Origin of the sequence: Pseudonocardia sp. Ae331_Ps2 (genome assembly GCF_001932405.1) — a bacterium.
GTDB lineage: Bacteria > Actinomycetota > Actinomycetes > Mycobacteriales > Pseudonocardiaceae > Pseudonocardia.
This window is the reverse complement of sequence record NZ_MCIM01000001.1, coordinates 3,447,711-3,500,973: the sequence shown is the minus strand read 5'-3', so window position 1 is coordinate 3,500,973 and position 53,263 is coordinate 3,447,711. Positions and strand designations below refer to the sequence as shown.

Annotated in this window: 42 protein-coding genes and 1 pseudogene (1 of these 43 running past the window's edge); 33 read left to right on the top strand and 10 right to left on the bottom strand. The window is 73.7% G+C overall.

What is annotated here, in order from left to right; translation table 11 throughout:
* From Ae331Ps2_RS16815 to Ae331Ps2_RS16800, 4 genes and pseudogenes are all read right to left on the bottom strand, one after another.
* Positions 1-316: pseudogene (locus Ae331Ps2_RS16815) on the bottom strand (hypothetical protein); the annotation flags it as partial.
* A gap of 49 nt (positions 317-365) precedes the next feature.
* Positions 366-1,190: a transposase family protein gene (locus Ae331Ps2_RS16810; protein WP_075329690.1), complete on the bottom strand. Its 825-nt coding sequence runs from the start codon at positions 1,188-1,190 to the stop codon at positions 366-368.
* Positions 1,191-1,404: 214 nt separating this feature from the next.
* Positions 1,405-2,703, bottom strand: coding sequence for a M20/M25/M40 family metallo-hydrolase (locus Ae331Ps2_RS16805; protein WP_233147452.1), 1,299 nt, complete (start codon positions 2,701-2,703; stop codon positions 1,405-1,407).
* Positions 2,704-2,711: 8 nt separating this feature from the next.
* Entirely contained in the window at positions 2,712-4,121 is a 1,410-nt protein-coding gene (locus tag Ae331Ps2_RS16800) for an MFS transporter (protein ID WP_075306997.1), read from the bottom strand.
* Between the two features lie 282 nt (positions 4,122-4,403).
* Between Ae331Ps2_RS16800 and Ae331Ps2_RS16795 the strand changes: the two genes are divergently transcribed.
* The 3 genes from Ae331Ps2_RS16795 to Ae331Ps2_RS16785 all read left to right on the top strand — a co-directional run bounded on the left by Ae331Ps2_RS16795 (position 4,404) and on the right by Ae331Ps2_RS16785 (position 7,882).
* Positions 4,404-5,228: a transposase family protein gene (locus Ae331Ps2_RS16795; protein WP_075329690.1), complete on the top strand. Its 825-nt coding sequence runs from the start codon at positions 4,404-4,406 to the stop codon at positions 5,226-5,228.
* 67 nt (positions 5,229-5,295) lie between these two features.
* A complete protein-coding gene (locus Ae331Ps2_RS16790; protein ID WP_337819527.1) occupies positions 5,296-6,699 on the top strand; it encodes a PLP-dependent aminotransferase family protein in 1,404 nt (467 codons plus the stop codon).
* Position 6,700: 1 nt separating this feature from the next.
* Positions 6,701-7,882 carry a CdaR family transcriptional regulator gene (locus Ae331Ps2_RS16785; RefSeq protein WP_020628360.1) on the top strand — a complete coding sequence of 394 codons (1,182 nt, stop codon included), beginning with the start codon at positions 6,701-6,703 and terminating at the stop codon, positions 7,880-7,882.
* Here Ae331Ps2_RS16785 and Ae331Ps2_RS16780 read toward each other — a convergent pair.
* The 3 genes from Ae331Ps2_RS16780 to Ae331Ps2_RS16770 all read right to left on the bottom strand — a co-directional run bounded on the left by Ae331Ps2_RS16780 (position 7,833) and on the right by Ae331Ps2_RS16770 (position 11,650).
* The gene (locus Ae331Ps2_RS16780) at positions 7,833-9,224 is read right to left on the bottom strand and encodes a DHA2 family efflux MFS transporter permease subunit (RefSeq protein WP_083695661.1); all 1,392 of its coding nucleotides are present in this window, start codon (positions 9,222-9,224) and stop codon (positions 7,833-7,835) included. The genes Ae331Ps2_RS16785 and Ae331Ps2_RS16780 overlap by 50 nt on opposite strands.
* A gap of 109 nt (positions 9,225-9,333) precedes the next feature.
* Positions 9,334-10,182 carry an NAD(P)H-binding protein gene (locus Ae331Ps2_RS16775; RefSeq protein WP_075312206.1) on the bottom strand — a complete coding sequence of 283 codons (849 nt, stop codon included), beginning with the start codon at positions 10,180-10,182 and terminating at the stop codon, positions 9,334-9,336.
* A 43-nt stretch (positions 10,183-10,225) separates the two neighbouring features.
* Entirely contained in the window at positions 10,226-11,650 is a 1,425-nt protein-coding gene (locus tag Ae331Ps2_RS16770; RefSeq protein WP_075307829.1) for an MFS transporter, read from the bottom strand.
* A gap of 754 nt (positions 11,651-12,404) precedes the next feature.
* Here Ae331Ps2_RS16770 and Ae331Ps2_RS16765 point away from each other — a divergent pair.
* The 3 genes from Ae331Ps2_RS16765 to Ae331Ps2_RS16755 are packed head-to-tail and all read left to right on the top strand — an operon-like array spanning position 12,405 to position 16,212.
* A complete protein-coding gene (locus Ae331Ps2_RS16765; protein ID WP_233147449.1) occupies positions 12,405-13,859 on the top strand; it encodes an aldehyde dehydrogenase in 1,455 nt (484 codons plus the stop codon).
* Complete coding sequence (locus Ae331Ps2_RS16760) at positions 13,856-15,109, top strand: aminotransferase class V-fold PLP-dependent enzyme (RefSeq protein ID WP_083695656.1); 1,254 nt, start codon at positions 13,856-13,858, stop codon at positions 15,107-15,109. The genes Ae331Ps2_RS16765 and Ae331Ps2_RS16760 overlap by 4 nt, the downstream gene beginning before the upstream one ends.
* On the top strand, positions 15,106-16,212 hold the full coding sequence (locus Ae331Ps2_RS16755; protein WP_075307831.1) for an FAD-dependent oxidoreductase: 1,107 nt from the start codon (positions 15,106-15,108) through the stop codon (positions 16,210-16,212). Before Ae331Ps2_RS16760 ends, Ae331Ps2_RS16755 begins: the two co-directional genes overlap by 4 nt.
* Positions 16,213-16,235: 23 nt before the next feature.
* Here the strand turns inward: Ae331Ps2_RS16755 and Ae331Ps2_RS16750 are convergent, their stop codons facing one another.
* Positions 16,236-16,970, bottom strand: coding sequence for a GntR family transcriptional regulator (locus tag Ae331Ps2_RS16750; RefSeq protein ID WP_075307833.1), 735 nt, complete (start codon positions 16,968-16,970; stop codon positions 16,236-16,238).
* 260 nt (positions 16,971-17,230) lie between these two features.
* On the opposite strand from Ae331Ps2_RS16750, the gene Ae331Ps2_RS16745 reads away from it, so the two are divergent.
* The 17 genes from Ae331Ps2_RS16745 (at position 17,231) to Ae331Ps2_RS16665 (ending at position 37,321) form a co-directional block, all read left to right on the top strand.
* Positions 17,231-19,231 carry a primary-amine oxidase gene (locus Ae331Ps2_RS16745; RefSeq protein ID WP_083695652.1) on the top strand — a complete coding sequence of 667 codons (2,001 nt, stop codon included), beginning with the start codon at positions 17,231-17,233 and terminating at the stop codon, positions 19,229-19,231.
* A gap of 85 nt (positions 19,232-19,316) precedes the next feature.
* On the top strand, positions 19,317-20,687 hold the full coding sequence (locus Ae331Ps2_RS16740; RefSeq protein ID WP_075307835.1) for a Rieske 2Fe-2S domain-containing protein: 1,371 nt from the start codon (positions 19,317-19,319) through the stop codon (positions 20,685-20,687).
* Positions 20,680-22,203, top strand: coding sequence for a glutamine synthetase family protein (locus tag Ae331Ps2_RS16735; protein ID WP_083695650.1), 1,524 nt, complete (start codon positions 20,680-20,682; stop codon positions 22,201-22,203). Before Ae331Ps2_RS16740 ends, Ae331Ps2_RS16735 begins: the two co-directional genes overlap by 8 nt.
* Before the next feature lie 17 nt (positions 22,204-22,220).
* Positions 22,221-23,816: an amidohydrolase gene (locus Ae331Ps2_RS16730; RefSeq protein WP_139318787.1), complete on the top strand. Its 1,596-nt coding sequence runs from the start codon at positions 22,221-22,223 to the stop codon at positions 23,814-23,816.
* A gap of 166 nt (positions 23,817-23,982) precedes the next feature.
* A complete protein-coding gene (locus Ae331Ps2_RS16725; RefSeq protein ID WP_075312216.1) occupies positions 23,983-25,632 on the top strand; it encodes an ABC transporter substrate-binding protein in 1,650 nt (549 codons plus the stop codon).
* Positions 25,629-26,495 (top strand): ABC transporter permease, encoded by an 867-nt coding sequence (locus Ae331Ps2_RS16720; RefSeq protein ID WP_075307839.1) that lies wholly within the window; start codon positions 25,629-25,631, stop codon positions 26,493-26,495. The genes Ae331Ps2_RS16725 and Ae331Ps2_RS16720 overlap by 4 nt, the downstream gene beginning before the upstream one ends.
* The gene (locus Ae331Ps2_RS16715; RefSeq protein ID WP_198932138.1) at positions 26,492-27,580 is read left to right on the top strand and encodes an ABC transporter permease; all 1,089 of its coding nucleotides are present in this window, start codon (positions 26,492-26,494) and stop codon (positions 27,578-27,580) included. The genes Ae331Ps2_RS16720 and Ae331Ps2_RS16715 overlap by 4 nt, the downstream gene beginning before the upstream one ends.
* A 7-nt stretch (positions 27,581-27,587) precedes the next feature.
* On the top strand, positions 27,588-28,286 hold the full coding sequence (locus tag Ae331Ps2_RS16710) for an alpha/beta fold hydrolase (RefSeq protein ID WP_075307841.1): 699 nt from the start codon (positions 27,588-27,590) through the stop codon (positions 28,284-28,286).
* Entirely contained in the window at positions 28,283-29,290 is a 1,008-nt protein-coding gene (locus Ae331Ps2_RS16705) for an ABC transporter ATP-binding protein (protein WP_198932137.1), read from the top strand. The genes Ae331Ps2_RS16710 and Ae331Ps2_RS16705 overlap by 4 nt, the downstream gene beginning before the upstream one ends.
* 11 nt (positions 29,291-29,301) lie before the next feature.
* The gene (locus tag Ae331Ps2_RS16700; RefSeq protein ID WP_233147448.1) at positions 29,302-30,303 is read left to right on the top strand and encodes an ABC transporter ATP-binding protein; all 1,002 of its coding nucleotides are present in this window, start codon (positions 29,302-29,304) and stop codon (positions 30,301-30,303) included.
* A complete protein-coding gene (locus Ae331Ps2_RS16695; protein ID WP_075307845.1) occupies positions 30,300-31,064 on the top strand; it encodes an amidohydrolase family protein in 765 nt (254 codons plus the stop codon). Before Ae331Ps2_RS16700 ends, Ae331Ps2_RS16695 begins: the two co-directional genes overlap by 4 nt.
* Positions 31,061-31,522 (top strand): hypothetical protein, encoded by a 462-nt coding sequence (locus tag Ae331Ps2_RS16690; protein ID WP_198932136.1) that lies wholly within the window; start codon positions 31,061-31,063, stop codon positions 31,520-31,522. Before Ae331Ps2_RS16695 ends, Ae331Ps2_RS16690 begins: the two co-directional genes overlap by 4 nt.
* A 26-nt stretch (positions 31,523-31,548) precedes the next feature.
* Positions 31,549-32,361, top strand: coding sequence for a creatininase family protein (locus Ae331Ps2_RS16685; RefSeq protein ID WP_139318788.1), 813 nt, complete (start codon positions 31,549-31,551; stop codon positions 32,359-32,361).
* Positions 32,362-32,383: 22 nt separating this feature from the next.
* Positions 32,384-33,022 carry a cyclase family protein gene (locus tag Ae331Ps2_RS16680; RefSeq protein WP_075307848.1) on the top strand — a complete coding sequence of 213 codons (639 nt, stop codon included), beginning with the start codon at positions 32,384-32,386 and terminating at the stop codon, positions 33,020-33,022.
* Complete coding sequence (locus tag Ae331Ps2_RS16675; RefSeq protein ID WP_075307849.1) at positions 33,019-34,515, top strand: gamma-glutamyltransferase; 1,497 nt, start codon at positions 33,019-33,021, stop codon at positions 34,513-34,515. Before Ae331Ps2_RS16680 ends, Ae331Ps2_RS16675 begins: the two co-directional genes overlap by 4 nt.
* 106 nt (positions 34,516-34,621) lie before the next feature.
* Complete coding sequence (locus Ae331Ps2_RS16670; RefSeq protein WP_075307850.1) at positions 34,622-35,815, top strand: aminotransferase; 1,194 nt, start codon at positions 34,622-34,624, stop codon at positions 35,813-35,815.
* 69 nt (positions 35,816-35,884) lie between these two features.
* On the top strand, positions 35,885-37,321 hold the full coding sequence (locus Ae331Ps2_RS16665) for an MFS transporter (RefSeq protein WP_020628367.1): 1,437 nt from the start codon (positions 35,885-35,887) through the stop codon (positions 37,319-37,321).
* 51 nt (positions 37,322-37,372) lie between these two features.
* Here Ae331Ps2_RS16665 and Ae331Ps2_RS16660 read toward each other — a convergent pair whose 3' ends face one another.
* Positions 37,373-39,028, bottom strand: coding sequence for an FAD-dependent oxidoreductase (locus Ae331Ps2_RS16660; protein WP_020628368.1), 1,656 nt, complete (start codon positions 39,026-39,028; stop codon positions 37,373-37,375).
* Between the two features lie 165 nt (positions 39,029-39,193).
* On the opposite strand from Ae331Ps2_RS16660, the gene Ae331Ps2_RS16655 reads away from it, so the two are divergent.
* From Ae331Ps2_RS16655 to Ae331Ps2_RS16635, 5 genes are all read left to right on the top strand, one after another.
* Positions 39,194-40,348, top strand: a complete 1,155-nt coding sequence (locus Ae331Ps2_RS16655) for a DegT/DnrJ/EryC1/StrS aminotransferase family protein (protein WP_020628369.1) — start codon at positions 39,194-39,196, stop codon at positions 40,346-40,348.
* Between the two features lie 202 nt (positions 40,349-40,550).
* Entirely contained in the window at positions 40,551-41,150 is a 600-nt protein-coding gene (locus Ae331Ps2_RS16650; protein WP_051050517.1) for a sigma-70 family RNA polymerase sigma factor, read from the top strand.
* A gap of 203 nt (positions 41,151-41,353) precedes the next feature.
* Positions 41,354-42,214, top strand: coding sequence for a DUF5134 domain-containing protein (locus Ae331Ps2_RS16645; protein ID WP_075307851.1), 861 nt, complete (start codon positions 41,354-41,356; stop codon positions 42,212-42,214).
* Complete coding sequence (locus Ae331Ps2_RS16640) at positions 42,211-43,617, top strand: PepSY domain-containing protein (RefSeq protein ID WP_083695644.1); 1,407 nt, start codon at positions 42,211-42,213, stop codon at positions 43,615-43,617. Before Ae331Ps2_RS16645 ends, Ae331Ps2_RS16640 begins: the two co-directional genes overlap by 4 nt.
* A 79-nt stretch (positions 43,618-43,696) precedes the next feature.
* Positions 43,697-44,590, top strand: a complete 894-nt coding sequence (locus tag Ae331Ps2_RS16635; RefSeq protein ID WP_075307852.1) for an oxidoreductase — start codon at positions 43,697-43,699, stop codon at positions 44,588-44,590.
* Positions 44,591-44,642: 52 nt separating this feature from the next.
* Here Ae331Ps2_RS16635 and mftD read toward each other — a convergent pair whose 3' ends face one another.
* A complete protein-coding gene (mftD, locus tag Ae331Ps2_RS16630) occupies positions 44,643-45,860 on the bottom strand; it encodes a pre-mycofactocin synthase MftD (protein ID WP_075312226.1) in 1,218 nt (405 codons plus the stop codon).
* A 621-nt stretch (positions 45,861-46,481) separates the two neighbouring features.
* Between mftD and Ae331Ps2_RS16625 the strand changes: the two genes are divergently transcribed.
* From Ae331Ps2_RS16625 to Ae331Ps2_RS16600, 5 genes are all read left to right on the top strand, one after another.
* A complete protein-coding gene (locus Ae331Ps2_RS16625; protein ID WP_233147732.1) occupies positions 46,482-47,333 on the top strand; it encodes a LytTR family DNA-binding domain-containing protein in 852 nt (283 codons plus the stop codon).
* A 104-nt stretch (positions 47,334-47,437) separates the two neighbouring features.
* Complete coding sequence (locus tag Ae331Ps2_RS16620; RefSeq protein WP_249265594.1) at positions 47,438-48,448, top strand: hypothetical protein; 1,011 nt, start codon at positions 47,438-47,440, stop codon at positions 48,446-48,448.
* Between the two features lie 185 nt (positions 48,449-48,633).
* Entirely contained in the window at positions 48,634-51,600 is a 2,967-nt protein-coding gene (locus Ae331Ps2_RS16610) for an LCP family protein (RefSeq protein WP_139318790.1), read from the top strand.
* 157 nt (positions 51,601-51,757) lie between these two features.
* Positions 51,758-52,759, top strand: a complete 1,002-nt coding sequence (locus tag Ae331Ps2_RS16605; protein ID WP_139319225.1) for an ABC transporter substrate-binding protein — start codon at positions 51,758-51,760, stop codon at positions 52,757-52,759.
* Positions 52,760-52,836: 77 nt separating this feature from the next.
* Positions 52,837-53,263, top strand: partial view of an iron ABC transporter permease gene (locus tag Ae331Ps2_RS16600; protein ID WP_075307855.1) — the start only. Its footprint extends 551 nt past the window's final position; the window shows 427 of its 978 coding nt (coding positions 1-427); its start codon is at positions 52,837-52,839; its stop codon lies beyond the right edge, outside the window.

The window sequence follows — 53,263 nt, the reverse complement described above, 5'->3', positions numbered from 1 at the left end:
CCGCGTGGTCGAGGTAGGGCCGATTCGCGGTGAGCGACCAGGACAGGTAGCCCGCGGCGTAGCGCCGGTCGGCCATGTCGGCGCACGGGGTGAAGCTGTCCTCGCCCGCGGGATCGAGCAGGCCGGCGGCGACCAGCGCCCCGAGGAAGGACCGTGCCCCGGCCTCGGGGACCGAGGCGAGCGCGGTGACCTCGGCCAGGGAGAACGGGGCCTCCCCGTCGAGCAGCGTGGAGATGCCGACGTTCTCGGCGATCTCCAAGAGCGCGGCGTCGGCCGCGAGATCGGCGGCGATTTCTCGGACTGAATTCGTGGTCATTCGTCGTCTCCCCATGTCGGACAGTGAGGTGTTCTCAGTAGCGGGTTGATCATGTCGTGCGGTCGTACTCGGTGTGGAGTAGTACGAGCGCAGCTGCGGTGATCGCGCCGGTGCGCCAGGGACATAGCGTGACTCGCCGCAACGCGGCGAAGGTGGTCTTGAGCAGGGCGTTTCCGCGTTCGGCCAGAGCACGAAGGGCTGAGTGCAGGGTGTTGACGGTGCGCTGGTTGACCGTCTGCCCGCGGCCGGGGGCGGGTTTGATGGGCACGGTGAGCCGGTCGGCTTCGCCTTCGTAGCCGAGGTCGCCCAGCGCGGCGTGGGTGTCGTCGGTGAACGCGGCCAGGCCCTCGAGCAGCCCGGGGTGGGTACGGGCGCAGCGGGTGTCGTGCTCGCGGCCCGGCCGCACGTCGCTGGTCCATAGCGGCCATCCATCAGGTGCGGTGAGGACCTGGATGTTCCCGCCGTGGCGGCGGTGCTTGCCCGACCACCACAGGTCGACCCCGGGGGTGAGGCCGAGCGCGCGGCACCGGTCGGTGGCGATCAGGGTGCCGTCGAGATTCACGTGGGTGTGCCCGGCTGTGCGGGCGGCGAGCAGGGCTCCGTGCAGGCCGGGTGCGGCCGCGGCGAGGACGTCGATGCCTTCGTGCAGGTAACGGTAGGCCGTTGCAGTGCTGATCGCGTTGTCACCGGCCAAACATCGGACCCGGGTAGCATCACAGAACCAGCGGATCACCAGCACTGCCTGGGCGAACGGGGTCAACGCCCGCCGCCGGGTGCCACGTCGACGGCGTTGAAGGACCAGGAGCCGCGCCAGATAGGCCACGGTGCGCTCCCCGATCGGGAGGACAGCGGTGTAGGTGACAGGATCAGACATGCAGGACCTCGGTGACGGTGTCGATCTGTGCTGGACCGAACCGATCTACCGGGGTCCTGCCCCGTTCCCGCTCATCTCACCACCCTCGGCGTGTCGCCACGACCTGCCACCCCGCTACTGAGAACACCTCACTGTCCAGAATACGGTTCTCACGTTTCCTGGATGGCGGTCAACGTTACGCGTCGGTTACTGTTGGACCGCTCTCGGGCGGGACTCAGCACCGGTCGAAGAAGTCGTCGAGCACGGGTACGCCGAAACGCAGGGCATCCACCGGAACACGCTCGTCGACACCGTGGAAGGCGGCCGGGAAATCGAAGTCGGCCGGCAGCTTGAGTGGGGCGAAGCCGTAGCAGGCGATGCCGAGCCGGCTGAAGTGCTTCGCGTCCGTACCCGCGGGCAGCAGGTACGGGATCACACCGGCGCCCGGGTCGTGGCGGGCCACGCTGGCCGCCATCGCGTGCGTGAGCGGGGTCGGGAAGTCCGTCTCGACCGCGACGTCCCGATAGAAGATCTCGCACGTCGCGTTCGGCCCGACCAGCGCGACGAAGGACGCGATGAACTCGTCCTCGTGCCCCGGCAGGAACCGGCAGTCCAGCTCGGCGCTGGCCAGGCTCGGGATCACGTTGGTCTTGTTGCCGGCGCTGATCAACGTCGGCGACGCGATGTTCTGCAGCGACGCGCCCACGATCCGTTCGAGCGGGGAGATCGCCTTGAGCAGCGCGTCCGGGTCGTCCGGGTGGAACTGCTCGTCCAGCTCGGCGGACAGCGCGTCGATGAACTGCCGGGTCGTCGGTGTGAGCTGGACCGGGAACCGGTGCTCGCCGACCCGGTGCATGATCTCACCGAGCTGCGCGATCGCGTTGGAGGAGTTGAGCATGGAGCCGTGCCCGGCGATCCCCTTCGTGGTCACCCGGAACCAGATGACCCCCTTCTCCGCGGTCTCCACCAGGTAGAGCCGGCGGCCGTTCGGCAACGTCGCCGAGAAGCCGCCGACCTCACCGATCGCCTCGGTGCACCCCTCGAACAGCTCCGGTCTGTTGTCCACCAGCCATCGCGCGCCGAGCCGACCTCCGTTCTCCTCGTCGGCGACGAACGCGAGCACGACGTCGCGCGCCGGCGGGCGACCCGCCCGCATCCGCGCCCGGACCACCGCCAGCATCTGCGCCGCGAAGTACTTCATGTCGACCGCCCCACGGCCCCACAGGCAGCCGTCGGCGATCTCCCCGCCGAACGGGTGGTGGCGCCAGAGCGCGGGCTCGGCCGGCACGACGTCGGTGTGGGCGTGCACCAGCAGGCCGGGCCGCTCGGGATCGGCCCCGGGCCAGCGCGCCATCACCGTCGTGCGGCCCGGGCGCGGCTCGATCAGCTCGACGTCGAGACCCACCTCGGTCAGCAGCCCCGCCGCGTACTCGGCGGCGAGCCGCTCACCGGGCCCGCGGTCGTCGCCGTAGTTGGACGTGTCGAACCGCATCAGGTCGCGGCAGATGGAGACGGCCTCGTCCTCGGCACTCATCGGCGCGCTCATCGAGCGGGGCCCTTCGGCAGGTCGACCTCCGTGAGCGGGCCGGGCCCCTCGACCGCGGGTGTGACCGACTCCAGCGACCTGCCGGTGGTCCGCGGGCCGAGCACCAGCACGTTCACGATCAGGACGGCGAGCGCGGCGGCGACCACGCCGAACACGAACTCCGGCCCGATGACCAACGCGGGGAGCAGGACGTAAGGCAGTGCGGCCGTGGTCAGCCGGCTGATCGAGTACGCGACGCCGGCACCGGTCGCCCGGAGGGCCGTCGGATAGATTTCGCCGTGATAGACGTGGTAGGCATTCGAGTAGATGTTGCTCACCAGCGTGAAGATGAATCCCCACAGGATGATCGTGGCGGGCGACTGGGCGTACCCGAAGAGCAGCCCGGCCACCGCCATGCCACCCGCGGTCACCGCGATCAGCACCTTGCGTTCCACGCGTTCCACGATCGGTAGGGACAGCGCCGAGCCGAGCGGGTAACCAATGAAGATGAACCCGAGATAGGCCAGGGAGGCGACGATCGAATAGCCCTTCGCGGCCAGCACCAGTGGGGCGATGGTGCCGAATCCGTAGTAGCCGAACGCCGAGCAGAAGTTGAGCACCCAGGCCATGGTGGTGGTGCGCCGAAAGCGAGGGGCGAAGATGGCCGACAGCGGCATCTTCTCGGCAACGGTCGGACTCTCCGGTTTCCGCTCGGGTTCCGGCAACACCTTTCCGCTCGCGCGGGCAGCGTCCTCCCACTTCGTCATCAGCGCGTCCGCCTCGTCGTGGCGACCGACGGCCTCCAGCCAGCGGGGTGACTCCGGCAGCATCCGCCGCAGCACCCAGACGATCAACGCACCGAGCGCACCGAGGATGAACATCCACCGCCAGCCGTCGACGCCGAATGGGCTCAATGGCACGAGAATGCTGGCCAGGAACCCGGCCGTCGGCACGCCGAGGAAACCCACGGTGTAGGCGAGCGCGGTGAACCGGCCGCGCAGCCTGGCCGGCAGCAGATCGGCCAGGTAGGCATCGGCCAGTGCCAGCTCGGCACCCAGGCCCACTCCGGCGAGGAATCGCGACACCACGAGCACCTCGACGTTCGGAGCGAGGCCACCCACGAGCGAGAAGAACGAATAGATCCCGAGATTCAGCAGGAACGCCCGCCGCCGACCGATCCGGTCGGCCACTCGGCCGAGGAAGATAGCTCCGATGAACTGGCCGACGAACGCGCTCGCCAACACCGCCTTCAACGGGTCCGCGCCGAGCTCGAAATGCTGCTTGAGCACGCCGGAGAGCGTGCCGGCGAGGAAGACCTCGTAGGTGTCGAAGAACAGTCCGAGGCCGACGCACACCACTGCCATGACGTGCAGCCGGGTGATCGGCATTCGGTCCAGCCTCGCCGATATCGTCATCGCATCAGACATAGGAGCCTCGTTCCGTCAAGGAGTCTGCCTAACGAATTAACACAACCTTGTGTCAGCTGTAACATGTGGCGCAGCGATCACTCGCCGGCGCCGCCCCCGTCGACTACCATCGGCGAGTCTTCCTGCGGCGCGCACCTTTGGATATGGCCAATGAGGTGTTCTCAGTAGCGGGGTGGCAGGTCGTGGCGACACGCCGAGGGTGGTGAGATGAGCGGGAACGGGGCAGGACCCCGGTAGATCGGTTCGGTCCAGCACAGATCGACACCGTCACCGAGGTCCTGCATGTCTGATCCTGTCACCTACACCGCTGTCCTCCCGATCGGGGAGCGCACCGTGGCCTATCTGGCGCGGCTCCTGGTCCTTCAACGCCGTCGACGTGGCACCCGGCGGCGGGCGTTGACCCCGTTCGCCCAGGCAGTGCTGGTGATCCGCTGGTTCTGTGATGCTACCCGGGTCCGATGTTTGGCCGGTGACAACGCGATCAGCACTGCAACGGCCTACCGTTACCTGCACGAAGGCATCGACGTCCTCGCCGCGGCCGCACCCGGCCTGCACGGAGCCCTGCTCGCCGCCCGCACAGCCGGGCACACCCACGTGAATCTCGACGGCACCCTGATCGCCACCGACCGGTGCCGCGCGCTCGGCCTCACCCCCGGGGTCGACCTGTGGTGGTCGGGCAAGCACCGCCGCCACGGCGGGAACATCCAGGTCCTCACCGCACCTGATGGATGGCCGCTATGGACCAGCGACGTGCGGCCGGGCCGCGAGCACGACACCCGCTGCGCCCGTACCCACCCCGGGCTGCTCGAGGGCCTGGCCGCGTTCACCGACGACACCCACGCCGCGCTGGGCGACCTCGGCTACGAAGGCGAAGCCGACCGGCTCACCGTGCCCATCAAACCCGCCCCCGGCCGCGGGCAGACGGTCAACCAGCGCACCGTCAACACCCTGCACTCAGCCCTTCGTGCTCTGGCCGAACGCGGAAACGCCCTGCTCAAGACCACCTTCGCCGCGTTGCGGCGAGTCACGCTATGTCCCTGGCGCACCGGCGCGATCACCGCAGCTGCGCTCGTACTACTCCACACCGAGTACGACCGCACGACATGATCAACCCGCTACTGAGAACACCTCAATGACATCGGAAATGGACCGTTTTCCGACCGATATCCTCGGCGTGCTCGGAGACTGGTCGGCCGGCAGCGGGCCGCTCCACCTGCGCATCGCGGCGGCGGTCCGCGACGCGATCGAGTCCGGCGCGCTGCTGCCCGGGCGGCGGCTCCCGTCGGAGCGTCAGCTCGCCGACCAGCTGGCCGTGAGCCGCACGACCGTCGTCGCGGCCTACGACCGGCTGCGCGGCGAGGGCCTGCTCGTGAGCAGGCGCGGCAGCGGCACCCGGGTGAGCCTCGAGGCGCGGCCCCGGCGCGAGTTCACCGCGGCCGTGCCGGAGGGCCGCACCACCTCGATCGTGCGCCGGCTCATCACCGGGCAGAAGGACGTCATCTCACTCGCCATCCCCGACTGGGACGACAGCGCGGGGATCGGCCAGGCGGTCCGCGAGACGGTCGAGTCCGACCTCAAGGAGCTGCTGTCGGGCACGGGCTACCAGCCGCGCGGCCTGCTCACCCTGCGGGAGGCGGTCGCCGACTCCTACACCCGTGCCGGGCTGCCCACCAGCACCGACCAGATCCTGGTGACCAACGGCGCGCACCCCGCGGTGCTGCTGGCCACCCAGCTGTACGTGCGGCCGGGGGTGAGCGTCGTCGTGGAGAACCCGAGCTGGCCCGGCTACCTCGACATCTTCACCAACGCCGGTGCGCAGCTGGTCGGGGTGCCGCTCGACGACGAGGGCATCGACGCCGTCGAGCTGGACCGCACGCTCGCCGAGCGGCCGCCCGCGTTCGTCTACGTGATGCCGACCTACCAGAACCCCACCGGCATCCTCATGTCGCAGGCCCGCCGGCAGGCGCTGGCCCGCATCACCGCGCGCCACCGCGTCCCGGTGATCGAGGACCACTCCTACATCGGGTTGGCCCACGGCGACACGCCACCACTGCCGATCGCCGCGTACGGCGCTCCGCAGGCCGAGGTCCTCACCGTCGGGTCGCTCGACAACGCCGTCTGGCGAGGACTGCGGGTCGGCTGGCTGCGGGCGTCCGCCGACATCATCGACTCCCTGACCTACCGCAAGAGCCTCATCGACCTGGGCGGCCCGCTGCTCGACCACGCCATCGCCGCCCGGCTGCTGCGCCGTCACGGCTGGCCGATGGCGACCCGCTCGGCCGAGCTGTCGCACCGGCTCGACGTGCTGGAGGAACTGCTGCGCGATCGCTTGCCGAGCTGGCGCTGGCGCCGCCCCGACGGCGGGATCGCGCTGTGGGTGACGCTGCCGCGGCCGAACGCCACCGCCTACGCCCAGCTCGCCCTGCGCCACGGCGTGGAGGTGCTGCCCGGCCCCGCGCTGGACGCCACCGGTCGCGACGACACCCACATCCGCGTCCCGTTCACCCAACCGTCGCACGTGGCCGCCGAGTTCGTCGATCGGCTGGCGCTGGCGTGGGCCCAGCTGGAACGGTCGTGAGGTGGGTAGCGCGCTCGACGAGGACTGGCCCGAGGTCCGCGGGCTGTGTGCCGAGGTGCGCCGCGACGTGCCCGTCATCGTCCCGGAGATCGTCACGCACATCCGGGCGGCGTCGCCCGACTACGAGCACGTCCCGCGCGCCGACCACGAGAAGCACGTCGGTGAGCAGTTCCGCGGCCTGCTCGACGGGCTCGCCGCCCGGTGCCCGCCCACGGCGGCGCAGACCGAGGCAGCCCGGGAGCTGGGGCGGCAACGGGCCCGGCAGGGGGTGCGGGTCGAGGAGATGATCGGCGCGTACCACGTCGGCTACCGCGAGATGTGGAACGTGCTGCTGGCCAGGGCCGACGAGCGGGAGCCACCGCTCGCGGCGCACCTGGTGCGCGTCGTGGACCTGTGGTGGACGTGGATCCGGCTGATCAGCAGTGCCTCGGCCGATGCGCACGCCGAGACCCTGCGTTCCCAGCACGCCGTGCAGATCACCATGACGCACCGGTTCCTGGAGATCCTGCGCGCCGGCGAGGACCCGTCGGGTGAGGCCGTGCACCTCGCCCGTGCGCTGACGTTCGACCCGGACGGGTCGTTCCAGGCCGTCTGCTTCCTGCTGCCGAGCCGGCCCGAGGACGGGCTCGACCAGCTGCGCCAACGGCTGCGGCGGCTGCCGGGCACGATCCACTCCGCCACCCGCGGAACGCACGGCGTCGTGCTGTGCCAGGCCGCCGCGGCCGACCTGGTGACCGCGACGGTGCACGAGGCGCTCCCCGGGGAGGCCGTCGGCATCGGTCTGCCCCGGCCGGGCCTGGCCGGGGCCGAGGCCAGCATCGTCGATGCCGAGCGGGCGCTGGCCGTGGCGGGCGCCGGCGAGGCGGTGCTGTTCGGCGAGGAGTGGCTGCCCGCGACGTTGCTGCCGCACGGGCCACGGCTCGCACCGCTGCTGCAGGTCGGCAGCGACGTCGCCGCCGATCACCCTCATCTCGCCGACGCCGTCCTCGGGTACGCGGAGTGCGGGTTCTCGATCACGTCGGCCGCGAAGTCGCTGAACCTGCACCCGAACTCGGTGAAGTACCGCCTGGACCGCTGGACACAGCTGACCGGCTGGGATCCGCGCGAGGTGCGCGGCCTGCTGAACTCGTGGATCACCCTGCGGATGCGGGAACGGTCGCGTACCGGACGAGCAACGCGATGACGCCGACGCCGACCGCGCAGATGACCATGCCGATGTGCATGCCGGTCACCACTGAATCGGCGGAGCTCATGATGCCGCCCAGCACCGCGACGCCCAGCACTCCGCCGAGCTGGCGGCTGGCGTTGAACACGCCGCTGCCCGTGCCGGTCAGGCCCGGTGGGGGGCTGACCACCGCGAGCGAGGCCGTCGGTGGGAGTGCCAGCCCGCTCCACAGGCCCTGCAGGGCCATCGCGGCGCCGAGCACCCAGTACGGCGAGGTGGCATCGCACAGCAACATGAGCAGGAAGCCGGGCACCCCGACCAGCGCGGCCAGGTAGACCGGCACGCTCAGCCCGCGCTCGATCATCAGCCGGCTGGTGAGCAACGGCGGGGCGAGCGCCGTCGCGATGGTGATCGGGAGCAGCTGCAGGCCGGCGACCAGCGCACTCGTCCGGTGCACGGTCTGCAGGTAGATCGCGAGCAGGAACAGGGTGCCGAAGAAGACGAACTGGAACACCAGCCCGTTGACGGCGGCGACGGTGAACCGGCGATCGCTGAACAGCCGCGGCGGGACGAGCGGATGGGCGCTGCGGGCCTGGACGACGACGAACGCGGGCACCGCCAGCACGACGATCGCCCCGGCGGCCAGGATCAACGGCGACGTCCAGCCGTACGACGGGCCCTCCATCAGGGCGAACGCCAGGGCGCCCAGCGCCGCGATCGCCAGCACCTGCCCCCACCCGTCGATCGGACGGCGCGGCCCGCGCGGGATGTCGGTGATCGTGCGGCGGGCCAGCAGGTAGATCCCGACGCAGATCGGCACGTTCACCACGAAGATGGCCCGCCAGCCGAGTGTGTCGATGAACAGTCCGGAGATCAACGGGCCCGCGGCGAGCGCGGCCGCGCCGGTGCTGCCCCAGATCGCGACGGCGCGCGACCGGGCGGCCGGGTCGGCGAACAGGTGCGGGATCAGCCCGAGCAGGGCCGGCAGCAGCAGTGCCGCCGCGACCCCCTGCAGCAGCCGGAAGCCGATCAGCAGCTCCAGGCCCGGCGCCAGGCCGCACAGCAGCGAGGTGACCGCGAAGCCGAGCACACCGAACCGGTAGGCACGGTCGTTGCCGAGCCGGTCTCCGATCGCGCCACCGCACAGGATCAGCGCGGCCACCGCCAGCGTGTAGCCGTTGACGACCCACAGCAGCCCGCTGAACGAGCCGCCGAGCGACTCCTGGATGTGCGGGACCGCCAGGTTGACGATGTTGGTGTCCAGCATGATCACGAAGTTGCCCAGGCACACCGCGAAGAAGCCGAGTGACCGCCGTCGAGTCGGTCCGGCTCCGATCCCGACCTCCACATGCTGCGACATGCACCCAGCGTCTCCCTCGACGGCCGACCGGGTAATGCACTCGACCACGATTTTCCGGGCCACGAGTTCGTGGAAACCACGAACACCCGGCTCGACGCCGCGTCGCCCGTCAGCGGAAGAGCGCGATGTTCTCGGTGACCCAGTCGTGGAGGGTGAGCGGCGCCCGGCCCGTGACGCGCTCGACCGTGTCGAACACCGTCCGGTCCCACTCGACCGACTGGCGCTTCAGCTCGAGGAGCGCCTCGAGCCGCGGCCCGCCCCAGCCGCGCTCGGCGTACTCGGCCCGGGCCTCGGCCGGGGTTCGCTCGACGTGCGCGACGGGCCGGCCGACGACCTCGGCGACGACCTCCACCATGCGGGCCGGCGAGATGGCCTCACCGCCCGTGATCGGCAGAGCCGCGCCGAGGTGGTCGTCGGTGAGGAGCGCCCGGTACGCCACCGAGGCGATGTCACGCGGGTGGACCATGGCGGACGTCGGATCCCCCTGGGTGGTGTGGACGACGCCGTCCGACGCGACGGACCGGGCGTACTGACCCACGAACGACATGAACGTGCCGGGTCGCAGGATGGTCCACCGCATGCCCGACTCCCGCACCACGTCCTCACCGCTGCTGTGGCCGAGGCTCAGGGGGTCGGTGGCGCCGAACTCGACCCCGCTGGTCGAGAGCTTCACGAGCTTGCCGACGCCGGCCGCTCGGGCCGCCGCGACGAGGTTCGTCTCGTGCACAGGGCCTTCGTGCCCGTAGCCGGGCGGGACGACGAACACGGTGTCCACGCCGGTGAACACGCCGTCCAGGCTCTCGGGGCGTTCGAGGTCACCTCCGACGACCTCGACCCCCTCGGGGAGGTCGGCCTTCTCGGGGAACCGGGTCAGCGCGCGGACGGGTTCGCCGGCGGCCACGAGCTGCGGGACGAGCTCGGAGCCGACGGTGCCGGTGGCACCGGTGATCAGGTACATGGGTGTCTCCTTCGTGGAGGGGTGGAACAGGGGGAGGTGGGGGTCAGGGCGTGCCGGGGGCCGCACCGTCGGGGGCCGCACCTTCGGGGGCCGCACCTTCGGGGGCCGCACCGTCGGCCGTCGCGTCCTCGGGCAGTCGGGTGCTCGGGAAGAACAGCGAGACCACGAACCCGACGACGACGACCGGGACCATCGCGGCGAACACGGAGGCCCCCAGGGACCTGCCCATCTGCCGCAGCATGGTCGTGACGCCGTGGACCGCGCCCATGTCGTGGGTTCCCCCGCCGCTGCGCGCGGCGACGGTGAGCGCCTGCTGGTTGAGCCCGGCCGCGACGCCGAACATCAGCAGGTACAGGATCGTCAGCGGGAGCGGCGACGCCGGACCGGCGGTGACGAAGAGCAGCGCCGTCAGGGCGAAGAGAGCCATGCTCGCCGGCGGGTACCAGCGGAACGAGCCCGTGCGCCCGATGAGCCGGGCGCTCCCGTACTGGCTCACGACGACGGCCAGCATCATCGCCGCGAGGATCACGCCCGACTCGCCCGCACCCAGCCGGTCGACCGACTGCAGCCAGAGCACGAGGTAGTTGATGCTGCCGAGGCCGACGAACCCGGCGATGACGTCGACCACCGAGACCACGCTGATCGTCCGGTTCCGGAAGAGCGAGAGTGGGATGACCGGATCGGCCGCGCGCCGCTGCGACAGCACGAACGCGACGACGAGCAGCACCGAGGCCATGCAGAGACCGATGACCACGCCCGGGCTCCGCGGGTCCGACCTGCCGGCCTGGTTCGCCAGGAGGTTGAGCGCGACGATGGCCGAGGTCAGCAGCACCGCGCCCAGGTGGTCGATCCGCACTCGACCGGGCGCGGATCGCGGAGGCAGGTGCAGCGTCGCCGAGACGATCGCGATCACCGCCAGCCCGATCGGCAGGTTCATCAGGAACGTCCAGCGCCAGCCGAACAGGTCCGTGACGACACCACCGACGGTCGGCCCGGCCAGAGAGGCGACCCCGACGGTGACGGAGATCCAGCCGTAGTACCTCGCGCCCGCTCGCGGCGAGAACATCTCGCCGATGATCGCGAGCACGCAGACGAACAGACCGCCGCTGCCGACGCCCTGGACGACGCGGAACGCGACCAGCTGCCCCATGGTCTGCGCGAGACCGGAACCGGTCGAACCGACGAGGAAGACGACGACGGAAACGACCAGCACCTGCTTGCGGCCGAACAGGTCACCCCACTTGCCGCAGATCGGTAATGCGACCGTACCACCGATGAGATAACCCGCGGTGACCCATCCGAACTGGTTCAGGGAACCCAGGTCGCCGACGATGCGTACCAGCGCGGTGGCGACGACCTGAGCATCGAGCAATGACAGGAAGACGGCGGCCATCAGCGCCACCATGATGGTGCGCACCCGAGTGGAGGACAGATCCGCCGTCAGCGAACCGGAACGAGGCGTGGACACGACGACATCCCTACGAGATGGTCGACCGGCGCTCGGCCCTCAGCACGAACACCAGGTCAACGGCATGGTCAGAAGTAGACGAAAAGACAGCGCGCGGTGGCGCCGGAGTGGGGTCTCGACCTCTGCGTTCTCGCGCGAATACAGCGAGACAGAGACCTGACCGAGCGTGGCTTCGCTCTCCTCAACCGCGGGTCCTTGTCGTCCGGCTCTGCCGGAGGACCCCGGTCCTCTTCATTCGTACTTCTTGACCGATCACATCCTCACACAGGACATCGTGCCCACCATTGAATGCCGACGAGGACGCTAGCAGGCGACCACTTCGGCGGCAACGCGATATCAGCACGATCCACTGGCCACGAAACGACTCCACGGTCCTGCGACGCCGGCTCGGACACAGATCCTCCGAATCCGGTCACGGGCCTTCGGGCGGTCCCGTGCTCTCCGGACCCGCGCGCGTGACCCCGGCCGCATCCGCAGCGGCCGCCCGGATCGACGGGGCGACCACTCGGGCGAGGGCGAGCCAGAGCAGGTCGGCACCCCTGGCCCGGTCGAGCCCCCCGCAGCACCACCGGCAACCTGCGCCGCGTCGGCCGTTCGGCCACCACCACCGCCGGATCGCACGGCCCGTGCGGCCCGTCGGCACGTCTCGTGCCGGCGTCGTTCGACCACGCGCACGGTGTGTGTGGAATCTCTTGCACATCGGATCCAAAGAATCCTAATGTTGGATCCAATCTACGTCAGGTCAGGAGAGTCCGTGCGTTCTTCGTTGCCCTCGCTCGCGCCGTCGGCCGGGCTGTACATCGACGGGGCCCGGATCCCGGCCGGCGATCGGGCCTCGTTCCCGGTCGTCGACCCCGCCACCGAGGAGGTCCTGACCCACGCCGTGCAGGCCGACGACGCCGACGTGGACGCCGCCGTCGCCGCCGCGGGTACCGCGCTGCGGGACCGCCGGTGGTCCGGACTCGCCCCGCTGGAGCGGGCGGCCGTACTGAACCGGGTGGCCGACCTGATCGAGCAGGACCTCGAGGACCTCGCGATCCTCGAGACCCGCGACAACGGCAAGCCGATCGAACGCTCACGGGCCGACACCGGCCAGGCGGCGCGCACGTTCCGGCACTTCGCCGGCGCCCCGAGCCGGTTGACCGGCAGCACCGTCCCGATCGACGGCGGGGCCCACCACGTCTACACGACGCTGCAGCCGGTCGGGGTGGCCGCGCTGATCCTGCCGTGGAACTTCCCGATCATGACCGCCGCGTTCAAGCTCGCCCCGGCCCTGGCCGCAGGCTGCCCGGTGGTGGTCAAGCCCGCCGAGCAGACACCGCTGACGATGCTGCGCCTGGCCGAGTTGCTGACCGAGGCGGGCGTGCCCCCCGGAGTGGTGAACGTGCTGACCGGCGACGGCCGCGTCGGCGCGGCGCTGACCGCCCACCCCGGCGTCGCGACGGTGTCGTTCACCGGCAGCACCGCCGTCGGCCGGGAGGTCGGTGTCGCCGCGGCAGGCCGGCTCGCGCACTCGACGCTGGAGCTGGGCGGCAAGAGCGCCAACATCGTCTTCGACGACGCCGACCTCGACGCCGTCGTCACCACCGCGATGCGTGCGTCCTTCGGGCACTCCGGCCAGATGTGCACCGCCGGCAGCCGACTGCTCGTGCAGCGCTCGATCCTGCCCGAGCTCACCGAACGACTGCGGGCCGCCGTCGGGCGGGTCCCGATGGGCGACGGGCTCGCCGGCGGGATCTCGGTCGGACCGCTGGTCTCGCACGAGCAGCGCAGCCAGGTGCTCGGCTACATCGAGAAGGGCCGGGCGGAAGGGGCCGAGCTCGTCGTGGGCGGGGGTTGTCCGGACGGGCCCGGCTACTACGTCGAACCGACCCTGTTCACCGGCGTCACGAACGACATGGTGATCGCCCGGGAGGAGATCTTCGGCCCGGTCCTCGGCGTCCTCGCCTTCGACCACGAGGACGAGGCACTCGTCCTCGCGAACGACTCGACCTACGGGCTCGCCGCCGGTGTCTGGACCCGGGACCTCGGTCGCGCCCACCGCATCGCCGCGCGTCTCGAGGTCGGGACCGTATGGGTCAACACCTACAACGTGTTCGACCCGGCCCTGTCGTTCGGCGGGGTCAAGGACAGCGGCCTCGGCCGGGACCTCGGTGACGAGGCGCTGCAGGGCTTCGTCGAGTCCCGGGCCGTCGTGGTGGCGCTGTGAGCCCCGAGTCGATCGCCGGCCCGGCCCCCCGGCCGGCCCTCGGGACGGCACCCGCGCCGGGGATCGACGTCGCCGCGGAACGGGCCCGCACCCCCGGTGTCACCGAGTCGCACCACCTGAACGCAGCCGGCGCGGCCCTGCCGACCGCAGCTGTCGTCGACACCGTGGTCGAGCACCTCCGCCGCGAGGAGCGCGACGGTGGTTACGAGGCCGCAGCCGCGGTGGGTGAGGCGGTCGAAGCCGTCTACGACGACGTCGCCGAGCTCGTCGGTGCCCGCGCGGCGGAGATCGCGTTGTTCGACACGGCGACCACCGGCCTGCGGGTGCTGGTCGACGCGCTCGTGAGCAGCGGGACACCGCGGCTGCTCGTGAGCCGCTCGGCCTACGTGAGCCACGCCCTGCACCTCATGGCCCACGCCCGGCGCACCGGGACCGGGCTCGAGATCCTCCCCGTCGATCCCGCGACCGGTGCCGTCGACCTCGACGCCCTCGCGCTGAGCCTGCACGGTGGTGGACCGGCGATCGTGTTCGTCGCTCACCTGCCGACGTCGTCCGGGCTGGTGGAGCCGGTCGCCGCGCTCGGCGCGCTGACCCGCCGGCACGGGGCACGCCTCGTCGTCGACGCCACCCAGTCGGTCGGCCACCTGCCCGTCGACGTCGGCGAGATCGGCTGCGACGTACTGGTCACGACCGGGCGGAAGTTCCTGCGGGCCCCGCGGGGTACGGCCTTCGCCTGGGTGCACCCCGCCGTGCTGCCCACCCTCGAACCGGGCGCCCCGGACGTGCGGGGTGCCGCGTGGACCGCGGAGCGCGAGTGGACCCTGGCCGGCACCGCACGCCGCTTCGAGACCTGGGAGCACTCGGTCGCCTGCCGGCTCGGCCTGGGGGTCGCGGTCCGTGAGACGGTCGAGCGGGGTCTCGACGTCACCACCGCACATCTGGTCGCACTCGGCGCGGACCTGCGCGAGCAGCTGCGGTCGCGGCCCGGGGTGACCGTGCGCGACCCGGCCGCGAGCACCTCCGGGATGGTGACCTTCACCGTCGACGGCGTCGAGCCCGCCGAGGTCAAGCACCGGCTCGCCGCGGCGCGGGTCCGGGTCGTGACCGTCCCGGCGAGCCACGGTCAGTGGGATCTCGGCGCACGCGAGGTTCCCGCGGTCGTGCGCGCCTCGGTGCACGTCTACAACAACACCGACGACCTCGACGCCCTGCTGTCCGTCGTGGACACGATCACGGCGGGGCACCGGTGACCCGCACCGTGCTCGACGCCGACGTCGTCGTCGCCGGGCTGGGCGTGCACGGCACCGCCGCGGCGTACGAGCTCGCCGCGCGCGGCCGGCGGGTGATCGGCTTCGACCGGTTCGGCGAGGGCCACCTGCGCGGCTCCTCGCACGGGCGGACCCGGATGATCCGCCGCGCCTACCCGAACCCGGTGTGGAACCCGCTGGTCGAGCGGGCCTACGTCGGCTGGCGGCGCTGGGAGCGGCGCACCGGCGAGACGCTGCTGCACCGCACCGGCGGGCTCTACGCCCACCCCGAGCCCGGACAGCTGCAGGGCCCCGGTTGCGAGACCGTCTCGGACCCCGACCGGCTGCGCGAGCTCGCCCCGGGGCTGTCGTTGCCGGACGGCTGGCACGCCGTCTCCGACCCGGACGCCGGTGTGCTGGAGGCCGGGGCCGCCCGCACGGACGGCGCCGAACTGATCTTCGACGAGCCCGTGCTGGGCTGGACGCCCGTCGGCTCCGGGCCGGACGCGGGCGTCGTCGTCCACACCGGACGACGCAGCGTCCGGGCCCGACGCCTGGTCGTCGCCACCGCGGGCTGGGTCCCCGATCTGGTACCCGAGCTCGGCGGACTGTTCAGCACCTGGCGGATCCTCACCGTCACACTGCGTCCGGGGCACCCCGCCGCCGCTCCCCCGTCGCTCCCCGCGTTCTCGGTGCACCGGCCACAGGGGCTGATGTTCGGGCTGCCCGACGTGGCGGGCAGCGGCTACAAGGCCGGCACCGACACCGAACGGATCTGGGACCCCGAGCGTCCCGTCGAGCCGGTGGCCGCGGACGAGGTCGCCGCGCTGTGCACCCTGATGTCCCGGCACGTACCGGAGGTGCCCGCCCACCCGTCCACCGACGTCGCCGAGGCGAGGGCCTGCCTCTACACGATGACGACGGACCGCCGCTTCGTCATCGGGAGGCTGCCGGCGACGCCGCAGGTGGTGGTCGCCGCGGCCTGCTCGGGCCACGGGTTCAAGTTCGGGCCCGCCGTGGGCGAGGCGGCCGCCGACCTGTGCGAGGGGATCGACCGTCCCGACCTCGACTTCGTCGGCGTCACCCGACGACTGACCGCAGCATGACCGCGACGGGCGGCGGATCCGTCTCAGCCGACGAACACCGTGGCGGAGCGCTGCTCGTACCAGCGGGCCAGCGCGTCACCGGCCGCGATGACGTGCGCCCGCATCTCGGCGGCCGCGGCGTCGGCGTCTCCGGCGCGGAGCGCGGCGATGATCCGCTCGTGCTCGGCGAAGTTCTCGTCGCGGTGCCGGCTGTCGTTGACGATCAGCTGCGAGGACACGTTGCGCGGGAACGCGCCGTTGATGTCCTCGATGGAGCGGGTGAGCCGGGCGTTGCCCGCGACCTCGGAGATCAGGGTGTGGAAGGCGTCGTTGGCCGCCCGGTGCACCGGTGTGCGGCCCTCGCCCTGGGCGGCGGACTGCTCGTACATCTCCCGGTTGTCGCTCTCCAGCTCGTCGAGCTGCTCGCGGGTGATCCGGGCGACCGCGCGGCGGGCGGCGAGCGCCTCGAGCTCGGCGCGCACCTCGTAGGCCTCCCGGACCTCCCACGGCGCGGGTACCCGCACGACCGCGCCGCGGTGCGGGTGCACCGCGATCAGCCCGCCGTTCTGCAGCTGGCGGATCGCCTCACGGATCGGGGTGCGGCTGACGCCGAACAGGGTGGCGAGCTCGGCCTGACGCAGCTGGCCGCCGATCGGGATGTCCCCACCCATGATCATGTCCCGGATGCGGGCGGCGAGGTCGTCGACCAGCGTGGCACCCGGCGCTCCCTGCGCGGCCCCACCCTCGGTCCCGTCGGTATCCGGTGTACGCCGGACCATGCCCGTCCCCCCGTCCTCAGCGCCGTCGCGTGGCGGCGATACCGCGCCGGTGGACCCGAAACGATAGCCGACGGGTGCGTGCTCACCCGGGATGGATCCCAACCCGTGGGTCGTGGATCAGTTCCGCGGGCGGCCGTCCGCCGTCGTCGTCGAGCCACAGCCGTCACTTTCGGATCCACTTTAATCCGTCATGGATACCAACCGTCGACCCGTGGTCGCTCCGGACTCGTCCGGGCACCCGGTGGAGGAGGACCGACCCGATGAGCGTGATCGAGGGCGTGGCCGCGTCCGGACCGGAACGGACACCGGGAGCCGGGAGCGGCCCGCGGTTCGGCCGGCAGACCCCACCGTCCCCGGCCCAACGGCACTGGACCGAGCCCCTCGCCGAGTCGGAGATCGCCGAGATCGTCGACCTGGTGAAGGCCGACCCGCGGATCGGCGAGCACCCCCGGTTCTGGGGGGTGTCGGTCGACGAGCACCGTGCCCGGGACCTGCCGGCGGGCGTCGGTCGGCCGGTCCGGTCGATCGTCATGAACCCCGACGCGCACGCCGCGTGGGAGGTCACCGGCTGGACGTCGGGGGTCGACCGGCCGGCGTCGTTGCAGACCTGGACCCCGGTGGACGCCCGCCGGCCCGGGATCTCCAGCGAGGAGGCCCGGATGATGGCCCAGGCCTGCCGGGACGATCCCGGGATGCGCGCGGCACTGGCCCGCCGCGGGATCACCGACCCGTCGCTGGTCTGGGTCGACCCGGAGTCGATCACCGGCTTCGAGCCCCCGGAGTTCGCCGGGCGGCGGCTGTCCTGGGGGGCGGTCTGGCACCGCGAGCACCCCGAGGACAACGGCTACGCGCGCCCGGTCCCCGGCCTGGTCCCGATCGTCGACATGGAGACCTTCGAGGTCCTGCGGATCGAGGACCACGACTCCGGCCCGCCCACCGCCGAGGCCGGGAACTACCGATCCGGTGACTGGGGCCCGGACCGTGTCGTCGCCCCGCTGGAGATCGTCCAGCCCGACGGGCCGGGCTTCACCGTCGACGGGCACCTGGTGCGCTGGCAGAACTGGTCGTTCCGGGTGGGCTTCACCCACCGCGAGGGCATGGTGCTGCACGACGTGCGCTACCTCGACGGCGACCGCGAGCGCACGGTGCTGCGCCGGGCCGCGGTCAACGAGATGTACGTGCCCTACCTCGACCCGGACCCGACGGCGTACCGGAAGAACTTCTTCGACTGGGGCGAGTACGGCGCGGGCCCGCTCACGGCGTCGCTGGCGCTGGGCTGCGACTGCCTCGGCGAGATCCGCTACCTCGACGCCGCCGTGCTGGGCGGGCACGGCGAGCCGCGGACCGTCCGGAACGCGGTGTGTCTGCACGAGGAGGACGCCTCGATCCTCTGGAAGCACGTCAACACCCGCACCGGCCACGCCGAGGTGCGCCGGAGCCGGAAGATGGTCGTCTCCTCCTTCGCCACCGTCGCCAACTACGACTACGGCTTCTACTGGTCCTTCCACCAGGACGGCACGATCGACCTGGAGATCAAGCTGACCGGCATCATGTCGGTCACCGGGCTCGGACCGGACGGGGCCGCCCGGCACGGTCGCCGGGTCGGCGCCGACGTGCAGGCGTCGAACCACCAGCACTACTTCGGGCTGCGTCTGGACACCGCGGTCGACGGGCCCCGGAACCGGCTCAGCGAGATCCACGCCGAGGTCGAGCCCGACCCGGAGCTCGACCCGTACGGCAACGCCTGCCGGATGGTCCGCACGCCGATCACCAGCGAGGCGGCCGGCGCCCGGAGCGCCGACCCGTCCCGCGCGGTGCACTGGCTGGTCGAGAGCACCGAACGGACGAACCGCTTCGGCGACCCCACCGGCTACCGGCTGGTGCTCCCGAACACGACCCGGCTGTTCGCCCGGCCCGGCAGCGTCGTGGAACGCAAGGCGCCGTTCGTGTCCCGGGCGCTCTGGGCCAGTGCCTATGCCCCCGACGAGCGCTTCATCGCCGGTGAGTACCCGAACCAGGGCCCGCTGGGCGAGGACGGCGTGCACGTGTGGCAGCGGGCCGACCGTCGGCTCGACGACGCCGAGCTGGTGCTCTGGCCGGTCGTCGGCGTGCACCACGACCCGCGTCCCGAGGAGTGGCCGGTCATGGCCGTGCACCGGATCGGGATGCGGATGGAGCCCGACGGGTTCTTCGACCGCAACCCCTCGCTCGACCTGCCGGCCCCGGCCCCCGCCCGGTCCGGCGACGGGTGCTGCCACTGATGGCCGCCCTGCGCGGGCGGCCCGGCGCGCGATCCGCGGCCGGAACTCGACCCGTGAACCGATCCCGACGCGAGAGAGGCCCGTCGTGCTGAAGCGCGAGGACAACGAGAAGCTGACCCGTACCGGCCCGGACGCCCCGCTCGGCCGGCTGATGCGTTCCTACTGGCAGCCCGCCGCGCTGGTCTCCGAGATGCCGGAGGACCGGCCGGTCAAGGCCGTCCGGCTGATGAGCGAGGACCTCGTGCTGTTCCGGCGCGACGACGGCGGCTGGGGCCTGATCAGCCGGTTCTGCGCGCACCGCGGCGTCGACCTGTCCTACGGCCGGCTCGAGGACGGCGGCCTGCGCTGCCTCTACCACGGCTGGCTCTACGGGCCGGACGGCCGCTGCCGGGAGCAGCCGGCCGAGCCGCCGTCGAGCACCTTCGCCGACAAGATCCGGATCCGCAGCTACCCCTGCGAGGAGCGCAACGGCATCGTCTTCGCCTACCTCGGCGCGGGCGATCCGCCGCCGTTCCCGGCGTTCGACTGCTTCACCGCGCCACAGGCCTACACCTTCGCCTTCAAGGGGCTCTGGGAGTGCAACTGGCTCCAAGGCGTCGAGGGCGGGATCGATCCGAGCCACGTCTCGTTCCTGCACCGCTTCGTGGGTGAAGACCCGCGTGAGGTCTACGGCCGGCAGTTCAGCGAGGAAGTCGCAGGAACCGGGCAGAAGCTGTCCAAGCTGGTCGGTGACCACGTCCGCCCGGACATCGAGGTCGAGCGGGCCGAGCACGGGCTGCGGGTGTTCGCGATCCGTGAGCTCGACGGGGAGCGCACACACGTCCGGATCACGAACCTGATGTTCCCGAACGCGTTCGTGGTGCCGTTCGGCAACGACAAGGTCTTCGCGCAGTGGCACGTGCCGATCGACGACGAGAACCACTACTGGTACATGGTCCTCTACGACTTCGCCGAGCGGACCGACGCCGAGACCCTGCTCGCGCAGCGGCTGGCCGAGGTGACCCTCCCCGACTACCGGCCGATCCGGAACCGCGGCAACGACTGGGGCTTCGACGCGACCGAACAGAGCGAGCTGACCTACACCGGGATGGGTCTGGACATCAACGTCCACGACCAGTGGGCGGTCGAGAGCATGGGCCGGGTCCAGGATCGGACCGTCGAGCGGCTCGGGGTCTCCGACCGGGCGGTCACCGCGAACCGGCGGCTGCTGCTGAAGTCGCTGGAGGCCTTCGAGGCGGGTTCCCCGCTGCCGGCCCAGCCCCTGGACGCCGACGGCGCCGCGCGGCTGGTGGGTCCGGTCGCCGTCGACATGGTCGGCCCGACCACGGGGTGGCAGGGGCAGTGGGCCGCCCACGACGCCCGCCGCCGTGCCGAGTCCCCGTGGGCGACACCGCTCGGTTCCCCCGCACTGTCCGACGACACGGCGGCCGGAGCGGGGGCGACCGCCGATGCGTAGCGTCGACGAGCGGCCGGTGGCCGAGGGCGGCGGCGGGCACTCCGCCCGCCCGATGCTCGACGCCGACCGCGGCGGCTTCGTCGAACGGCACGGACTGTGGTCCGAGCAGCAGTACGCCGCCGCGGCGCAGCTGCGCCGGGTGGTCGACGAGCTCGGCATCGAGCTGGTCCGGGTCTGCTTCGTCGACCAGCACGGGGTGCTGCGCGGCAAGTCGATCACCAGTACCGCACTGCCGGGCGTCCTGCGCTCCGGACTGACCGCGCCGTCGTCGCTGCTGCTGAAGGACCCGTCCGGGCGCTCGACGTTCGCGGTGTTCGACGGGCTGCGGCTGGACGGCCACCGCGGCTTCTCCGGCGCCGGTGACGTGGTGCTCGTCCCCGACCCGGCCACCTTCCGGGTGCTGCCGTGGGAGAACCGGACCGGGCTGCTGCTCGCCGATCTGCACTACCCCGACGGCGGGGTGGTCCCGTTCTGCACGCGGGGTCTGCTGCGTCGGCAGCTGGGCGCGCTGGCCGGGCGCGGCATGAGCCTGACCGTCGGCCCGGAGCTGGAGTTCCACGTGTTCGCCCGTGCGGACCCGGCGATGGACCCCGCGCAGGTCGGCCGGCCCGGCGCGCCGGGCACCGCGCCCGTGGTCCGGCCGCTCACCCCCGGCTCCCAGCTGCTCGACATCGGTGGCCTGGACCGCTGCGACGAACTGGTCACCGGGATCCACCGGACACTGACCCGGCTGGACCTGCCGCTGCGCTCGATCGAGCTCGAGTTCGGGCCCAGCCAGTTCGAGATCACCCTGGAGGCGGGCGAGGCGGCGGTGGTCGCCGACCAGGTCGTGCTGGCCCGCACGGCGATCAAGCAGCTGTGTGCACGAATGGGCCTGCACGCCACGTTCATGTCCCGGCCGCAGGGGTCCGAGACCGCCTCCACCGGCTGGCACCTGCACCAGTCGCTGTGCGATCTCGACACCGGCGCCCCGGTGTTCCCCGGGGCGGGGACCGACTCGGTCCTCTCACCGCTCGGCAGGTCCTACCTCGCCGGCCTGCTGGAGCATGCGGTCGCCGCGGCGGTCTTCGGCACACCCACCGTCAACGGGTACAAGCGCTACCAGCCGCACTCGCTGGCCCCGGACCGCGTGCTGTGGGGGGCCGACAACAAGGGGGCGATGGTGCGGGTGGTCGGTTCGGCCGGCGACCCGGCCGCCCGGTTGGAGAACCGTTCGGGGGAACCCGGCGCGAACCCCTACCTCTACATCCTCTCCCAGCTGGTGTGCGGTCTCGACGGGATCGACCGCGGGCTCTCGCCCGGGGAGCCGTCGGACTCGCCCTACCGCGACGAGGCGCCGCGGCTGCCGCGCACCCTGGGTGCCGCGGTCGACGCGCTCGACGCCAGTGCCCTGTTCCGGCGCGAGCTCGGTGACGTCGTCGTCGACTGGTACGTCCACCTCAAGCGGGCGGAATTCGAGCGCTACCTGGCCGACGTGTCGGCCTGGGAGCAGCGCGAGTACTTCGACCTGCTGTGACCAGCCCGGTGAACGACGTGGGTGCACTGCTGGTCGTCGGTGACGTCCGCACCATGGACCCGGCCCGCCCACGGGCCGGCGCGGTGGGGATCCGGGGCGACCGGATCGTCGCGCTCGGGTCGGTCGACGAGGTACGGCGCGAGCTGGGCCGGGGTCGCGTCGTCGAGCACGACGCCGGCGGGTTCGTCCTGCCCGGGTTCGTCGACAGTCATGTGCACGTGCTGTGGGCCGGACGGGCGCAGGAGCGGGTCGGCCTCGACGATGCGACGAGCATCGCCGAGATCGGGCACCGCCTTCTCGCGCACGACGCCCGCCACCCCGGTACGGGCTGGATCGAGGCCGAGGCCGGTTTCGACCCCGGGGACCTGGCCGAGGGCCGGCTGCCCACCGCCACCGACCTCGACGCCGCCGTGCCGCACCGTCCGGTCCTCCTCGACCGCAAGGGGCACGACGCGATCGTCAACACCGCGGGTCTGCAGGCTGCCGGGATCGATGCCACCACCCCCGACCCGCCGGGCGGGCGGATCGAGCACACCCGCGACGGCCGGCCGACCGGCCTGCTCGTCGAGCATCCGGCCGCCGATCTCGCACGCGCCGCGATCGGCGAGCCGGACGACGCGCGTCGCGCGGGGTGGATCGAGACCGGCACCCGTCTGCTGCGCGGGCACGGGTTCACCGGCGTGATGGACCCGGCCGTCGGCCCCGGCGAGCTCGCCGCCTACGCCGCCGCGGCACGTTCCGGGCGCCTCGCCACGCGGGTGGTGGTGATGCCGCTGGGCGACGACCACCTCGACGACGCCGCGCTGCAGGCCGCCGTACGACGGTCCGGAGTCGCCGGCGCCGATCCCGGCCGGCTGCGGGTGGGCCCCACCAAGCTGTTCCTCGACGGCGGCGGATCCCTCGGCACGGCCTGGCGGTCGACCCCGTGGCCGGGCACCGACGGCTACACCGGCAACCGGACGCTGAGCGTCGAGGCGCTGCGGACACACTGCCGGAGCGCCGCGGCGGCCGGGCGGGGGGTCGGGATCCACGCCGTCGGCGACGCCGCCGTCGACCTCGTGCTGGACGCGCTGGAGGAGGTCGACCGGCGGACACCGGTGGCCGGTCTGGGCTTCCACCTCATCCACGCCTACCTCGAACCGAGCGCACGGGCGATGCGGCGCACCGCATCGCTGGGGGTGGCCCTCTCGGCCCACCCTGCTCTCTGGTGGAACGCCGGGGCGTCCGTCGTGGACCGGCTCGGCGAGGCGGTGGCCGCCCGGTCGAACCCGCTCCGTTCCTGGATCGACGCCGGGGTGCTCGTCGGAGGCGGCTCGGACGGGCCCGGGCCACCGCTGTCGGCGCTGCACGGCATGTGGCAGGCGCGCACCCGGAGGATCCGCGGATCCGAGCACCCGGTCGGCCCCGGCGAGGCCATCACCGCCGAGGAGGCGCTGGCCCTGTTCACCACCCGGGCCGCGGCGGTCGCCGGCCTCGACGGGCTCGGCCGGCTACGGGTGGGCGGACCGGCCGATCTCGCCGTGACCGACGTCGACCCGCTGGGGCCCGCCGGCCCGCTGCCCGGGGGACGCGTCCTGGCCACGGTCACAGCAGGTGCGCTCCACGTTCCGTGACACCGCATGCGCGCGCTGCACCGCACGTGGTGCACGCCATGCCCTCCGCCCACCCGTTCATGACGACGTAAAGGAACGGAAACAGGTCCCGACCTAGACTTCAGCCGGGATACCACTCGTAGTGTTTTGGATCCACGCCACCGACACGTCCTCCGAGGAGATCGCGATGCCGCCCACCACCCCGACCGATCGGCGGCAGCTGTCGCGCCGCAGCCTCTTCCGCGGTGCGGGCGCGCTCGGTCTCGGCGTCGGCCTGACGAGCCTGCTGAACGCCTGTGGCGTGGCCTCCCCGGGAGGGGGCGGCGGGGGCACGGCGGGAGGCACGCTCACCGTGGGCACCGACGCGACCAGCGGGGTGTTCGACCCGGCGTTCTACACCACCCTCGGCGATTGGATGGTCGTCGACTCGGTCTGCCGCGGACTGACCTTCTGCGACTTCACCGATCCCGAGCCACGACCGGACCTGGCCGAGAGCTGGACCGTCTCCGAGGACGGGCTGACCTACGAGTTCGCGCTGCGGCAGGGGGTGACCTTCCACGACGGGACGACCTTCACCTCCGCCGACGTGCTGGCCAGCCTGAACCGTCAGCTGAACGCGGACGACCCGACCCTGCCCGACGGTGCCTCCCGCTCGTTCCAGAGCCTGGGCCGCAACCTCGTCTCCCTCGACGCCCCGGACGAGCGGACCGTACGCATCGTCCTGCATGGCCCGGACGGCACGCTGCTCGCCCGGCTGTCCGACATCGGGGCGCGCGTGATCTCGAAGGCGGCTCTCGACCGGCACGGCGCCGACATCGGCAAGAACCTGGTCGGTACGGGCCCGTTCCGCCTCACCGCCGCGACCGCCGGGCAGTCGGTCACCCTCGAGGCCTTCGACGGCTTCACCGGCGGGCGGCCGCCGGTCGACCGGGTGGTCATGCAGCAGGTCCAGGACTCATCCACGATGATCGGCTCGCTGATCAGCGGAGCCGTCTCGGTCACCCAGTTCACCCCGTACTCCGCGGTCGGGCAGCTGCGGGCGAACGACGCGGTGACCGTGCACGACACGCCCTACTGCTACGACGCGATGCTGCTGATGGACGTCCGCCGACCGGCACTGGCCGAGCTCGGGGTGCGTCGGGCGATCAACCTCGCGATCGACCGGCAGGCCATCCTGGACCAGGCCTTCTTCGGAGTGGGCACCCTGCCGGCGGGGTATGCGGTACCGCCGTCGATGCCGGGCCACGACCCGTCGCTGGCGGACCTGAGCCGGACCGACGTCGCCGAGGCCCGCCGGCTGATCGAGGCGGCCGGTGCGGTCGGCCGCGAGGTGCGGCTGATGGCGGCCAGCGACACCTGGCACCCGCGGGCCGCCCAGGTGATCGCCCAGAACCTCACCGACATCGGCCTGAGGGTGGTCTCCGACTCCGTCGACCCGGCCGCGTTCTTCAGCCGCGTCATGGACACCGACGACCCGTACCACGAGATCATCGTGTGGGAGCGCAACTCCTATGTCCCCGACCCGGACAACACGGTCGGGAACATGGCCGTCCCGCGGGGCGTGTACGGATCGAGCGCCACCGGTTTCGACACCCTGCCCGGCACCGCGCGATTCACCGAGGACACCGTCGCCGCCCGGAACATGCCGATCGGGCCGGAACGCACCGCCGCCTACTCGGCGATCCAGCGCCGCTGGGCGGAGGACTTCATGGTGCTCTCGATGCTGGTGCACTCCACGAACCTGGTGGTCACCGGCGCGAGCGTGAGCGGTGTGAACGTCAACGCCCTCAGCACCCACCGCTGCTTCCTCGAGGACGCGAGCGTGAGCGGCGCATGACCGCGCCGGCCGTCGGCGGCACGGGCACCGTGCGGCGCGGGGCACGGCGCCGGTTCGCCCGCACACCGGTCGCAGTCGTGTCCTGGGCACTGGTCCTGGCCTACGTGCTGCTCGCGGTGGCCGGTCCGCTGCTGGTGACCGGTGACCCGCTGCGCCAGTCGCCGTCGGCGTTGCTGCCGATGGGGTCGCCGGGGCACCTGCTCGGGACCGACGACCTCGGCCGCGATCAGCTGGTACGGCTGGTGCACGGTGCGCAGCCGCTGCTCATGGTGGCCCTCGCCGCGACCGCGCTGGCGACCGTCGTCGGTGTCGCGATCGGGCTCGCCGCCGGCTACCTCGGGGGCCGGGCCGAGCAGCTGCTGATGCGGCTGACCGACGTCGCGCTGGCGTTCCCGTCCGTCCTGCTGATCATCCTGCTGGTCGCCGCGGCGGGGCCCGGCACGTCCAGCCTGGTCGTCGGCGTCGGCATCGCGCTGGCCCCCGGGATCGCCCGGCTGATGCGGGCGCTCGCGGCGCGCGAGTCTGCGCGCGACCACGTGCTCGCCTCCCGGATGGCCGGGACGGGCGGGCTGCGGATCGCACTCACCGAGGTGCTTCCCGGAACCGTCGGACCGCTGCTGGTCCAGGTGCTCACCACGCTGTCGGTGGCCGCCGGGTTCGCGGCCGGCATGTCCTATCTCGGGCTCGGCATCCAGCCCCCCACCCCGGACTGGGGCTACATGGTCCAGTCCGGTCAGGAGTTCCTCTACACCGCGCCGTCGCTGGTCGTGCTGCCGGCGCTGGCCACCCTGGTGTTCGTGGTCGCCTGCAACTTCGTCGGCGACGACGTCCGCGACGCGCTCGACCGGAAGGGGACACCGTGAGCGCCCCGACCACGACGACGACCCGACGGGCGCGCCCCGCCGTCCGGCCGGGAGGCTCCGGGCTGACCCGGCTGATCGTGCGCAGGCTGCTCGCCGTACCGGTGGTGCTGCTCGTCCTGGCCACCCTGGTCTTCCTGGCGATGCGGCTCATCCCCGGCTCGGCGGCCACCGCGCTCGGCGGCGCCGGCGACGGGCTGTCCTCGGAGCAGATCGCGCAGAACCAGCAACGGATCGCCGAGTCGCTCGGGCTGGACCGGCCGCTCCTGGCCCAGTACCTGACCTACCTCGGCGACCTGGTCCGGCTCGACCTGGGCAGCTCGTTCTTCGGCGGGAACGACGTGCTCGGCCTGCTCGGCGCCGCGCTCCCGGCCACGCTCGAACTCACCGTCGCGGCGATGGGCATCGCCGTCCTGATCGGCGGGGTCACCGGCCTGGTCGCCGCGGTGTACCGCGGGACCTGGATCGACACCCTGATCCGGGCGGTCGGCACGGTCAGCTTCTCGTTGCCCTGGTTCGCCCTCGGTGTGCTGTCCGTCGTGGTGTTCGGGGTGTGGCTGGGCTGGCTCCCGGTCCTGGGCCGGCTGCCGAACTCGCTGGGCTACGAGCCGACGACCAACATCGTGCTGCTCGACGCGATCCTCCAGAACCGCCCGGATCTCGTCCTGCCCTGGATCGCCCATCTGATCCTGCCGGCCACCACGCTCGCCCTCTCGATGGCCGGCTTCATCACCCGCATCGTCCGGGCGTCGGTCCTGGAGGTGCGCGGCGAGGACTTCGTGCGCACCGCCCGGATGAAGGGCATGACCGAGAACGCGATCCTGCTCCGGCACGTACTGCGCAACTCGGCGCTGCCCATCGTCACCGTGCTCGGGCTGCAGTTCGGCTCGCTGCTGGGCGGCGCGGTCATCACCGAGACGGTCTTCGCCTATCCCGGTGTCGGCGGCATGGTCGTCGCCGGGGTGCTGCAGCGCGACTACCCCGTGGTGCAGGGCGCCGCGCTGGCCATCGCCCTGCTCTACACGCTGGTCAACCTCGCCGTCGATCTCTTCTACCTGGTTCTCGACCCACGTCTGCGGAAGGGATGAGTCACCCGTGCGGATCCTGCTCGTGCACGGCGCCGGCGGTACGCCGGCGACCTGGGACGCCGTGCTGCCGGAGCTGCGGCGCCGCGGCCACGACGTCACGACGGTCACCAACCCGATGACGTCGTTGACCGACGACGTCGCCCACACCACCACCGCCCTCGACGCGCTGCAGGCACCGGTGCTGCTCGTCGGCCACTCCTACGGCGGGGCGGTGATCACGAACGTCGGCCGGGACCCGCGGGTGGCCGGGCTCGTCTACATCGCCGCGTTCGCCCCGGACGCCGGCGAGACCGTGCAGCAGATCGTGGAGCGTTACGACCCCGCGCCGGTCTCGGCGCACATGCGGCGCGGGCCGGACGGCGAGTGGCGCTCCGAACGCAGCGCGGCCTACTGGGCCGAGATCGGCTGGGACCTCGGCCCGGAGCTGCGCGCCGGCCGCATCGCGGAGAACCGGGTCGCCGACAGGAAGATCTTCGAGGAGCCCACCGGTGAGCCGGCCTGGCGCGTGTTGCCGAGCTGGTACCAGGTCGCCGACGGCGATGCGACCCTGCTCCCGGCCGCCCAGCGGGACATGGCCGCGCGGGCCGGCGCCACCACCAGCTCGGTCCCGGGCAGCCACTTCTCCCCGCTGGTGCACGCCGACGAGGTGTGCACGGTGATCGGGACGGCCGTCGCGGAGCTGACCGGCGTCCGGAGCGGACCGTGACCGGGCCGCCGGAGACCGTCATGCGGATCCGTGACCTGCGCGTCGGCTTCGACACCCCGGACGGCCGGCTGCCCGCCGTCGACGGTGTCGACCTCGACCTGCGCCGCGGCGAGATCCTGGCCCTGGTCGGGGAGTCCGGCTCCGGCAAGTCCGCGTTGACGATGAGCCTGGTCGGGCTCAACCGCGGCCCGCGCACGCACGTGAGCGGGCAGGTCGAGTTCGGGGGCCGCAACCTGGTCGAGGCGAGCGAGGCCGAGTTGCGCGAGGTCCGTGGCCGCGACGTCGCCGTCGTCTTCCAGGACTCGCTGGCCGCGCTCAACCCGCTGCACCGGGCGGGCGCACAGGTCTCGGAGATGCTGCGGCTGCACCAGCCGCTGCGCCGCGCAGCGGCCTGGGAGCGCGCCGAGGAGCTGCTCGACGACGTCGGCATCGCCAACCCCGCACGCACCGCCCGGTCCTACCCGCACCAGCTCTCCGGCGGGATGCGTCAGCGGGTGATGATCGCGACCGGGCTCGCCAACGAGCCCGCCGTGCTGATCGCCGACGAGCCGACCACCGCGCTCGACGTCACCATCCAGGCCCAGGTCCTGGAGCTGCTGCGGCGGCTGCGCGCCGAGCACGACTCGTCGATCGTGCTGATCACCCACGATCTCGGCGTGGTCGCGGAGGTCGCCGACCGGGTCGCGGTGATGTACGCGGGCCGGGTCGTCGAGCACGGCACCCGCGACGAGGTGCTGCGCCGGCCCCGCCATCCCTACACCGTCGGGCTGCTCCGATCGGTCCCGCGGATCGACGGCCCGCCGGCCGAGTCCCTGTTCGCGATCCCCGGCGCCCCGCTGACCGGGGTCGACCGGCCGGAGGGGTGCGCGTTCCGACCGCGCTGCGCGGACGCCGTCGAGGAGTGCGGAACCCGCCCGCCGCTACGGCCCCGAGAGCCCGGCTCGGGACACCTCGACGCCTGCGTACGCGAGCCGGCGACCGCCGGGAACGGGGGTGCCCGGTGAGCGTGCCACTCGTGCGTACCGAGAACCTGCAGGTCTCCTACCGCGACGGCGGGGGCCGCCCGGTGCGCGCCGTCGCCGGGGTGGATCTCGACATCCTCGAGGGCGAGACGCTGGGCCTGGTCGGCGAGTCCGGCTGCGGCAAGTCGACGCTGGGCCGGGCGCTGCTGCGTGCGGTCGATCCCTCGGGCGGTCGCATCCACTACCGGGGGCGCGACATCACCGACCTGACCAGCACCCGGATGCGGCCGCTGCGCGGGGACATGCAGATGGTGTTCCAGGACCCGTTCGGTTCGTTGAACCCGCGACGCACGGTCGCCGACATCGTCGCCGAACCGCTGCTGCGGGCCCGCGGCATGTCCCGGGGTGCGGCCCACGAGCGCGTCGGCGAGCTGCTGGAGCGGGTCGGGCTGGGACGGGCCGCCGGGAGCAGGCGCCCGCACGAGTTCTCCGGTGGGCAGCGGCAGCGGATCGGCATCGCCAGGGCGCTCGCGCCGTCGCCGCGATTCGTCGTGGCCGACGAGCCGGTCTCGGCGCTCGACGTCTCCATCCAGGCCCAGGTGATCAACCTGCTGACCGGGCTGACCCGTGACGAGGGCCTCACCCTGCTGTTCATCTCGCACGACCTGGGCGTGGTCCGCCACATCGCCGACCGGATCGCGCTCATGTACCTCGGGCAGATCATCGAGGTGGCCCCGCGGGGGGCGTTCTTCTCCGCACCCGCGCACCCCTACGGCGAGGCGCTGCTCTCCGCGGTACCGGTGCTGGAACGGACCCGGGAGCGGATCGTGCTGTCCGGCGAGCTGCCCGACCCCGCCGCCCCGCCGTCGGGGTGCCGCTTCCGGACCCGCTGCCGGCACGCCGTCCGGCGCTGCGCCGACGAGGAACCCGCCCTGCGGCCGATCGGCGAGGGCCGCTCGGTCCGCTGCCACCTGCCACTGCTCGACCTCACCCCACCCGTCCCCGGCCCGGCCGCACCGGCCGGCTCCGCCCCCAGGAGGCCCGTCCACCCGTGATCATCGACGCCTACAACACCACCCAGGACGTCCGGGGCCGCTCCGACTACCTGACCGGCGCCCGTCCCGGCCAGGCGCCGCCGCCGTACACCCCGTTCGACCCGCAGCGGATCCTGGACCGGATGGACGCCGCCGGCGTCGACATGGCGATGGTCTGCTCGCTCGCCCAGCGGATCGAGAACGACTTCCTCGTCGAGCTGGTCGGCAAGCACCCGGACCGGCTGATCGGGTTCGGACAGGTCCGCCCGCAGGACGACGACGCGCTGGAGGAGATCGAGCGGATCGCCGCGGCCGGGCTGCGGGGGCTGAAGCTGCATCCGAGCATGCACGGCTACCACGTCGCCGACCACGGGCTGCTCGACCCGGTGTTCGACCTCTGCGCGCGGCTCGGCCTGCCGATCCTGATCAACGCCCTGGACGACGCGTTCTGCGCGCCCCTGGCGATCGAGGAGATCGCCAAGGACCACCCCGGGGTCCCGACGATCATCGCGCACATGGGGGCGGTGTGGAACGTCCCCGAGGCGATCATCGTCGCGGAGCGGCGTGCGCACGTGTACCTGGAGACCTCGGCGACCCTGGTCTCCGACGTCAGGCGGGCCTACTCCCGGCTGGGCCCGGAGAAGATCCTCATGGGCAGCGAGTGGCCCGGCTCCGACTTCGACCTGGAGCGGATGAAGATCGCCAAGGCGATCCCCGACGACGACGACCGGGCCCTGGTCGAGGGCGGGAACTACGCCCGCCTGCTCGGACTCGGCCGATGAGCGCCGCCGCGTCCGCCGCACTGCTGCGGGTCACGCCGCCCGCCGAGATGACCGCCGCCGATGCCGCGCTGCTCGACACGGCCCAGGCCCAGCTCGGCCGGGTCGTCGTGCCCGGCCGGCACGAGGTCGCCTCCGCGCTGCGCGCCGGTGACGGCACGGTCCACACCGGAGTGCACGTCGAGGGCTCCTGCCGGCGCAGCTCGGTCTGCGCCGAGGGCGTGGCGCTGGGTGCCGCCCGGGCCGCCGGGGTGTCCCTCGCGACCGTCGAGGCCGTGGTGTCGGTGCAGGTCAAGCCGGCGGACCGGTTCCGGATCATCGCCCCGTGCGGGGTGTGCCGGGAGCTCATCAGCGATTACGCACCGGACGCGCGGGTGTGGCTGACCCGCCCGGACGACGACGCCGTCGTCGTCCGCCGAGCGCTGGACCTGTTGCCCGAGAAGTCGGACCGGCGTTGGTGAGCGCCGGCGAGGAGAGGACCGTTCCCGTGATCACTGCACCACCCCTGGGGCCCGAGGTCGCCGGACTCGCCGCCGAGCTCGGTGGCACCGGATCCCCGGTGCTCTGGGACCGCATGACGTGGCCCGAGGCCGAGCAGGCGGTCACCGGGGCCGACTCGGTGATCATCCCGGTGGGAGCCACCGAGCAGCACGGGCCGCACCTGCCGCTGGCCGTCGACTCGATGATCTGCGAGGCCGTCGCGCACGGGGTCTCGGCGCTGACCGGCGTCCCGGTCGTGCCGACCCTCACCTACGGGGTGTCCGGCTCGCACGGCGGGTTCGGCGGGACCGTCTCGGTGCGCCCCGAGACGATGATCGCCCTGGTCGAGGACCTGGTCGACTCGCTGTACCGCGCCGGGGTCCGCCAGTTCGTGCTGCTCAACGGCCACATCTGGAACAACGGTTCGCTCGACGTGTCCGCCGAGAAGCTGCGGGTCCGACACGGTGACGCCCGGGTCCGGGCGCTGGGCTACGTGACGATGTACCCCGGCCCCGAGGTCGACGGACACGTCACGTACGGCCGCGGCCTGATGCACGCCAACTTCTTCGAGACCTCGGTGATGCTGCACCTGTTCCCGGACCTGGTCCGGATGGAGCGCGCGGTGTCCCACCGCGACGTCGACTCGTTCTGGGACTACCGGATGGACCAGGTCAGCGACACCGGCGTCTGGGGCCGCGACGTGGCCGAGGCGAACGCCGCGCAGGGCAGCGCCGAGTTCGACCGCTGCGTGCGCACCACCGCGGCCGCGGTGTCGGCCGCCGTGCGCGAGCCGTGGCCGGACCCGTCGCACCGTCCCTGATCGTCCCGGAGGAGAGACCGTCATGAAGATCTACGACATCACCCTGCCCATCCACCCCGAGATGCTGCACTGGGGCCGCAAGCCCGAGGTCGAGGTCGTCGAGTCACTCGCGGCCGGTGACGCCTCGAACGTGACCCGCTGGCGGATCGGGGCCCACACCGGCACCCACGTCGACGCGCCGGCGCACTTCGTCGACGGGGCGACACCGATCGACCAGGTCTCGCTCGACTCGCTGGTCGGGCAGGCCGTGGTGGTCGACATGACCGGTCTGACCGCCGACGTCACCGCCGCGGACCTGGAGGCCGCCGGCGTGGCGGGCGAGAGGCGGATCCTGCTCAAGACGTCCAACTCGGCCGGCATCCTCAAGGAGACCGAACGGGCGCCCAGCTGGATCGGGCTGGCACCGGACGCCGCGACGTGGCTCGTCGCGCACGGCGTCGAGCTGATCGCGATCGACTACCTGACCATCGAGGGCCACTCGCGGACCGACAGCTGGGACGTCCACCACGAACTGCTCGGCAACGGCGTGCTGATCCTCGAGAACGCCGATCTCGACGCGGTCGAGCCCGGCCGCTACGAGCTGGTCTGCCTCCCGGCGAAGCTCGCGGGCGCGGACGGCTCGTTCACCCGCGCCATCCTGATCGAGCGGGATCGGGTGTGACGACCCGGGTCGCGATCGCGGCACCGCACGTCGCCGGGGTCGACGCGGCGCGGGCCGTCACCGGCCGCGGCGGTGGCGCGCTCGACGCGGTGATCGCGGCCGCGGCAGCGCTGACGGTCGCCTATCCGCACCAGTGCTCCGTCGGAGGGGATCTCGTCGCGGTGGTGCGGCCGGCGGGCGGAGCCCCACGCGCGGTGCTCTCCGTCGGTGCGGCGCCGGCCGGGCTCGACGTCGGCGGGCTGCGGGCCGCCGGCCCACGGATGCCACCCGGTGGCCCGCTGTCGGTGACCGTGCCGGGCTGCGTCGCGGGCTGGGCCGCGGTGCACCGGCTCGGCGCTCGCCTCGACCTCGCCGAGCTGGTCGCACCGGCGGTCGAGCTCGCCCGTCGCGGCGTGGGCGTGAGCGCGGGACTCGCCAGGGCGATCTCCCGCCGCAGCGCCGTCGTCGAGGCCGATCCCGGCCTGTCCGCGCTGCTGCTCGACGACGCCGGCCGGCCACGGGGGCTCGGCACGACGATCACGCAGCCGGCACTCGCCGCCACCCTGACCGCCGTCGGCGCCGGGTGGCGCACGTTCTACACCGGCGCGGTGGGTGCCCGCCTGGTCGCGGGCCTGCGCAAGCTCGGCTGCCCGCTCACCACCGACGACATGGCCGCCCACGCCGCCGAGGACGGCCCGGCCCTGTGCCGCGACGCGCTCGGCGCGACCTGGTCGGTGGCACCGCCGCCGAGCCAGGGGGCGTCGTTGCTCGCGATGCTCCGGTCGGACGGGGACCGACTCACCACCGCCCGCCGGGCGGAGCTGGCGCGCGACACGCTGCTCGGTGACCCACGGGGCGGACCGATCGACGTCGCCGGCCTGCTGCTGGAACGGGAACCGGCCGGGACGCCGGTCGCCCCCGGCCCCCGACCGGCCGGGGACACCGTCGCCATCACGGCCGTGGACGACACGGGTACCGCGGTCTCGTTGATCCAGAGCGTCTACCAGAGCTTCGGCGCCGGCATCCTGGAACCGGAGACCGGTGTCGTCCTGCACAACCGCGGATCGGCGTTCGCCCTCGACCCGGCGCACCCCGGAGCGGTCCGGCCCGGACACCGCCCCCCGCACACCCTGTGCCCGGTGCTCGCCGAGCGCGGCGACGACGTCGTCGCGCTCGGCTGTCAGGGCGGCCGAGCGCAGGCGTGGATCCTGGCCCAGACCGCCGAGGACGTGCTCGGCACCTCCGATCCGGCCGGGGTCCTGGCACGCCCGCGCTGGGTGATCGGATCACGCGACCTCGGCCGGGAGCGGCCGTCACTCGTCCTGGAGCCGGGCGTCCCCGACGCCGAAGGGCTGTCCGCCGCGGCCCGTGCGCTGTCACTCGACGTGGACACCGTGCCCGAGCTGCACGACGACGCGGGACACGTGCAGGTCGCACGCCTGCGGGCCGGGGTGCTCGATGCCGCGAGCGACGTGCGTGCCGACGGCGCCGCCGACGTTCTCGGTGGTGGCTGAGGGCTCGGATCACGGTCGCGGGAGGGCCACTGGACCGCCCGGTACGGCGTCGGCGACGATCGGTTCCCACAGGATCCGACGACGACCCGGAAGGCGGCACCCGACGGTGCGACTCGACCCCACGACGGCGGCCGGCAGCGACTCCCCCATCGGCGCGGCGCTGGCGCTCGCCGGTGAGCGGGACCCGGCCCGGAACGCGACGCACCCGCTGCTGGACCTGTCGCAGGCCGCGCCGCCGTACCCGCCGGCACCGGAGGTCGTCGAACGGGTGGTGGAGGTGGCCCGGGACCCTGCCCTGTCCGGCTACGCGCCGGTGCCCGGCATCGCCCCGCTGCGCCGCGCGGTCGCCGAGGAGCTGGCGCGCGACTACGCCGGGGACGTGACGCCGGACGACGTCGTCGTGACGGCGGGCTGCAACCAGGCTTTCGCCGTGGTCGCCGACGCCCTCGCCGGGCCGGGCGACGAGGTGATCTCGCCGCTGCCCTACTACTTCAACCACGACATGTGGCTGCGCATGCGTGGCGTCACCCCGGTGTACCTGGAGCCGGACGCGGACCTGGTTCCCCGGGCCGCCGACGCCGCAGCCCTGATCACCCCGCGGACCCGGGCGATCGTGCTGGTCAGCCCCGGCAACCCGAGCGGGGTGACGGTGCCGCCGGAGGAGATCGTCGCGTTCGCCGAGCTGGCGCGCCGCCACGATCTCGCGCTGGTCGTCGACGAGACCTACCGCTCGTTCCGGCCCGACGCGCACGCCCCCGCGCACCCGCTGTTCGCCGACCCGTCGTGGCGCTCGACCGTGGTCAGCCTGCACTCCTACTCCAAGGACCTGGCCATCCCGGCGTACCGGGTCGGGTCGGTGATCGCGGGTCCCGAGCTGCGACGCCAGGTGCTCAAGCTGCTCGACTGCGTCGCCATCTGCGCACCGCGGGCCGGACAGGAGGCCGCGGTGGCCGGGCTCACCCGGGCCGGGGCGTGGCGGGCCGACCGGGTCGCGGAGATCGCCCGGCGACGGGAGTGGGTCGGGTCCGCGCTCGCCGACCGGCCGGGCGGGTTCGAGATCGCCGCGCTCGGCGGCTTCTTCGCCTGGGTGCGCCACCCGTTCCCGGACCGCCCGACCCTCGACGTCGTCCGGACACTGCTGCTCGACCACGACACCCTGACGATCCCGGGCACCGCGTTCCTGCCCGACGACCGGCAGATGCTGCGGCTGTCGGTGGGGCGGGTGGACGAGGCCGCCGCGGCGCTGCTGGCCGAGCGGCTCACCGAGGCCGGGCGGCGGGCGGGAGTCGTGACCGGCTGACCCGGCCGGGGGCCTCGGCGATCGGCGTGGCCGCGGAAGAGACCCGGGCGCCGCGGTGTTCGGCCGACCATGGACACCGGACTGCGCACCGGCACCGCGGCCGGCCGCTGGGTCATCACGGCCTGCGTGCTCGGCTCGGGCATGGCGATGCTCGACAACACCGTCGTCACGATCGCGCTGCCCCGCATCGCCGAGGACCTCGGCGCCGGTTTCGCGGGGCTGCAGTGGACGGTCAACGGCTACACCCTGACCCTGGCCGGGCTGATCCTGCTCGGCGGCTCACTGGGTGACCGGTTCGGCAGGCGGCGGATCTTCGTGACCGGGGCGGTGTGGTTCGCGCTGGCCTCACTGCTGTGCGGGCTGGCGCCGAGCGTCGAGGTGCTCGCCGCGGCCCGGGCGTTGCAGGGGGTCGGCGGTGCGCTGCTGACCCCGGGCAGCCTGGCGCTGATCTCGGCGTCGTTCCACGGTGCGGACCGGGCGGCGGCGATCGGGGCCTGGTCCGGGCTCGGCGGGGTCGCGGGGGCGCTGGGCCCGTTCGTCGGCGGGACGCTCGTGGAGTGGTCCTGGCGGGCGGTGTTCCTGATCAACCTGCCGCTCGCTGCGGTCGTCGTCGCGGTGGCGGTGCGGCACGTGCCCGAGTCGCGTGACCCCGACGCCGCGCACCGGCTCGACGTCCCGGGCAGCGTGCTCGCCGTCGCCGGGCTGGCGTTGCTGACCTGGGCCGGGACGGCGGCCGGCTCCGGTGCGTCGCCCGGGCTGCAGGTGTGGGGCGCGGGCGTCGCCGGGGTGGCGGCGCTGGTGGCGTTCGCGCTGGTCGAGCGGCGCAGCCGGTCCCCGCTGGTCCCGCCGGAGCTGTTCACCGGCACCGGCGACGCCGGGGACGGGCGCCGGTTCACCGGCGCGAACGTGGTGACGGTGGCCGTCTACGCGGCGCTGGGCCTGCTGTTCGTGCTGCTCGCCGTGCAGCTGCAGATCGTGGCCGGGTTCTCCCCGTTGCTGGCCGGGACCGCGACGCTGCCGGTCACCGTGCTCATGCTGCTGCTGTCGGCCCGCGCCGGGCGGCTCGCGACGCGCACCGGCCCGGCACCGCTGGTCACCGGCGGGCTGCTGCTGGCCGCGGCCGGGATGCTGCTGGCGTCACGGATCGGGCCGGGAGCGGGCTGGTTCACCGACGTGCTCCCGGCGACGGCGCTGGTCGGGCTGGGGCTGTCCGCGGCCGTCGCGCCGCTGACCACCGCGGTGCTCGACGCGGCGGCGGACCGGCACGCCGGCGTCGCGTCGGGGGTCAACAACGCGATCGCGCGGGCGGCCGGCCTGCTCGCGGTGGCGGCCGTGCCCGCCATCGCGGGGATCCGCGGGGACGCCCCGGCCGACCCGGCGTCGTTCGGGCCGGGGTTCACCGTCGCCATGACGATCGGGGCAGGGCTCCTCGCGGTCGGCGCGGCACTCGCCGCCGCCCTGTTGCGGGGTCGCCCCGCGTCTCCGGTCGCAGCTCCGCCCGCCTAGCGGCGACGCGAGGTTCCCGCGGCGACCACCCGGTCACGCCGACCGCGGGGCTCAGCCCCGGACGTCGACCGCGATCAGCTCTGCGGTCCGGCAGGCCAGCGCGACCAGCGCGAGCGTCGGCCCGACCGCCCCGGCCGACGGGAACACCGCACTGGAGGCGATGTGCACGTTCGGCGTGCCGTGCACCCGGCACGCCGGGTCCACGACCCCGCTGCGCGGCGAGTCCGACATGCGCAGCAGGCCCATCTGATGGGTGCCGTCGGTCATGTCCATGTCGTGCACGCGCTCCACGTCGGACAGGTCGACGTGGGCGATCCCGGTCCGCTCCAGCTCCTTGCCGATCAGCGACAGCGAGGTCGCGATCGCCTCCCGGTCGCCGGCGGAGACCCGGTAGTCGACCCGCAGCCGGTGCTGGCCCAGCGCGTCGCGCTCGCGGTCGAGCGTGACCCGGTTCGCCGGGTCGGGGGTCTGCTCGGCGTCGAACCGCAGCCGGCAGTGCGCGGAGTCCAGCGGCATGAACGACGGCAGCCGCCGTTCCCCGGTGATCCGCGGCCGCGCCCAGCCGCGGGCGAACCGCGCCACCCGCAGCGGGTCGGCGGCGACGTTGCGCATGTGGTGGCCGATGTCGGTGGTGTGGCTGTACTGGGCGTGTGTCCCGGCGGCCTTGAACCCGGCACGGAGCTTGCCCAGGCCCCAGTAGGTCAGGGCGAACGTCGACAGCAGCGCGTCGCCGTGCTCGGCGTCCTTCGGGTCGGCGAACCACAGCGCCGCCTTCAGGTTGCCCAACCGGTGGTCGGCCTGGGCCTGCGGGGACAGCGAGAGCATCCGGCGGGCGTAGACGCCGTCGTCGGTGGGCAGGTAGCCCAGGCCCAACGCGCGCCCGGCCGTGGTCAGCTGCAGCCGTCCGACCTCGCCCACCGGGTGGGTCATGTAGTGCCGCCCGACCTGGCCGTACTCGTCGCCGATCCCGGCCCCGGTCCCGGTGCCGCCGTAGCCGTCGGAGGCGAGCAGGATCCGGACCGACTCCAGACCACCCGCCGCGACGACGAAGTGCTGCGCCCGGATCCGGATGTCGCACCCCGGCCGCGGGACGACGACGGCCTCGGTCGCGGTGCCCGACACCGGGTCGCGCTCCAGGCGGGCCACGGTCGCGTGCAGGAACAGCCGGATCCGGCCAGCCTTCGCCATGTTCTCCACCGTCGGCGCGAACGACGTCGGCGGGCTCCAGCGCCACAGGTCGTCCCAGCGCAGGGTGTCGCTGCGGAGCCCGGGCGGGGGCGCCGGGAAGCCCGACTCGGCGGCCGAGTACTCGCAGGCACCGGCGTCGAGGTGCCGCTGGGCGACCGGGTACCAGGCGCGCAGCTCGTCGTGCGGGATCGGCCACGCGGCGCCCGGCATCCACTCGCGGTCGGCGAAGTCGATGTCGTCGAGCGGGGCGCAGCGGCCGCCCCAGACCAGCGAGGTGCCGCCGAGGCGCTTCTGCCGGACGGCGTCGACCGGGTCGTGCTTGCCCCGCCCGCTGATCCCCCGGTAGGTGTCGCGGGCCGTACGGCTCAGGCCCGGGCCGCCACCCTCCAGGACGACGACGCGCAGGCCGCGGTCGGCCAGCTCGGTCGCGGCCGCGGCCCCGGCCGGACCGCTGCCGATCACGCAGACCTCGGCCTCGAAGATGGAGCCGGGGAGCGCGCGCCGGGTGTCGATGAGCATGGAGGGCGGTTCCTTCCGAACGTGGTGCGGTACTGCCGTTGATGGTGCCCCGGCTCCGCTGTGAGGACGCTGTGGCTGCCCCTACCCTCCCGTCCCCCGGTCGTGCCGACCCCGCCCGGTACCGTGTTGCCCGGTTCACACGGTTCGTATCCGGAGGAGCACGGTATGGGACTCGCCGCCATGGCGACGACCGCACGGGGGATGGCCGCGACGGTCCGGGTCCTCGGGCGCGGGGAGCTGGGCCGCTTCACCGGCGGCGACCGCTCGGAGGTCGCACGGTTCGAGTCCGAGCTCGCCGGGTTCCTCGGGACCCCGCACGCACTGGCCGTCAACAGCGGCACCAGCGCCCTGGTCGCGGCGCTGGTCGGCGCCGGGATCGGCCCCGGCGACGAGGTGCTCGTCCCCGCCTACACCTGGGTGTCGACGGCCGCCGCGGCGCTCGCCGTCGGCGCCGTGCCGGTCCTGGTCGAGGTCGACGCCTCGCTCACCATGGACCCGGCCGACCTCAAGGACCGGATCACCCCGCGCAGCCGGGCGGTGCTGCCGGTGCACATGCTCAACCACGTCGCCGACATGGACGCGATCATGGACGTCGCGGCCGCCCACGACCTCGTCGTGATCGAGGACGCCTGCCAGGCCATCGGCGTCACCTACCGGGGGCGCCCGGCCGGGTCGATCGGCCACGCCGGGGCCTTCAGCTTCAACCAGCACAAGAACATCCGCTCCGGCGAGGGCGGCGCCCTGGTCACCCGGGACCCGAAGCTGTTCGAGCGGGCGTCGATGTACCACGACGTCGGCAGCTACGAGCGCGCCGGGTTCGCCGGGGCCGACGCGGACCTGATCGTCGGGGTCAACCTGCGGATGCCCGAGCTGTCCGCGGCGGTGCTGCGGCCGCAGCTGGCCGGGCTGCGTGCGCAGATCGCCCGGCGCAGGCGGCACCGCGACATCATGCTCTCGGCGCTGTCGGACCGGATCGGGCGTGACCTGCAGCCGGTGCCGCACCACGACCCGGCGAACGCCGCCGGGCTGGCGCTGGCCTTCGCGACCCCCGAGGCGGCCGCGGAGTTCGGTGCCCGCCGCGGCGTGCACCGGCTGATCGACACCGGGCGGCACGTCTACACGAACTGGCGCTCGCTGCAGGCCCGCAACCCGCTGCACCCCGGGTTCGACCCGTACGCGGCGAACGGCACCGAGATCGACCACGGCCCCGGCGCCTGCCCGCGCACGCTGGAGATCCTGGCCCGGACCTGCGTGGTCGACCTCGCTCCCGAGCTGCCGACGCCGGCGTTCCGACTGCTCGCCTCCCGCACCGCGGGCTGAGCCGCCCGCGCCCTGCCGGCGGGATCCTCCTCCCCGGCGGGCCACCTCCGGCGACGCCGCGGAACCACTGATCCACATGTCGGACACCCCGCGGCGGGCGCGTCCGGACAGCATTGGCCCGGTCACGCACCGTGTTCCCATGGAGCGGACGGTGACCGGGTCGGGCTTCGTCCCCGAACGGGCGACGGCTACCGTGACCAGCGTGCCCGAACGCCACGACGACGCCACCGTGACGGCGTGGGCGTTGGCCGCGGGGGCCGGTGACACCGCCGCGCTCGCGGAGTTCGTGCGGGCGACCCAGGTCGACGTCCACCGCTTCCTCGTCCACCTCGCCGGCCGCGACGACGCCGAGGACCTCGCGCAGGAGACGTTCCTGCGGGCGCTGCGGTCGCTGCCCTCGTTCGCGGGCCGCTCCACCGCCCGCACCTGGCTGCTGTCGGTCGCCCGCCGGGTCGCCGTCGACGCGGTGCGCACCGCGGTCCGGCGGCCCCGGGTGCGCGACCTCGGCGAGGACACCCAGGACGTGCTGGAGCGCGCGGTGCCCCGCACGGGCGCGCAGGAGGCCGTCCTGCTGCGGACGCTGATCGACGCGCTGCCCGACGAGCGTCGCGAGGCGTTCGTCCTGACGCAGGTCCTGGACCTGGGCTACGCCGAGGCCGCGCAGGTCTGCGGCTGCCCGGTCGGCACGATCCGGTCCCGGGTCGCCCGGGCCCGCGAGGACCTGCTGCGCGCCCTCGGCGAGGACGGCACCGGGACCGCCGGGGCGCCCGCCTCCGGTGTCCGGCGCGCCGCCCGCACCTGAGCCCGCGCCGCGCCCCGGCCCACTCCACCCCGGCCCGCTCTGCCCGACCGCTCCACCCGGACCGCCGCCGCGTGCCGTCCCCCCACGACGGGGGTGACCGGCGTCGCACCCGCCGGAGGGGTACCGGCGGGAACCGGACGGGCCGCGCCGACGACCACTCCCGTCGTGCGCCCCCGCACCTCCCCCGCCCCCGAGGAGGACCTGTGATCTCGTCGTTGCCGCTGGCCTGGGCCCTGACGGCGTTGTTCGCCGCGACCGGGTTCTACGCCCTGGCCCGCTGGGCCACCGCGGTCTCGGAGCGCCGCTCCGCCGCGCACCGCACCGCGGAGCTCGCCCACCTGCTGATGAGCGCGGCGATGGTCGTCATGACCTGGACCTGGTACGGCAGCGCCGGCCTGTGGACCCAGATCGTCCTGTTCGGTGTCCTGGGCGTGTTCTTCCTGGTCACCGCCTCCCGCGGGATTCCCTGCGGCCCCTCGGGACGGCTCGCGGGCGCGGCGCACGCGCTGATGGCCGCGGCGATGGTCTGGATGCTGGCCGCGATGCCGCTGATCATGGCCTCGCCGGCGGAAGCCGCGGGCGGCGGCGGTGCCCACGCCCACCACGGCGGCGGCGACGCCATGGACATGTCCGGGACCGCCCACGCGGCGGGCCCGGCCGGATGGGCGGTCTCGGTGACCGTGGCGCTGTGCGCCGTGCTGCTGGCCGCCGCCGGGTACTGGGGTGCCCGCGCGCTGAGCCACGACCGCGTCGCCGGGGACCCGCTGACCCCCGACGACGCCCGCGCGACCGGCGACGCGACCGACCCCGCCGCCTGCGACTGCGCCGACCCCGCCGGGGGCACGGCGGTCGGTGCCGCGCGGACGGCGCCGGCCGAGGTCGGTGGGACGGCAGAGGCGACGGGCACAGCGGGCACGGGGGGCACGACCACCGCGGTCGCCGAGCGGGTCGAGGCCCCGACGGCACCGGCGCGCCGGCTGGGCGCGCGCTCCGACGCCGCCTGCCACGCGGCGATGAGCCTCGGCATGGTCGTCATGCTCGCGGCGATGGTGGCGGGCTGGTGAGCGCCGGCCTCGACACCCGGCCCGGGACTCCCGTCCCGCCGCCCGGGCGCCCGCCGCTGTTCCGGGGCCTGAAGGGCCTCGTCACCCGGATCCACTTCTACGCCGGGCTGTTCGTCGGCCCGTTCCTGCTCGTCGCGGCCCTGACCGGGCTGCTCTACACGCTGTCGCCGCCGATCGAGCGCTGGCTCTACGCCGACGCGCTGACCGCCCCGGTCAGCGGCCCGGAGCTCCCGCTGTCCCGGCAGGTCGAGGCGGCCGTCGCGACCCAGCCGGGCCTGCCCGTCACCGAGATCCGGCCCGCGCGCGAGCCCGGTGCGACGACCCGGGTGTCGTTCGACGCCGACCTGCCCGAGAGCTACAGCCGTACCGTGTTCGTCGACCCGTACACCGCGCAGGTGCGGGCCACCCTCGACACCTACGCCGAGTGGCTCCCGGCCCGCGGGGTGATCGACAACCTGCACCGCTCGCTGCTGCTGGGCCCGCCCGGGCAGGTCTACACCGAGCTCGCGGCGTCCTGGCTGGCCGTGCTCACGCTGTCCGGCCTCGTTGTGCAGGTGACCCGCCGGGTACGACGACGCCGTGAGCGGCTGCTGCCGCGGACCGGCGGCTCGTCGCGGTCGCGGCTGCGGTCCTGGCACGGCGCGGTGGGCGTCTGGGCCTCGGTCGGGTTCCTGTTCCTCGCCGCGACCGGCCTGACCTGGTCGCAGTTCGCGGGGGCCAACGTGAGCGCGCTGCGCACCGCCCTGGACTGGACGACGCCGTCGGTCAGCAGCACGCTGCCCGCCGCCGGTGGCGACGCGACCGCGCCCGTGGCGGGCTCCGCGACGGGCGCGGTCGCCCCGCAGGCGGTCCCCGCCGTCGCCCAGCGGGTCCTCGACGCCGCCCGCGCCGACGGCCTCGCCGGGCCGGTGGAGCTCACCCCGGGCGACCCCGGGGAGGCCTGGAAGGTCCAGCAGACGGTGCGCAGCTGGCCGTCGCAGCAGGACTCCGTGGCCGTGGACCCGGCGACCGGGACGGTCACCGACCGGCTCGCCTTCGCGGACTGGCCGGTCGCGGCGAAGCTCGCCCGCTGGGGCATCGACGCGCACATGGGCCTGCTGTTCGGCACGGTCAACCTGGTGGCGCTCGCCGCGCTCGCCTGCGCCGTGGTCGTGCTGGTCGTGTGGGGCTACCGGATGTGGTGGCTGCGCAGACCGACCCGGCCTGACGGTTCGCGTGGCCTCGCCGGACCGCCCGGGTCGCGGGAGCGGCCTTCCCCCGCCGCGGTGGCGCTGGTCGGGTTCGCCGCGGTGGCGGCCGGGCTGGTCCTGCCGGTGCTGGGGGTCTCGCTGATCGTGTTCCTGCTCGTCGACGCCCTGGTCTCGGCCCGGCGCGATCGGCGGGCCGCCGAGGTGGCGGGCTGACCCGTCCGGGGTGTGGGCGGGCGGGACCCGGGCCGACCGGGTAGACCTGGGGACCCGTCCCCCGTGAAGGAGTCCCCCCGTGTTCCGGACCTCACCCGCCCCCTGGACGACGGCGGACATCCCGCCCCAGCAGGGCAGGACCGTGATCGTCACCGGCGCCACCAGCGGCCTCGGGCTGGAGACCACCCGGGCCCTGGTGCAGGCCGGTGCACGCGTCGTGCTGGCCGTGCGGAACACCACGCGCGGCGAGGAGATCGCCTCCGAGCTGGGTGGTGCGGTCTCGGTGCGCCGGCTCGACCTGGGCGACCTCACCTCGGTCCGCGAGTTCGCCGCCGGGTTCGAGGGCACCGCCGACGTGCTCGTCAACAACGCCGGGCTGATGGCGGTGCCGTTCTCCCGCACCGCGGACGGCTTCGAGACCCAGCTCGGTGTCAACTTCCTCGGCCACTTCGCGCTGACCGGTCTGCTGGCCGACCGGATCACCGACCGCGTCGTGACGCTGTCCAGCGTGGTCCACCGGATGGGCCGGATCGGCATCGACGACCTGAACTTCGAGCGTCGCCGCTACGAGCGCTGGACCGCCTACGGCCAGTCGAAGCTCGCCTGCCTGATGTTCGCCTACGAGCTGGAGCACCGGTTCGTGGCGGCCGGGTCGCGGCTGCGCTCGATGGCCGCACACCCCGGGTACGCGGCGACCAACCTGCAGTCGCGCACCGAGTCCGTCCAGGACGCGCTGATGGGCGTGCTCAACAAGGTGGTCGCCCAGTCCGCGGTGGCCGGGGCGCTGCCGACGCTGTTCGCCGCGACCGTCCCGGATCTGCCCGGCGGCGCCTACATCGGACCGGACGGCATCGGCGAGACGCGCGGCAACCCGCGCCCGGTCGGGTCCACCGCGGCCTCGCACGACCGGCGGATGCAGCGGGCGCTCTGGGAGCGCGCCGAGGAGCTGACCCGGGTCACGTTCCCGCTCTGAACCGACGGTGGTGCGGGGCCCGGTCGCGCCGGGCCCCGCACCAGCCGGACGCTCAGAACTTGGAGACGCGGGTGAAGTTCTCCGGGACGATCAGGTCGTCGCGGGAGAGCTCGTGGATCGACTTCTTCCCCAGGCCCAGCAGCGCCTCGTCGATGCCCTTGTAGAGGACCGACAGGACGTTGGTGACCCCGCGCTCGCCCTGCGCGGCCATGCCCCACAGGTAGGCGCGGCCGATGAGGACCGCGCGGGCCCCGAGCGCGAGCGCCTTGACGACGTCGCCGCCGCGGCGGATGCCGCCGTCCATCACGACCTCGACCTGGTCCCCGACGGCGTCGACGATCGCGGGCAGCGCCCGGATCGCGGCCGGGGTGCCGTCGAGGTTGTTGCCGCCGTGGTTGGACACCGAGATCGCGGTGGCGCCCGCGTCGACGGCGCGGCGAGCGTCGTCGGGGTGCATGATGCCCTTGACCATGAACGGGCCGCCCCACTTCTCGCGGAGCCAGGCGATGTCGTCCCAGGTCGGCAACGGGGTGGTCCACCAGACGCCGTAGGCGCCGAAGAAGGTGGGGGCCTCACCGCCGCCGGGGGGCGCCATGTTCGGGGCCTTCAGGTCCGGGATCCTCCCGGACTTCGCCCAGTCCAGCAGGTAACGCGGCTTGGTGATCATCTCGGGCGCGAACTGCAGCGCGGCCTTGACGTCGACCTTCTCCGGGATGGGCGGGCTGCCCCAGTCACGGCGGGTGGCGAAGGTCCAGTCGAGGGTCACGATGAGGCCCTTGGCGCCCGCCCGCCTCGCACGCAGGGCGCGCTCGAGGATGTCCTCCTTGGACCCGGCCCAGTAGACCTGGAAGAAGACCTTGTCGTGGACGGCGCAGACGTCCTCGACCGAGCGGGACGCGAACGACGACAGCCCCATGGCCGTCGACACGGTCTGCTCGGGGTTCAGCGGGTTCTGGATGTTGGAGCTGTGCGCGGCCCGCGCGACGGCGACCTCGCCCTCCGGGTCGACGGCCTGGACGCCGGTCGGCGAGATCAGGACCGGGAGGTCGATCTCCTGGCCCATCACGGTCGTCTTCTGGTCCCGCTGCGGCGGGAGCCCCGCGATGTGCGGGCGAAAGCCGAGCTCGTCGAAGGCGGCGACGTTGTCCGCCAGCGTGATCCCCTGCTCCGCGCCGGCGACCAGCGCGTAGTAGACCGACTTCGGCAGGCGCCTGCGCGCCCGTCGCTGCGCCTCCGCGACCGTCTCGAACCAGTCCTTCGTGCTCGCCATGGCTGCCCCTTCGCAGTCGGAGGTGTGCGCCCGGCCGTCGTCGGTCACGGCCGGTCCGACACGCCGACCGGATACGAAACGGTCCCACGTGGCGGTTCTCACGCACGGTAGCGTTTCGGCACCGAGTGCCACAATGACACCCACCCACAGCCCGTCCGATCGGCGAGGGTACGACCCTCCGCCCGACCAGCCACGACGCCGACCCGGTCCGCTCCCCCCGGCCGGACGGCGCCGCTGACACGACCGGCAGCCACGACTCGTGACGCTCCGCTGTCACGCCCCCTCCGACGGCCCACCCCGGATCGTGTGGGGCGCGAGGCGGGACCGGCCGTCGGTGACGCTCCGCGGTCTCGCTACGGTGTGCCCGCAGTCACCGGTCAGCGGGCGGTGTGCCCGCGGCAAGGAGGAGCCGTGTACAGCCACGCGCGGGGTGGGCACGCTTCGGGCGCGACGCCCGGCCCGGTCGGCCATGTGCTGCAGCCCGGGTACGGCGCCGCGAGCAACCACCGGCCCATCGGGGTCCCGGGTCAGCTCCGCGCCCCGGAGCCGCCGCAGCCGTCCCCCGCCGCCCCGGCGGGGACCCGGCTCACCGTCCTCGCCGTCGACGACGAGGAACCGGCCCTGCTCGAGCTGGCGCACCTGCTCGGCGAGGACCAGCGGGTCGAGACCGCGCTGACCGCGCCGAACGCCACGGAGGCGCTGCGCATCCTGCACGGCTCGCAGGCCGACGCGACCACCCCGACCGTCGACGTCGTGTTCCTCGACATCCGGATGCCCGGCCTCGACGGCCTGGAGCTCGCCCGGGTGCTGAACGCGATGGCCGACCCGCCGCCGGTGGTGTTCGTGACCGCCCACGACGACCGGGCCGTCGACGCCTACGAGGTCGGTGCCGTCGACTACCTGCTCAAGCCCCTGCGCACCGAGCGGCTGTCCGGCTCGCTGGACCGCACCCTGGCACTGCGCGCGGCCCGGCGGGCCGAGAACGGCCCGCCCGCGGCGCCCGCCCGCCACGGCGCCGATCCGGGTGGCGCGGCCGCGCCACCGGTCGCCCGCCGGGGCGCCCCGGCCGCGACCACCGACGACGAGGTCGTGCCGGTGGAGCTGGCCGGCACCACGAAGCTGGTCCCCCGCTCCTCGATCCGGTTCGTCGAGGCCCAGGGCGACTACGCCCGGCTGCACACCAACGAGGGCAGCCACCTGGTCCGCATCCCGGTCTCGGTGCTGGAGGAGCGCTGGGGCGAGGCCGGGTTCGTCCGGATCCACCGTGCCTACCTGGTGTCGCTGCCGCTGATCACCGAGCTGCGCATGTCCGGGTCGGGGTACGTCGTCCGCCTCGGCAACGGGCCCAGCGCGGTCGAGCTGCCCGTCAGCCGCCGGCACACCGCGGGCCTCAAGCGGATCCTGCGGGGCCGGCCGCCGCGGCCGCAGCGCGGGCCCGAGGACGGCCCGGACGGGCCCGTCGTCCCGCGCTGACCCGGGGCGGATGACCGCGGCGGGCCACGGCCCGTCGCATCACCGACACGCCCGGTGACCGTTCGGACTGCCGTGCGTGATCCTGTCGCCTAGCCTGGTGACCGGTGTCCATCTCGGGTGAGTTCTCGCACGTCCTGTCCGTCACGAACCGTCGTCGCCCCGGGTGGCGCGCACGTCCGCCGGTGCTGCTCCTGGCGCTGCTGACGGCCTGCGCGGTGGTCGCGGGCTGTTCCTCCGCCGCTGCCCCGGCCCCGGCCGCGCCGCCCCCGCCGGCCCCCGCGCAGCCGGCGCCGACCTCCGCCGCGCCCGCGGTGCCGGAGCTGCCCGGCGGCGGCACCGAGGTCTTCCCGGGCCGCCGGATGGCCGCGCTCTACGGCCACCCGGGCACCCCGTCGATGGGCGTCCTCGGCGAGCAGGACCTGCCGCGCTCGATCGCCCGCGCGAAGGACCTCGCCGCCGACTTCCAGCCGCTCGTACGCGAGCCCGTCGTGCCGGCGTTCGAGATCATCACGACGGTCGCCGACCGCGTCCCCGGCCCGGACGGCGACTACTCCGCGGAGATGAGCGTCGACGAGCTGCGGCCGTGGGTCGAGCAGGCCGGGAAGGCCGGCGTCTACGTGGTGCTGGACCTGCAGCCCGGCACCACCGACTTCACGACCCAGGCGAAGCGTTACGCCGAGCTGCTCGCGCAGCCGCACGTCGGGCTCGCGCTCGACCCCGAGTGGCGGCTGGAGCCGGGCCAGCGTCACGGCGCGCAGATCGGGTCCGTGACCGCAGCGGAGATCAACCGGACCTCGGAGTGGCTGGCCGCGCTGGTGCGCGAGAAGGGGCTGCCGCAGAAGGTGTTCCTGATCCACCAGTTCCGGGTCTCCATGATCTCCGACCGGCAGACCGTGGTCACCTCCCACCGCGAGCTCGCGACCGTGCTGCACGCCGACGGTTACGGCACCCGCCAGGAGAAGACCGAGACCTGGAACGCGCTGCACGCCGCGCCCCGCCCGCAGGGTCTGTGGTGGGGCTGGAAGAACTTCATCGACGAGGACCGGCCGACCTTCACCCCGCGTGAGACCTATGCCGTCCGGCCCGAGTCGCCGGTCTTCGTGTCCTACCAGTGACGGGTGTGTCCCCCCTGTCCGGAAGCCCCTCCCGGGTGGGTGGCCGCCCATCGAGATCGTGATCACGGCAAGTACTCTCACCGGAACCCGAGCGCCGTCGTCGCCGCCGGGTGCGCAGGCACGTGCCGCTCCTCCGCGCGGCACGGCCGTCCTGCCCGTGCCGACCAGTGAAGGGGGTGCTCCGGGTGGACGAACGACCGCCGGAGGGCTCCCGCCCGACCGGTCCGGACCGGCCACGACGACCCGGCCCTCCCGATCACGCCCGCCGCGACGACCGTCCGCACCTGCGGGACGAGGCACGGCACGGCGGCCCGCCGCCCCGGGACCGCGCCGAGGTCCCGCCGCACGACCGTCGCGACACCCCGCCGCCGCACCCCCGTGGCGGCGCCGCTCCCCCACCCGGGTCTGCCGGGGCCCCGGCCCCGCAGTCCGGTAGGCCCGGCGACCGCAGACCACCCCGATCCGGCAGGCCGCCCCAGGAGCCGTCGGGCGGCCCGCGACGTCCCGGGCCGCCCGCCACCGGTGCGCCGCGTCCGCCCGCCGGTGACCAGCGCCCGGGAACCGGTCCCGCGGCGCGTCCCGACCGCGGGCGTCCCGGCCGGCCGGACGGAGCCGGGCGTCCCGCCGAGGACGAGTCCTGGCTCCCCCGGCGCGAGCGCGAGGCCCGGGCCGCCGCCCGGCGGGCCGCCGCCTGGACGTCCCGGTCGACGCGGTCGGAGGCCCCGGGCCGTGGTGGGCACAGCGACAGCAGGCCCACCGACATCCGGTCCATCCGCGCGACCCGCCGCGGCATCGGAGAGACCGTGAAGGTCCCCGGCCGGCCGGACACCGCCGCCGAGCACCGGCGGCACCGCGCGTCCGAGCCCGACGCCCCGCCGCAGGAGCGCGACCGCGCGGCCCGGCTGAGCGGCGAGCTGCCGATCGTCCCGCGCCGGCCCGGCGACCGTCCCGGTGGCGCCGTGTCCGGTGGCGCCGTGTCCGGTGGTTCGCGCCCGGACGCACCGTCGCGCCCCGGCGCACCCTCGGCCCCGAGCGGCCCGGGGCGGTCCGGACCCGGGCCGGTGCCGCCGGGTGGGCCCCGGCACCCCGGTGACGCCCGTCCCGGTGGCCCCGGCGGCCCCGACCCGCGTTCCGGCGGCCGGCCCGGCGGTGCCCCCGGTGCCCCCGGTGCCCCCGCCGGATCCGGTGCGCGGTCCTCCGGCGCGGTCCGCCCGGACGCCGTCCCCGGCCGGCCCGACAGCGGCAGGCCCGAAGGCGGCCGGCCGGACGGCCCGCAGGGGCGACCTGCCGACGCACGCCCGGCCGGTCCGGGTGGCGCCACACCGGAACCCGCGCGCGACGCCGCACGTCCCGCCCCGCCGCGGCCGCCGCGCCCCGGCCTGGCCGCCGGTGCCGCGGCAGGCACAGCAGGCACGGCAGGCTCCGCAGCGGCCGGCGCCGCGGCATCCTGGAACCGGCCCGCCCGGGACGGCAGCGTCGACGGCCACGGCGACGACGACTACGGCGACGGCGAGACCGCGCTGGCCCCGCCCGCCGGCCCGCCGGCCGCGCCCGACCCCGCGCGGCGCACCCTCGCCGCCGCACTCGGCCTCACCGCGGCGTCCACCGTGGTGCCCGGCAGCGGCCATCTCGCGCTGCGCCGTCGTCGTACCGGCGGGCTGATCCTCGGCACGCTGGTCGCGATCGTCGTCGGGCTGGCGGCGGTGGCGCTGCTGGCCCGGCGGTCGACGCTGCTGCAGAACCTGTTGTCGACGACCACGCTGACCGTCATCGCGGGCGCGCTGGTGGTCGCCGGCATCGCCTGGATCGCCCAGGTCGCGCGGACCTACGCGCTGGCCCGGCCGCGCGGGATGCCGCTCGGCCAGAAGATCGTCGGCACCGGGACAGCGGCCCTGCTGTGCCTCGCCGTCGCCGTCCCGTTCGGCTACGGCGTCGAGCTGGTCAACTCCCAGCGCGGGCTGCTGAACTCGCTGTTCCAGGGCGGCGGGACCTCGGCGGCCGAGGCGCTGGGCAAGCCCCGGCTCAACGTGCTGCTGCTGGGCAGCGACGCCGGCGACGACCGGACCGGCACCCGTACCGACACCATGATGGTCGCCAGCATCGACACCCGCTCCGGCCGGACGACGCTGTTCAGCCTGCCCCGCAACATCCAGCGGGCCGAGTTCCCGCCGGGCAGCCCGGCCGCGGAGAAGTTCCCGAACGGCTTCCACGACCCGTCGCAGCCGTTGTCGGGCGACTACCTGCTCAACGCCATCTACGCCTACGCCGAGCAGCACCCGGAGATCGCCCCGTCGGGACCGACCTCCTCGCCCGGTATCAACCTGCTCCAGTCCTCGATCGCGTACATGACCGGCCTGCCGCTGGACTACTACCTCGAGGTCAACATGGCCGGGTTCTCCTCCATGATCGACGCCGTCGGCGGGGTCACCGTGAACGTCGGGCCCGAGCCGATCCCGGTCGGTGGCGTCACCGCGTTCGGCCGGCACGTCACCCCGGACCGCTACATCAGCCCCGGGGTGCAGACCCTGGGCGGCGAGGACGCGCTGTGGTTCGCCCGTTCCCGCCGTGACGGCACCGACTACCAGCGAATGGGCCGCCAGCGCTGCCTGATCCAGGCCGTCATCTCGCAGACGACCGCGACCGAGCTGATCTCCCGGTTCCAGAGCATCGCCGCGGTGACCCGGGACAACGTGGCCACCGACATGCCCCAGCAGGTGCTGCCCGCGCTGGCCGTCCTGGCCGACGAGGGGTTCCGGCTGGAGAGCGTCGCGTTCGACCCGTCGCTGCCGGACCCGAACTCCTCGACGGGCTACTTCGTCACCGCCGACCCGGACGTCCCCTACATGCGCGAGGTCGTCCGCAACGCCATCGCCGACCCGCCCCCGGAGCCGGCGCCCGGGACCGCACCGTCACTCGCCGCCCCGACGACGCAGCCGTCGACGAGCTCGGAGTCGTCCCGGTCGTCCCGGTCGTCCTCGTCGAGCGCGTCGCCGACCCCCGACCCGGCCGCGGCCCGGCCGCAGTCGGTCGAGGAGTCCTGCGCAGCGACCGGCGCGGCCGACGTCCCCGCCGGGGCCGAGCCCGGGAACTCGCAGGAGCCGTCCGCGACCGGCTCCGAGCAGGTCGACGGTCTCCGCCCCGACCAGAACTGAGCCCGCCGCAGCCGAGCCGTCACGGTCGAGGCCGTCGGAGCCCCGCTGCGGCCGCCCGGCGGCATCTGTGGCACACACGGCTGCGGTCCGCTCTTCCGTCCGCCGTACCGAGATGATGAAGTGAGGGTCACCTGTGAAGTGGAAAGGCGGCCCTTCCGTGCGACGAACGCTCCCCCTGTTCTCCGGCCTGCTCATCGTGCTGATGCTGCTGGCCGGATGCGGCTCACCAGAGCCCGGGACCACACCGTCGGGGACCACCCCGTCCGGGGACGGTGCGTTCCCGGTGACGGTCCCCACCGCGTTCGGCGACGTCACCGTCCCCGAGCAGCCCCGCCGGGTCGTCGCCCTCGGGTGGAGCGACGCCGAGACCGCGCTGGCCCTGGGCGTCGAGCCGGTCGGGGCCGCGGACTGGCTGGCCGTCGGCGGTGACGGCCTCGGACCGTGGGTGCAGGCCCGCTACACCACCCCGCCGCAGATCCTCGGCACGCTCGAGGTCGACCTGGAGGCCGTCGCGGCCCTGGACCCGGACCTGATCCTCGACACCCGCTCCTCCGGCGACCGGGAGCGCCACGACCGGCTGACCCAGCTGGGCGTGCCGGTGATCGGCATCCCGGCCGGCGGCGAGAACTACAAGACGACCTGGCGCGACCAGCTCCGCATGGTCGGGGCCGCGGTCGGCAAGCCGCAGGAGGCGGCGCGCGCGCAGGCCGACCTGGAGCAGCGCTTCGCCGACGCCCGCGCGCAGCACCCGCAGCTGCAGGGCGCCACCGTCGTGTCCGGGGCCCGCAACACCCTCGGCGAGTACGCCGCCTACACCGGCGACTCCGGGCGCCTGGCGTTCCTGAAGGAGCTGGGCATGGTCAACGCCCCGCAGATCGAGTCGCAGCGCACCGACGGCTTCTCGGTCCCGATCTCGCGGGAGCGGATGAACCTCCTCGACGCCGACGTCACCGTCATGCAGGCGATCTCGAAGGACACCTCGGCCATCGCGAACGACCCGCTGTGGAAGGCCGTGCCGTCGGTCGCCGCGGGGCGCGGTGTGCTGCTGTCGGACCGCGACGTGTCCCAGGCCTTCTCCAGCGCCTCGGTCGACGGCTGGCGCTACGCCCTCGACCGCACCGTGGGCCAGCTCGCGGACGCAGCGGCGAAGGCGCGGTGACCGCCCCGACGGCCACGCCCACCGTCCCGTCCCCTCCGGATGCGCCGGCGACGGTCCAGCGGCGGCGGTGGCCCGCCGTGGCCGGCCTGACCGTCGCCCTGCTGGCCGTGGCCGCGCTCGGCCTGCTGGTCGGTGCCCGGCCGCTCGCGCCGGGGTTCGTGCTGGACGTGTTGACCGGGGCCGTCGACCGGACCTCCCCGGACGCGCTCGTGGTCACCGAGGTGCGGCTGCCGCGCACGGTGCTGGCGGTCCTGGCCGGGGCCGCGCTCGGTGTGGCCGGAGTGCTCGCCCAGGGCATGACGCGCAACCCGATCGCCGAGCCCGGCATCCTCGGGCTCAACACCGGCGCCGCCCTGGCCGTCGTGCTCGGGATCGCGCTGCTCGGCGTCGACACCCTCAGCGGCTACGTCTGGTTCGGCTTCGCCGGGGCGGCGGTGGCGGCCGTCGTCGTCGCCGGGGTGGCCGGCATCGGCCGCCGCGGCAGCGTCTCCCCCGCGACACTCG

Coding starts and splice junctions, on each gene's coding strand:
- Ae331Ps2_RS16810 (WP_075329690.1), bottom strand. CDS start 1,190: ATGTCTGATCCTGTCACCTACACCGCTGTCCTCCCGATCGGGGAGCGC.
- Ae331Ps2_RS16805 (WP_233147452.1), bottom strand. CDS start 2,703: ATGAGTGCCGAGGACGAGGCCGTCTCCATCTGCCGCGACCTGATGCGG.
- Ae331Ps2_RS16800 (WP_075306997.1), bottom strand. CDS start 4,121: ATGTCTGATGCGATGACGATATCGGCGAGGCTGGACCGAATGCCGATC.
- Ae331Ps2_RS16795 (WP_075329690.1), top strand. CDS start 4,404: ATGTCTGATCCTGTCACCTACACCGCTGTCCTCCCGATCGGGGAGCGC.
- Ae331Ps2_RS16780 (WP_083695661.1), bottom strand. CDS start 9,224: ATGTCGCAGCATGTGGAGGTCGGGATCGGAGCCGGACCGACTCGACGG.
- Ae331Ps2_RS16775 (WP_075312206.1), bottom strand. CDS start 10,182: ATGTACCTGATCACCGGTGCCACCGGCACCGTCGGCTCCGAGCTCGTC.
- Ae331Ps2_RS16750 (WP_075307833.1), bottom strand. CDS start 16,970: ATGGTCCGGCGTACACCGGATACCGACGGGACCGAGGGTGGGGCCGCG.
- Ae331Ps2_RS16745 (WP_083695652.1), top strand. CDS start 17,231: ATGAGCGTGATCGAGGGCGTGGCCGCGTCCGGACCGGAACGGACACCG.
- Ae331Ps2_RS16735 (WP_083695650.1), top strand. CDS start 20,680: ATGCGTAGCGTCGACGAGCGGCCGGTGGCCGAGGGCGGCGGCGGGCAC.
- Ae331Ps2_RS16725 (WP_075312216.1), top strand. CDS start 23,983: ATGCCGCCCACCACCCCGACCGATCGGCGGCAGCTGTCGCGCCGCAGC.
- Ae331Ps2_RS16720 (WP_075307839.1), top strand. CDS start 25,629: ATGACCGCGCCGGCCGTCGGCGGCACGGGCACCGTGCGGCGCGGGGCA.
- Ae331Ps2_RS16690 (WP_198932136.1), top strand. CDS start 31,061: ATGAGCGCCGCCGCGTCCGCCGCACTGCTGCGGGTCACGCCGCCCGCC.
- Ae331Ps2_RS16680 (WP_075307848.1), top strand. CDS start 32,384: ATGAAGATCTACGACATCACCCTGCCCATCCACCCCGAGATGCTGCAC.
- Ae331Ps2_RS16665 (WP_020628367.1), top strand. CDS start 35,885: ATGGACACCGGACTGCGCACCGGCACCGCGGCCGGCCGCTGGGTCATC.
- Ae331Ps2_RS16660 (WP_020628368.1), bottom strand. CDS start 39,028: ATGCTCATCGACACCCGGCGCGCGCTCCCCGGCTCCATCTTCGAGGCC.
- Ae331Ps2_RS16655 (WP_020628369.1), top strand. CDS start 39,194: ATGGGACTCGCCGCCATGGCGACGACCGCACGGGGGATGGCCGCGACG.
- mftD (WP_075312226.1), bottom strand. CDS start 45,860: ATGGCGAGCACGAAGGACTGGTTCGAGACGGTCGCGGAGGCGCAGCGA.